This is a genomic window from Bradyrhizobium sp. CSA207 (assembly GCF_029051685.1).
GTDB lineage: Bacteria > Pseudomonadota > Alphaproteobacteria > Rhizobiales > Xanthobacteraceae > Bradyrhizobium.
This window is the reverse complement of the sequence record NZ_JAACFT010000031.1, coordinates 56,073-102,699: the sequence shown is the minus strand read 5'-3', so window position 1 is coordinate 102,699 and position 46,627 is coordinate 56,073. Positions and strand designations below refer to the sequence as shown.

The window sequence follows — 46,627 nt, the reverse complement described above, 5'->3', positions numbered from 1 at the left end:
GCACCGTGCCGGCGTTGCCGGTCTCCTGATTGAGCTTGGCGACGCTGCCGATGGTGTCTGTGACCTCGCGGGTTCCCTGCGCTGCCTGCTGGAAGTTGCGCGAGATCTCGGTGGTGGCGGCGCGCTGCTCCTCGACGGCCGCCGCAATCGCCGTCATCTTCTCGTCGATGCCGCCGATGGCGCCGCCAATCGCGCGGATGGCGGCGACGGCCTGGCCCGTCGCACCCTGGATCTCCTCGACCTGGCGCGAAATCTCTTCCGTCGCCGTCGCCGTCTGCGCCGCGAGACTCTTGACCTCGCCGGCGACCACGGCGAAACCGCGGCCGGCCTCGCCGGCACGCGCGGCCTCGATGGTGGCGTTGAGCGCCAGGAGGTTAGTCTGGCCGGCAATGGCGTTGATCATCTTCACGACCTCGCCGATGCGATTTGCGGTCTGATCGAGAATCTCGACCGTCGCGTTGGTCTGCTCGGCCTGCGCCACGGCTTCGCGCGCCTCGCGCGCGCTCGACTGCACCTGCGCGGAGATCTCGCCGACGGAGGCAGAGAGTTCCTCGGTCGCCGCCGCGATGGTTTCGAGATTGTTGGTGGCCTGTTCGGCGGCGGAGGAGACCGCGGCAGTCTGGCTGCTCGATTCCGAAACCAGCGAGCGCACGCCGGTGGCGGTGGCATCGAGCTCCTTCGTCGATGCCACGACGCTCTGGAGGACCGACTGCACCGTGTCGTCAAAACCGCGGCATGCCGCATCGACAGTCCCGGAGCGGGCGAGTTGCAAGGCTTGCTGCGATTCGCGTTCCAGGCCCAGGCGCTCGGCGGTCGCCGCACTCTCGCGCAGGCTTTCGAGCGCGGCCGCCATGGTGCCGAACTCATCGGGATGCCTGGATTGCGGCACGGGTGTCGCATAGTCGCGCGCACCGATCCGCGCGATGGCGTCCAGGATGGCGCGCACCGGGCGCATGAGGCGATTGCGTATTACATACACACCGGCCAGGGTCACGGCGAGCGCGAGCAGGAACGCGAGCGACTGCACCACGAGGTTGGTGAGCGCCTTCGCCTGAACGGTCTCCGCACGCGCGATCGACTGATCCAGCGCCTTGTTCGCGACCGCAACGATGAACGCGAAGGGCGACTGGCACAGCGCGTTCCACTCCGAGGCGGGCATCGCGGGGCGGCCGCTGCCGTCGAAGTTCTTGGTAAGCTCTCCGATCTGCTTGAGCACACCGTCGGTCTTGGCTCGTGCGTCCTTCGCTGCGGTGACCAGGTCCGCCGTCACGTCGGGCGCGGCTAGCAGTTCGTCCATCCCGGTCCAGCCGGAGCCGATGGAGCCGTTCCAGCTCGCGACGGTCTGCTTCAGGGTCTCGTCGAGCGGCTTGCTGGCGTTGACATGCGGACGCAAGGTCGAGCACTGGATGCCGTAGCGGTCGCGCACCTGCCAGGCGAGACGGCGAACCTGGATCATGCGGGCGATGAAGGGATCATCCATCCAGGCGCGGTTCGACACCGCGGTGGATGCAAGGTTCGCGGTGTCGATCACCTTGGTGACGGCATCGTACCAGGCCGCGGTGCGCTCCAGCTTGCGCTCCGCACGCGGCTGCTTGGCTTCATCGTAGAACAGCTGAAACTTCGGCGCGGCCTCGCTCCAGCGTTGCTTCAGCGTGTTTGCGAGCTCGTCCCGGCGGGCAAACTCCACCGTCGAGACCGCCGCGACGATAGCCTCATAGCCCGCCTGCTCGGCCTTCTCGGCGGCGCCCAGCTTTGCGCGCGGATCATCTTCGCCGAGCAGCGCGCTCTGGGCGTCACCGCGATTGCTGCGCAGGGACAACACGCCCTGAAAGATCGCCTTGTCGGCGGCGGCGAGCCGCTCGGTATCGAGACTGTCGCGATGGCGGCCGAAGGCCCCGAGCATCTGGATCGCCGTGCTCGTCAGCGCACCGGCGGCCAGCAGGGCCATCAGCACCAGGAGAATCGTACTTACCGATTTCTTAAGCATGGTCGCGCTCGGAGGCCCACTTTTTCAAGCGGCCACCTTGCCGTGCAACATGCCAATGTTCGGTTAAGTTTTAATCAAGTTGCCGGCAGTTCCCGATTTGCCGGGCGGCGGCGCCGTCATGCAACCTTCGTAAAGTCCGGCGGACGGCGCTCGGCAAACGCCGTGAAGGCCTCGCGCGCCTCGGCGGTGCGCAGGCGCTGCGCGAACTGCTCGCCCTCCGCCTGCATCTGCGCGACCAAAGCTTCGCCATTGCGCATCAGCCGTTTGGTGGCGATGAGCGCGCCGGCCGGCTGGCGGGCAAGACGCTGGGCGAGCGCGAGCGCCTCGGCATCGAGCTTGTCGAGCGGCACCACGCGGCTCGCGAGGCCCCATTCCAGTGCGGCCTTGGCCGGCACGGTCTCGCCCAGCGCGAACATCTCGTAGGCGCGGGCATGGCCGATGCGGGCCGGCATCAGCAGGCTGGAGGCGGCTTCCGGCACCAGCGCTAAGCTGACGAAGGGAGTCGACAGTTGCGCATTGTCGGCGAGCACGATGAGGTCGCAGTGCAGCAGCATCGTGGTGCCGACGCCGACGGCGCGGCCCTGAACGGCGGCAACCAGCGGCCGGGTGCAACGCGCCAGCGACTGGATGAAGCGCACGACGTTGCGGCTGCCTTCGGACTTTCCCGATGCGACCGCGGCGAACTCGCCGACGTCGTTGCCGGCGGTGAACATGTCGCCCTCGCCACGGATCAGGACCACGCGGACGGACGGATCGAATTCCGCGGATTCGATGCTGTCGGCGAGCTTGCCGTACATCGCATCCGTCAGCGCGTTCTTCTTGTCGGGACGTGCCAGCGAGAGGGTGAGAATTCCAGCATTGTTCTCGATGCGGACGTGCTCGGTCATGGGTGTGCTCCTGCTATTGTTCTGGATCCGTTGGAAACTTGTCCTTGGGAAATTTGTCCTGAATGCTCGTCAGCCAGCGCGCGACGACGTCGATCTCCGCGCTGGTAAATCCTTCCGTCAGCGCCGCGTTGACTTCAGCGGCTCCCGCTTTGGCCTGCGCCAGCGCGGTACGACCCTTCGGCGTCAGCCAGATGCGCCAGGCGCGTCCATCGTCACGGTCGGCCCGCCGCTCGACCAGCTTTGCCGCCGCCGTGCGATCGACCAGGCCGGAAATGCCGGCCGGCCCGAGATCGAGCGCAGCGCCCGCCTCGCCCATCAGGACGCCGTCCTGCTTGCCGAGGATGAACAGGAGTCCGGCCTGCGCCGGCGTCACATCGTTGTCCGGCCGGGCCGCCATCCACCGCTGCAACCGCCGCTGCGCGACGTTCAACAGGTAGATCAGCCGATGATGCTTCGCGGCGGCCAAGTTATTTCGCATACGAAATATATAGCCGGGCGGGATCGGATTGTCAAAATGGCGGCTGCCAGGCCGATCTTCACATTAGCGTTCGCTTAAATCGGCAATTTGACGCTGTCGTCTCGCTTGACGGCGGCCGCATTCTATGTTCCTTATTTGTTCTATTCAATCATAGATTGTTGCGGAGATTTGGTGATGGACAGTATGCGTCGCGACGACCAGCCGGCCCAGCTCGTGATTCACAATGACGACGACACGCCGGGCGAATTCGTGATCGATCTGCTCCGTCAGGTTTTCGGCAAGACGGAGCGTGAGGCGGTCGCGCTGACGAGGGAGATCGAGCGGAAAGAAAAAACGTCGTGCGGGCCCTATCCGCAAGCCGTCGCCGACGCCTTGTTGAAACTGGCACAACAGCGCATTTCGATCGAGGGCCACGACCTGCAGATCACGATCGAGGCCATCAGGACACCTTGCGAGCTTTGCGACAAGCCCGATGGGCAGGTGAGCGTGCGGATCGGGAGCCGCACCATCTGGCTGTGCAGCGATTGCAATCGCGCGGCGGAGACCCGGGCGGATGAACGGGAACAAGAGTTCGAATATGCCTGCGACGTGCTGGATTGGCACTTTACTGATGTCCCGCGCAGCAAGCTCGTGACGACGATTCGTCAGTTTCCCGGTCACATGCGGGCGGATGTTCAGGCCGCTGTGGATCGACTGTTCGGCAATGCAATCCGGCTTTTCGGGCTCGATGAAGAACAGCGTTACGAAACGCTCTCGATTTCACGACTTCTCCGCGAAGGCCGCTATGCGCTGGCGCTTGCCCCGCTGCAATATTCCGATCTTGAAGTCGGCGAAAGCAGTCCGGTCAAATGCCTCGATAATGGATTATGGCTGTGCGAGCAAAATAATGTTCCTTACGCGGTCCTGCTCTGCGCGCATCGCGAATATAGCCGCGAGCCGGGCATCCGGATCGAGATCATCGTGCCCTCGGGCGCCGCAGGCGCGGCGCTCGTCCAGCAATGCTTCGTCGAATTGGAGCAGGCGGTGCAGGCCGCACGTACCTATCGCGGCAAGATTCTCTCGCTCGATGCCGATGCCGACTATCGCGGTCGCTCGCGCGGCATCACCGTGCATCGGTTGCCGTCGGTTGCGCGTGACGACGTGATCCTGCCCGAGCCGACATTGCGGCTGCTCGATCGCAATGTGCTGAATTTCGTCGGCATCCGCGACCAGTTGCGCGGACTGCAACAGTCGACGCGCAAGGGCATCTTGCTTTACGGCCCACCGGGCACCGGCAAGACCCACACGATCCGCTATCTCGCAACACATTTGCCTGGACATACGACATTGATCATCACCGCCGAGCAAATTGGCCTGCTCGGCGCCTATATGAGCCTGGCACGGCTGCTCCAGCCATCGATGGTGGTGATCGAGGACGTCGATCTCATCGCCCGCGACCGCGATGACATGGGACCCTGTGAGGAATCCATGTTGAACAAGCTGCTCAACGAGATGGACGGGCTGAAGGAGGATGCAGACATCCTGTTCGTCCTGACCACCAACCGGCCGGAGGACCTCGAAGGTGCTCTCGCTGGGCGCCCCGGCCGTATCGATCAGGCCATCGAGGTGCCGCTCCCCGATGAGACCGGCCGCGGCAAGCTGGTCCGGCTCTACGGCAAAGGACTGCCGCTCCACGACGCGGTTGTCGCCGAGGCGGCCCGACGCAGTGAGGGCACAAGTTGCGCCTTCATCAAGGAATTGATGCGACGGCTGGCGCAGGCGAGCCTCGCCCGCGACGGCGGCAACTCCATCGTTTCCGCCGATATCGACGAGGCGCTCGACGACATGCTGTTCTCCGGCGGTCGGCTGAATGCGCAGTTGCTGGGAGGCGCACAGGCAATGGCGGCGAGGTAAAATCCGCCGCCATCACGGTCCATCGCATTCGCCTCACGGCGCGCAAGTAAAGCTCGACGCCTCCGTCACCGCACCCGTCTTGTAATGCGGCCAGGCCGGCCAGCGGCACAGCGGCAGCGCGCGCAGGGTCGCGAATGATGGCGCCTCGACCTTCTGCTCGGTGACTTCGAGATCGCCGGGCGCCTTGCCCTTCTCGACCCAATCGACCAGCGCGCTCAGCATGTCGACATTGGCCGGCGCGCCGGAGCCGACATGGTCGACGCCCGGCGCGGTGTAGAGCCGCGCGAACTCGGCCGTCTCCGCCTTGCCAAGCTTGCGCTCGACGCTTTCGAAATAGCGGATGCCGGCATAGGGGCTCTGCGCATAGTCGGCCATGTGCTCGAGCATGATCAGCCGGCCGCCGCGGGCGCGGAAGCGGCTGAGATCGGGGTCGGTCGAATCCATCAGCCTGGAGACCTCGAGCAGCCGGGCCTTGTGCTCCTCCACCTTGTAGGTGGTGACGTCGAGCTTGGGATCGCGCGCGAACACATATTGAATGCCACCGGCGCCGTAGATCCAGGCGATGCCATTGTTCGGCGCAGGCGGCTGCGCCGGCGGCGCGGTGCCGAGCCACCACGCGACCCAGCCGCCGGTCGGCCCGACCGACGGCGTGTCCTCGCCCGAGACGCCCCAGCCCGGATAGTCGTCGAGATCGTTGGCGAGCGCGAAGGGGAATTTGTAGGTCGCATGCAGCGTGTCGATCGCCTTGATCTGCGCATCGGTGAGGCACTGATCGCCCGCCTTGCCGCCGGAGCAACGCAAGCTCTCCGCCTTGAACGCCGCCTTGCAGGCGACGGGATTTTGCACCAGCGCGTCATCGGAGCCGTCGGCCTTGTCGCAAGCGGCCCGCACCGCGTCGCCGACGAGCTTCACCTGCGCCGGATTGATCCAGCCGTCGCCCATGGTCACGAGACCCGAGCTGGTGCCGGCATGCTGCAAACCGACCCAGTTGATCACGGGCACGCGGGCGAAAATGCCGTCGAAATCGTCGGGATAGCGCTGCGCCATGGTCAGGCCCTCGCGGCCGCCTTCGGACGAACCCATGAAATACATCTTCTCGGGTTTCTTGCCGTAGGCGCTCTCCATCAGCGTGACGGCGACATCGCGCACCTTTTTGTAGGCGCGATGGGCGAAATTCTCGAAGGCCTCGTCGTTGAGCGCAAATACCTGCGGCGGTTCGCCTTGCCTGGTCTCATGACCGGAATCGGTGCCGTAGGTGACGAAGCCGCGCCCCAGCGGCGACGGCTTGTCGAAGGGATAGGCCGGCGGCAGCCCTAGCCCCGTGATCAGCACGCCGTTGAAGCCGCCGCCGCCATATTGCACTGAACGCCCGTTCCACTCGACGGGAAGGTTGACCTGGAATCTGATCGGCGGCGCCTTGGGATCGACAGGATCGATGTGACCGAGCACCTTGCAGAAGGCGGGATTGGCCGGGATGACGCGTCCCGACGGTGTCGGTCCGCGCTCCGCAATAGCCAGTTGCGACGGCGCTTGCAGCACCGCGGAGTCGATTTTTACGGCATCCACGCTACCGACGAGACCCTTGCAGACGGTGTCTGCATCCTCCGCCAGGGTCACCGCCGATGCGGCACTTGCGGCCACTACAGCCGCCGAGCCCAGGAGCAACGCACACAGCTTCACACGCATACGCGCCATCGTTTCCCCCGACTTTATCTGTTCTCGTTCAATCCGACTGGAAGCCGCATTGAATGCGACCTCCTGCCGGCCGTCAACAAGCGCTCTAGTGCTCGAACACCAGCCGCGCGCCCACCGTGCCCTCGAGGCCGCTAATCTGCGCAAGCAGCGCGGCCGAATCCTGGCCGCCGAGGTCGGCGTCGAGCACGACGTAGCCGAGGTCGCCGGCGGTCTCCAGATATTGCGCGGCGATGTTGATGTCGCGCTGGAGGAAGACCTCGTTCAGTCGCCGCAGCATGCCCGGAATGTTGCGATGGACGTGGCTGAAGCGCGCGCCGGAGGGGCGCAGATGCAGCTGCACCTCCGGGAAATTCACCGCACCCATGGTCGAGCCGGTGATGAAGTAGTCGACCAGCTTGCGCGCCACCTCGCCGCCGATCCGCTCCTGCGCCTCCTCGGTCGAGCCGCCGATATGCGGGGTGAGGATGACGTTGCCGAGGCCCTGCACCGGGCTCTTGAAGCGATCGGAATTCGACGAGGGCTCGACCGGAAACACGTCGATGGCGGCGCCCGCGATGTGGCCATCGCGCAAACAAGCCGCAAGCGCCTCGAGATCGACCACGGTGCCGCGGCTGTTGTTGATCAGGAACGAGCCCGGCTTCATCGCCCGCAGCTCCTTCTCGCCGATCATGCCGGCGGTCTCCGGCGTCTCCGGCACGTGCAGGCTGACCACGTCGCTCTGCGCCAACAGCTCGCCCAGCTTCTCGACCGGCTCGGTGTTGCCATGACGAAGCTTGTCGGTGCGATCGAAATAGATCACCCGCATGCCGATGGCCTCCGCCAACGTCGAGAGCTGCGAGCCGATATTGCCGTAGCCGATGATGCCGAGGGTGCGGCCGCGCACCTCGCGGCTGCCGGTCGCCGACTTGTCCCAGCCGCCGTCATGGGCCGATACCGAGCGCGGAAAAATCCGCCGCAGCAGCATCACGATCTCGCCGATCACGAGCTCGGCGACACTGCGGGTGTTGGAGAACGGCGCGTTGAATACGGGAATGCCGCGCTTGCGCGCGGCGAGCAGATCGACCTGGTTGGTGCCGACGCTGAAACAGCCGACCGCGAGAAGCTGGTCGGCGGCTTCGAGCACGTGATCGGTGATCTGGGTGCGCGAGCGGATGCCGAGCAGCGACACTCCCTTCAGCGCCTGGCGCAGCGCCTCGCCGTCCAGCGCCTTGGTCAGCCGCTCGACATTGGTGAAGCCGGCACTCCTGAACAGGTCGACGGCGCTGTCATTGACGCCTTCCAGCAGCAGCGCCTTCGCGCTTCGCTCGGGGCTTTGGCCTGGGGCTGGCATGGTGTCTCCATAGATGGCGGCTTTGCCCGCAGCTCATAGACCGCGGACGAGATGCAGCACAATAGGGTTCGGATATGGGGAGAAGATGGCGGGGCGGCAGGTAAGCTTAGTGTACCAGACCCGTCATCCGAGGATGCGAGCCATGCGACGCGAAGCGCCGCGTGGGGAGCCTCGAAGGATGAACGACCGAGATGCAGCCGGGGCGTCGCCCTTCGAGGGCCGCTGAAGAAGCGGCCACCTCAGGGTGACGGTGAGAGATTAATGCCCGTGGCAGGAAACGCGGCCACTCGACCTCAAATCACGTAGAACCCGTGTGTCGCATCACGGCGGAGCTGCTCGACGAGGCCATATTCCCAATCGAGGTAGGCCTGCATCGCCCCTTCGGCGACGTCGGTACCTTCATAGGGACGTCGATAGCGATGCGCCGGATCGGGCTTCGGCAGCACAAGCGGCGGGCCGACCTCTAGCGCGCCGTCATAGCCCCCATCCAACACGTAGACCTCCCACCCCATCTGCGCGAGCCAGGATGCCGTCATGTCGGCGCGAACGCCTTTGTCGTCGGTGAGGAGGATGCGCGCACCGCGGACCGGCGCGGCCATGTCGGTTTCCTGGACCAGCTGGCCGCCGGGATAATGGCGGAAGCCGGGGAGATGGCCGGCGGCATATTCCTCCGCGTCGCGCACGTCGAAGCGATAGAGCGTGCGATCACTTTGCGCGAGCAGCGCCGACATCTCGCCCGCCCCGATATGGCGGACGCCGGCGCGATAGGCGACGTCGCGCGCATTGGCCGGACCGCCATCGAACGGCCCGATGGCGCCGCGCCGGTCGGCACCGTGATCGAGTTCGCGCCGTGCCAGCGTCCAGCCGATCGTGCCGTTGCGCAGCGCCCGCACCTTGTTGGGCACGCCGGCATTGATCAGCGATTGCGTGCCGATGATCGAGCGCGTGCGCCCGGCGCAATTGACGATGATGGTGGTGTCGGGATCGGGCGCCGCGCGGCCGGCGCGCAGCACCAGCTCCGCGCCGGGCACGCTGACCGAGCCGGGGATGTTCATCGTCGCATATTCGTCGAAGCGGCGGACATCGAGAATGGCGATGTTGGCTTTGTCCGCAATCAGCTTGGCGACCTCGTCGGCGCTGAGCGAGGGCGTGTGGCGGCGCGCCTCGACCAGCTCGCCGAAGGCCTTCGAATAGGAATTGACGTCCTCGAACACCTCGTAGCCCGCCGCGCGCCAGGCCTTGAGCCCGCCGTCGAGCGCCCTAATGTTGGTGTAGCCGAGGGCTGCAAGGCGTTCGGCGCCGGCCGCGACCAGCCCCTCCCCGTCATCATAGAGCACGACCGGCACGTCCTTGCGCGGCAGCCTCACCTCGGCTTCGATCGCGATCCGGTCCAGCGCCATATTGGCGGCGAACAGCGGATGGCCGGCGGCGAACGCGGCCTCGTATCTGAGGTCGAGCAGCGCGACCTCCTCGCGCAACAGCAGTGCGCGGCGGATATCGGCGTGGGTGACGGTCGGGAGCTTCATGGCATGAACTCTGAACAAATGGCCATGAGCTTTTGAACCATTGTGGCGGCATTGGCTAGCCATGCCAAGCAAGATCAAGTCGGCAGGCTTTATCAGACATAGCAAGATCGAGGTGGAGGTTCCTACGCGCGAACGCGCTTGACATAACCGCAAGTCCGCGGCGCAGCCCTCGCTTCAGTCGCATTCGTATGTGGCGACGACATTCGCAAAGTCGAGCCGATCGAGAGCATCGCGGTCGATCCAGAAATGAAGCGCGCATCCGATGTTGGAGTGCCAGTCAAGAAACGCGAGATCACCTTGTATCTGGAGCAATAATATATCCTCCAAGTGCTCCTCGGTCGCATCTTGCGGGCCACTGCCGTACCCCAGCATCTGATGCAGGGCAGTGCGAAAATGACGGTGTTTCCCATCTTGGGCGGTCGGCGTCTTCCAATGATTCCGACGCGCGAGATTCGTAAGATAGTTGACAGGAACGTCGTCGAGAGCATCGACATCCTGCTCCGCCATGGATCGGATCGTGTGATCGATGGCATGGCCGAGGTCCGTCGCGATTGTGGACGTATAGGTGTAGACGTATTCGCGCATCTTCTCATAGGTCTGCACGACGTCGATCCACCAAGCCCGAAAGGTCGCGCTTGTGTCCGCATCCACATCATCCATTGGAGTCAGCGCCCGACAACGCTCAAGCCACCCGATTGCGCCGGCGCGAAGGCGCTTCAATTCCGCGACTGCCTCGTCGTTGAACGGCTTGTAGGATGATCGGGGTGTCAGATCGCGCATTACGTGAGATAGTACCGACCGAACCACATAGGTAATCAGGAGCCAGTTGAAGGGCCAATGCTCGTCTTTCTCATATTCAGACGCGCTTCTGAATTGGAGCAAATCAACGCCCGTCGGCTCACCTGGGCCCAACACCTTGCATAATTCTGCGATCATGAGCTCACCTCCGATAGCGTCCTCTCGGAAATAGAAGTCGCGGAACACCTGGAAGGAAAGTGGATACTTGAATTCGACCTTGGAATGAAAATCGAGAGTCGGATCGAGCCATTTGACCTGGGCATCACCATCAGTTCCCGCCAGCGGCATCAGATCTGGCGGTGGCGCGCGGTCGGGATACGCGTCACCACCAGCGGCACTATAGAGAACGCGGCAAGGCGGATGTCCTTCGCCAACAAACACGGAGCTGCAGAAGAAATAGAGCGTGCCTCGGTTCGGCAGCGGCGACCAACCGGAGCCCGGCACTTCGGCCAGGTCGATCTGGGCAACGAAGGTGAGCGCGACGGTCTCTAACGTTTCGTTCGCTCTGACCTCCGCCGTCGGCCACTCGAACTGCGGAGGCAGCCTGGGAAGCCCGCCGAAGAAACTCCGCGCCGTGTCCGAGAGTGGCACGGGCAGGTCACTGCGTCTGACAAGTACAGCAGGCAGTGCGGTCTCTTCGATTTCGTCTCGTTCGGATAACGCCATCAGATCACCACGACTCTAGGGTGCACCTTGCCAATCGAACCATTTCGCGAAACCTCAGACAAGTGCTTCTTGCCCGCCGCGCCAACGCGCTTCGTTGTCACGACCCGCGGTGAGCTATTTGGTGACCGCTGAGCGGCCCGCCGACGCGGTCACTCGCCCGGCACGAGCCGCCCGAGCGGTGGCTGCGCGGGACGGCGCAATCGCCGGCGCGACAGATAGAGCAGGGTGCCGGTGACCGCGAACAGCGGCATCAGCGCTGCGGCGATCATGAAGGCGAGCTTGCCGGGCCAGCCCAAAAACGCGCCGCGGTGGATGTCGAGCAGGTTTGCGATGATCTTCTCGCCGAGCGTCTTGTCGGCATAGCGTTCTGCGGAAACCAGCTGACCCGTGACGGCATCGACACGGAATTCGTCGCGGGTGGTATCGAGCGTGGAGTCCTTCCCCCACGACCGGATCCGTATCGCGGTGCCGGGACCGGCGGGCAACGTCAGCAGCGCCCTGGAGAAGCGGCCACCCTCATCGTGCAGGAAGGTCGACCACGCGCGATCGAAGCCGATCGGCTGAGCGGGCTCCGCACGGCCAGCCGCGCGCGGCGCCTTTGCAGGCATCTTGGGCTGCATCTTCGCTGGCGCAATTTGCGGACGCGACAGCAGCCAGACGACGCCGTCCTTGTACCAGTCGAACGAGTACCAGAGCCCGGTCAGCGTCATCACCAGATAGACCGGCAGGACCCAGGTGCCGATGACCGCGTGCAGCGAGCGGTGCAGACCACGGCCGCGGAGCGCGAGATTCGGCTTCAGCCACATCTTCGCGCTGCTGGCGCGGCGCGGCCAGCGCAGCACGAGGCCGGAGACGAGCATGACGATCAGGCCGAGCGCGGCGACGCCGGTGATCTGGCGTCCCCAGCCCTTGGCATCGCCGGGTATCAGCAGCCAGCGATGCAGCTTGCGAACGGTCGCGAAAAATTCCTCGCCGCGCGGCGTGCCGAGCACGCGGGCGTCGTAGGGATCGACATAGAGCGAGGACGGGCGCGCGCCCTGCTCGCCGCGGGCGAAGCGGAGGCGCACCGCCGCGGACGGGTCGCTCGATAGCGTGACGGCGGAAACCTGGCCAACGTCCTGCGCGGTCTTCAGGCGTGCAACCAGCTCATCCGGCATCAACACCGGCGCCGTGCGCGGCGCCACCCGCATGATGTCGGTGTTCAGATAATCGACGATCTCATCCTCAAAGCTCATGGCCGCCCCCGTCAGCGCGATCACGGCAAGCAGCAGCGCAAGCACGAGACCCGCGATGGAATGGAGCTGGAACAGAATGGCCTTGATCGCGCGCCCGGGCTCACGCATCGGCGCCGATCCTCCTGATCGGCACGATCAGAAAACCCGTGCTTTTGCGCGGTGTCTGCATCGTTAGAACTTCACCGTCGCGGAGAGCGAGAAGCGTCGGGCATCGCCGATCGCAACGTTTAACGCGTTCCCGGTGGTGGACGTATAGTAGAGCTTGTCGAACAGGTTCTTGACGTTGAACTGATAGGTCACCGGCAGATTGTCGACTTTGGTGTCGTAGGTCGCAAAGACGTCTGCGACGGTGTACGCCGGCAGAAAGAATGTGTTGGCGGAGTCGCCTGGCCGGTCGCCGGCATAGTGCGCACCGCCGCCGAGCCGCAAACGTCCGGGAAGCGCATCGCCGAAATCGTAGACGAGATAAAGCGAGGCCGTGTTCATTGCGGCGTTGAGGAGCTTGGCGTTACCGACAACGGGATCGTTGATCAAGCGTGCGTCGGTATAGCCATAACTTCCGATCATGCTCCATTGATCGGTCAGCTTGCCGGTCACGTCCAATTCGACGCCGCGCGACCGGGCCGCGCCGGACGTGCGACCTGTCGACTTGCCGTTGCCGAGATCGTCCAGCACCAGCACGTTCCTCTTATCGATATCGTAGAGCGCCAAAGTGCCCGACAGCCGCTTGTTGACGTCGAACTTGAGCCCGGTCTCCCACTGCGTTCCCTCCTCGGGCGCAATGGTGGAATCGACAACAAAACCGCTGGTGAACGCCGCGATAGTCGAGGTCGGCTTCAGCGACTGTGTATAGCTCACGTAATACGAGAGCTGATCGTTCAGCTTGAAGATGACGCCGCCGAGCGGCAGCACCTTATCGCCTGACAGATTGGTGTTCGTGACGAAGATGGGCCGGCCTTTTCCGGCGAGCTGCTCGTACTCCATCCAGCGCACGCCTCCGACCACAGACAGCCAATTGGTCAGGTGGAACGTGTCCTGGGCGAAGAAGCCGCGGGTGCCGAGCTTATCGGTCTGTTCGCTGTCGACTGGCGAAACAGCCGTACCCGGCGAGATCAGTCCGTACACCGGGTTGTAGAAATTGAAGCTCGGGGTCGCCTGACGAATCAGGTCGCGGCGATCGATCGTGCGATACAACGCCTCGCCTCCGAACAGGATCTCGTTGCGGAAACCGCCCACCCAGACGTCACCCTGCAGGTACGAAGTGCCGTAACTGGCGTTGCTCAGCGAGTTATGGGTGCCGTCATTGCTGCGGGTCTCAACGCCGGTCGTCGTGTTGACGCCGGTGATGCGCAGCTGATTGGCGCTATAGGTCTCGGTGTTGTAGCTGTAGGCCGCGGTAACCTTCCAATTGTCGCTGAGCTTCTGCTCGACCGAGGCCTGCATCAGGTCGGACGTGCCCCACATGTTGTTGAAGGGCTCGTCGAGCCGGCGCGTCGCCGGGATCGCCAGCGGTGCGCCCTTGACGAAGGCTGTGCCGCGATCGAACGGATAGATGAACTCACGATGTTCATAGGTGAGCTGGACCGTCGTGGTGTCGCCGTACCAGGCAAGCGACGGGTTGACCAGCATTTCCCTGTGGCGGCCGAAATTGCGCCAATAGTCCTCGCTGACGCCGTAGCCGACGAAGCGATAGGCGAGACCGCCGTCGCCGATCGGACCGGTGATGTCGAGCGTGCCGTCAGCGCCGCTGCGGTTGTTCGCGAAGGTCGAGCCGAGCAAGGTGATCGAGCCGTGCTGGTAGAGCTCGGGACGCTTGCTGATGGTGTTGACGATGCCGCCGGGATCCATGATGCCGTAGAGCAGCGACGCCGGTCCCTTCAGCACCTCGACGCTCTCCACCGCGGCGTTCAGGCTGCGCCCCTGCACCAGCGGCATGCCGTTGCGCATGATGGAGCCGTCGCGGTTGTCGCCGAAGCCGCGGCGGATCACGGCGTCCTGGGTGCCGGCCAGCGTGTTGGTCTGAGTGATCCCGCTGATGTTGACCAGCGCATCGTCGATGTTGCGCGGCAGTTGGTCCTTCAACACTTGCGCCGGGACGACGTTGACGGCCTGCGAAGTGTCCAGTGGCGAGGCGCCGCTGCGCAGCGTGGTCGCGCTTGGCATCGCGCGATAGCCGAGCTTGGCCGCTTGTTGCGCGGCGGCTTCAGCCGCAGCGCGTTCCGACAGCGTCGGTGCGACCGGGGTGGCGGCATTGCGGCCGCGCTGGCGTGCTGCCGTTTGCGCACGGTGTTGGGACTGCTCCGATGCGCGCGCCGGCTTCGGCCGCTGCTTCGGCGCATCCACGGTCACCGGCGGCAAGGCCGATTGCGCCTGCGCAGTCGGCGTGTTGGAGGGGCATTCGGCGAGCAGCACGGCTGCACCGATGAGAAGACGCGCACGGCTCTTGCCGGCGCGGTTTCGATGGCCGCTTACGCGCTGACCATCAGCATTGGCACGCACTTTCGATCCACTTCAAGTCAGACGCAGTATTGAAGTGTGCGCCTGTAACAGCCACAGCGGATCAAGAGAACCGTAGACGGGTTTGAATCGCTCTAGTGTTGAATCGTTCTAGGCGCAGATGAGCGCAAAACGGCAATCACCGATTGATGTCGTGGGAACCGTGACACCCTCCGCGCGAATTCGCGGCCGCGCGGCGCGGCGTTGTACGATTTCACACGTTGGCGAGAGCCACCAACTCGTCGAGCTTGCGCTTGAGCGCGGTGCCGTCAGACAGGGCACGCAGCGGCGGACGCACGCGCAGCCAGGCGGCATCGCCGGTCTGCGCCGCGAGAATGGCCTTGAGTGTCGCGAGGAAGGATGGCGTCTTCACCACGATGTCGACCGCGGCCTGCATGCGCGCTTCGACATCCTTGCCGTCGATCATCGCCTTGACCAGCTCCGGCGCGATATTGGCCATGCCGCAGATCGTGCCAGCCCCGCCGGCGGCAATAGCGCGGGCGATGTCGGTTTCATTGCCAACGGTGATGGCGAGCTCGGGAGCGGCGGCGCGGAACGCCTGGAACTGCTTGAAGTCGCCGCTGGAGTCCTTCAACCCTGCGATCAGCTTGCCATAGCGCTTGCGCAAATTCGCGGCGACGCTGATCGGAATCGCAACGCCCGAGACCTGCGGGATGTGATAGAGCGAAGCGCGCAGGCGTTCGTCGGCAGCGCCGTCGATGATCGCGGCGAAAGCATCCTCGATGCCCTCAGGCGTAACGCTGCGGTCGAAGTAGGGCGGCAGGTACAGCACGTGGCGCAGGCCGAGACCGAGCACGGCGCGGGTCAGCGCGATGCTGTCGCTGATAGCGGGAAAGCCGCCGCCGATTCCGATGCGCTCCGCGGGGACGCCGGCCTTGAGCACGGCCTCGATGGTCGCGACGCGCTCGGCGACATTGAACGAGGTGCCCTCGCCGGTGGTGCCGAACAGCACGACGCCGTCGACGGCTTTGCTGAAGAGCTGCTTGGCGTGGCCGGCGAGCCTGGCGGTGTCCACGCTGCCGTCCGGCGCAAGCGGCGTCGCCGACGCCACCCAGAACCCGCGAATTGCCTCCGTCATCACACCACCCATTGCTGCGGCTCGGACTAAGCCTCTGATCCGTAACGATCTTCAGAGCCTGCTGGAGCCTTGTTTTTGCTTTACTTTTGGTCTTGTACCTTACATACAAGGCGGGCGCAATTCCCTTGCCGCATGGGCGCCGTTGGGCGCTTCCCGATCTTGATGAGGTCTCGGATGGACATGGCGACCCCCGTCGAACATTCCGACCGATTGCTCGGCGCTCTGCGCGAAAAGCTCGGAGCCGCCGCCGTGCTGACGGGCAGCGACGTGCCCGCACGCAATTGCAACGACTGGAGCGCGAGCCTGCCGCAGACGCCGCTCGCCGTGATCCGTCCGCTCGACGCACAAGGCGTCGCCGACGCGATTCTGACATGCCGCAAGGCGCGGCTGCCCTTCGTGCCGCAGGGCGGATTGACCGGACTCTGCCGCGGCGCCTCGCCGGAACCAGGCTGGGTCGCAATCTCGCTCGAACGCATGACCGGCATCGAGGAGATCGATCGCGCCTCGGCAACGATGACGGTGAAGGCCGGCACGCCGCTGGAGACGATCCAGAAGGCCGCCGACGAGGCCGGATTCTTCTTTCCGCTCGATCTCGGCTCGCGCGGCTCCTGCGCTATCGGCGGCAACCTCTCGACCAATGCCGGCGGCAACCGCGTGATCCGCTACGGCATGACGCGCGAGCTGGTGCTCGGCCTAGAGGTGGTGCTGCCCGACGGCACCATCATCACCAGTCTCAACAAGCTGATGAAGAACAATGCCGGCTACGATTTGAAGCATCTCTTCATCGGCTCGGAAGGCACGCTTGGCATCATCACCCGCGTGGTGCTACGGCTGTTTCCAAAACCGCGCTCGACCATGGCCGCGCTGTGCGCGCTGAAGGACTATGCCGCGGTGATCGCATTGCTCGATGCGGCACGCAGCGGGCTCGGTCCGCTGCTGTCGGCGTTCGAGGTGATGTGGCCGGACTATTGGCACGTGATCACGGCGCGCGCCGGGGTCAAGCCGCCGGTGGCCGCCGGCCACGGTCTCTACGTGCTGGTGGAGGCGCAGGGCACCGACGAGAGCCTGGATGCGCCGCGCTTCCAGAGCTGGCTCGAAGAGTTGGTGGAGCGCGGTCTGCTCGTGGACGCTGCGGTGGCGCAATCGCTGGCGCAGACGCAAGGATTCTGGCGCGTGCGCGACATCTGCGCCGAATTCGGTCAGGTGCTGGGGCCGCACGTCTCCTACGACATCGGGCTTGCGGTGGCGCGGATGGACGCGTTCGTCACGCGCTGCAAGGCGGCGCTCGCCGATGGCATCAAGGGATGCGAGAGCGTCTATTACGGCCATATCGGCGACGGCAACCTCCACCTCGTCTCCTGGGTCACCGGTCTCTCGGTCGAGCAACAGCCGAAGGAAGAGATGGACACGATCGTCTACGGCCTCGTGCGTGAGATGGGCGGCAGCATCTCCGCCGAACACGGCATCGGCACGCTGAAGAAGAAATGGCTGGGGCATGCCCGCAGCGAAGCCGAGATCGCGCTGATGCGGACGCTGAAGGCCGCGCTTGATCCCGATCATCTGCTCAACCCCGGCAAGGTGATCTGACCCAGGGATAGCCGATGAGATCGCTCAAGCTCGATACGCCGAAATCGCTGTCGCAGCGGGTGATGCAGCGGCTGCGCCAGGCGATCATCGACGGCGAGTTCGCGCTCGGCGCCGACATCTCCGAGGAGATGGTGGCCAATTCCCTCGGCGTCAGCCGCACGCCGGTGCGCGAGGCGATGGGACAGTTGCAGGCGCAAGGGCTCGTGGTGATCAGGCCGCAAGTCGGCAGCTTCGTGTTCACCCCGAGCGCCGAGGACATCAACGCGCTCTGCACCTTCAGGATCGCGCTCGAGCCCAAGGCCGCCGAGCTCGCGTTCCGTCACGACCGCGACGGCGCGGTGGCGACGATGAGCGCCGCGATTGCGGCGATGGAGCCGGCGGTCGCGGCCAAGGACAATATCGCATACGGCCGCGCCGACGCCGCCTTTCACGAAGCGCTGTTCGCGCATTGCGGCAACCGCTATCTCGTCGAATCCTACCAGCTCGTCTCGGGCCGCGTCGCCGCGCTGCGCACCAACCTGACCTCGCCGATCGACGTGCGCACCCGCACGTCGTTCGACGAGCATCGCAAGCTGCTCGATCTGTTGGGCCGCGGCGAGTTTGCGGCGTTCGAACAGCTGATGACGACGCACATCACCAATTCCGGCGTGACCTATGCCAAAGCCTTGAAAATGGAGGCGCTGAAGATGGATTGAGCGGCCGCTACTGCGCGTCGCTCGGTCCCGGCCTGTCCAGAAAATCCAGTGCGGTGTTGATCTGTTCGAGCTGTTGCTCGATCCTGTCGCGCTCCTCGAGCGACTGCGTCCTTTCGAGCTGTTCCACCAGCTGCTGCTTCCGCGACAGCAAATTCTCTATGACTGTACTCACAGCTCCCCCATCGACCGAGGCGGCGCGACGCAACCATCGCCATGGTGGGCGCGAGCGCCGTGATTGCGGACGCGCGCGAACCGGGCCGGCGCGTCGATCCCTCGACCTGAATGTTCGCGGAGCCCTTTGGTTCCGTGTGCTGCGCCTAACGCGTCGCGATGGCGCCGGCGAGTTGCATCGCTGCAACATGCGTGCAGGTGAGGGAGACCGAGAACACTGCCAGCGGCGCGCACAGCATGCAGAGCTTCATTCGCGCCACCGGGAACCGCGACCCGCTCGCGCAGCACATCGTTGGTTGTCTTCGCGGGCCCGCAGGCTTATGCGTAGGCGCCATGAACACCCCTGCCATCGCCGAAAAGCCCCTGATGTCGCGGTCTCCTGACCGTGCGCGCAAACCCGCGCCGTTCCTCCCCATGAGCCGCGCCGAGATGGACGCGCTGGGCTGGGATGCCTGCGACATCGTGCTTGTGACCGGCGATGCCTATGTCGACCATCCCAGCTTCGGCATGGCCATCATCGGCCGGCTGCTGGAGGCGCAAGGCTTCAGGGTCGGCATCATCTCCCAGCCCGACTGGCATTCGGCCGAGCCGTTCAGAGCGCTTGGCAAGCCAAAGGTGTTCTTCGGCGTCACCGGCGGCAACATGGACTCCATGGTGAACCGCTACACGGCGGACCGCCGCTTGCGTCATGACGACGCCTATACGGCGGGCGGCGAAGGCGGCAAGCGGCCGGACCGCTGCACCATCGTCTATGCCCAGCGCTGCCGCGAGGCGTTCAAAGACGTGCCGGTCGTGCTCGGCGGCATCGAGGCGTCGCTGCGCCGGATCGCGCATTACGACTATTGGTCCGACAAGGTGCGCCGCTCGGTGCTGGCCGACGCCAAGGCCGACCTGCTGCTCTACGGCAATGCCGAGCGCGCGGTCGTCGAGGTGGCGAACCGGCTTGCCGCCGGGCAAGCGCCGCGCGAGCTCGACGACATCAGGGGCGTCGCGCTGTTCCGCCGCGTGCCCGAGGATTATTCGGAGCTGCACGCCGACGATCTCGATTCCGCCGACGAGGGTGCGGCGCGCCAGGCCGGAGCCACCGTGATCCGGCTGCCGGCGCTGGACCAGGTCGAGCAGGATCGCGAAGCCTATGCACGCGCCTCACGCGTGCTGCACCGGGAGAGCAATCCCGGCAATGCGCGGCCGCTGGTGCAGCGGCACGGCGACCGCGACCTGTGGCTCAACCCGCCGCCGATCCCGCTCAGCACCGACGAGATGGACGCGGTCTACGACCTGCCCTATGCGCGCGCGCCGCATCCGTCCTATGGCGAAGCAAAAATCCCCGCCTGGGACATGATCAAATTCTCGGTGACGATCATGCGCGGCTGTTTTGGCGGCTGCACCTTCTGCTCGATTACCGAGCACGAAGGCCGCATCATCCAGAACCGCTCGGAGGGGTCGATCCTGCGCGAGATCGAAAAGATCCGCGACAAGACCCCGGGCTTCACCGGCGTGATCTCCGACATCGGCGGTCCCACCGCCAACATGTACCGGATGGCGTGCAAGGATCCGAAGGTCGAGGCGGCGTGCCGGCGGCCGTCCTGCGTCTTCCCCGAGATCTGCCCAAACCTCAACACCTCGCATGACGATCTGATCCGGCTCTATCGCAAGGTGCGCGAGACCAAGGGCATCAAGAAGGTGATGGTCGCCTCCGGCGTGCGCTACGATCTCGCGGTCGAAAGCCCCGAATACATCAAGGAGCTCGTCACCCATCACGTCGGCGGTTACCTGAAGATCGCGCCCGAGCATACCGAGCGCGGCCCGCTCGACAAGATGATGAAGCCGGGTATCGGCGCCTACAACAAGTTCAAGCGGATGTTCGACGCCGCGGCCGAACAGGCCGGCAAGAAATATTACCTGATCCCATATTTCATCGCGGCGCATCCGGGCACGACCGACGAAGACATGATGAACCTCGCGCTCTGGCTGAAGAAGAATCGCTATCGCGCCGATCAGGTGCAGACCTTCCTGCCCTCGCCGATGGCGACCGCAACCGCGATGTACCACACCGGCGTCAATCCGCTGCGCGGCGTGCGGCGCGGCGGCAGCGACAAGGTCGAGGCGATCAAGGGCCTGCGCCAGCGCCGCCTGCACAAGGCGTTCCTGCGCTACCACGACCCCGACAATTGGCCGGTGCTGCGCGATGCGCTGAAAGCGATGGGCCGCACCGATCTGATCGGCTCCCGCCCCGACCAGCTCGTCCCCGCGCACCAGCCCCCCGGCACCGGCAAGGCCGCCGGCACGCGGCGGCCGGTGCGCCCCGGCGACAAGGCGCAGCGCTTCACGACCAAGGGCCTGCGGGTGATGAAGTAGCGGGCCGGATGAGATCCGGTTCAGCCTGACGCTTCTGAGCCTCCAAAACAAAAAGTCGAAAAACAACCCCATGCACAGTAGCCGGCATGAGCCAGATCAATGGCTTACACGAGGTGCCTTGCCGGGCCGTTTGACCCGTCGGGCAAAACAGGCGCAGGATGGCATCGTCGGGCGCATGGGATGGGTCGAGCCTCTACCGCTACTCCGTATCGATACCCTCAAGCTTCACGCCGCGTCCCGCGCGCACGCGCCGACAGCCTTGGGTCCCACAATTGTTGCCCGGTGAGTAACGGTGGGGGTGATCAGCGCGCCCCGCAGGTCTGCGGTTGAATCCCGTTCGGCGCGGCCCGTTACAATGGCAAAGCGGAATACGGCACCAATAGTGCTGCGAGCGCGGGTCGCGGTCTCGTGCCGTCCGCGCTTCTCTATCTTCCGCAATGCGTCAAGGATTCCCGTCGATGTCATTGAGCGCATGGATGGTCGACGTTTGGGATCTTACTTCTCGGGCCAAATCACACGGTCGCAGATCGATTACTGCTCCTTCTTGAACAAATCCTGGAAGATGAGCTGGCCCCAAGTGCGGCCGCGTGCGTGCACCAGCGCGCCACCCTCGTTGAGCTTTCCCAGCTCGACGGGTGCGAACCCGAGTTGTTTGGCCAAGGCCGCCACGGGAGCGGTCGCGTCCTCGTCATCGCTCGACAGAAAGACGACCCGGTGGCCGCCCTCGACGATCGGATCGGCAGCCAGGGTGGCCGCAACCAGGTGATTGAAACCTTTCACGAGCTTGGCGCCAGTGAATGCCTTCGCGACGACGACGGAGGACGGGAGACCGTCCAGCTCTTCAAGGGGAACTCCAAACGCGTTCGTCGCGTCGATGACCGTCTTGCCTTTCCAGCTCGGCAGGGCCTTCGCAACCTCGCGGTGCTTCCCGAACGGGACCGCCAGGATGATCGTGTCGGCCTCGAGTGCATCCCGCAGCGACTTGGCGACGACCGTGGGTCCAATCGCCCGAGCCTGCGGCGCCAACGCCTCGGGCGGCCGGCGGCTCGCGACGGTCACGTCGATGTTTTTACGGGCGAAGGCGTGGGCGAGGGCCTGGCCTATCTTACCGAATCCTACAATCGCATAGCTCATAACGCTTCTCCGATCCGTGTTGATATTGATTCCCCGGCCTCAGCCTTCACGGAACCTGTGCGCCATCAAATGGGCCGCTCCGGATGTTCCAGAAGAGCCGAAAGCGGCATTCTTTCCAGTCCGGGTTGGAATGGTCGACCGACTCTCGTGATCACCACCCGCTATGGCGCCACCCCCACTCTTAGCGGGCCTTACGGGATCGCCTCGTTTGCTCTAGTAGTAGAATCCTTACTGTAGAAAACGAGGAGCGGAGTCATGGGACGACCCAGAGAGTTCGATCTCGACGCGGCGATCGACCTCGCGATTCGCGCGCAGTCCGGTGCGACACACAAGGATCTGTGTCGGATGATCGACGGGATGCTGGCCGACTGGCCCGTGCCGAAGGAAGCGTAGATGGACCGGCTCGATCAGATGCGCCTCTTCATACGCGTGGTGGAGACCGCAAGTTTTTCCAAGGCCGGGAAGGCGGAGGGCGTGGTGCAATCAACGGTCAGCAAACAGGTCTCCGCACTGGAGGCGATGTTCGGCGTACAGCTCTTGCGCCGGACATCGAGAGGCATGAGCGTCACGGAAAGTGGCCTGGATTTCTACAAATTCGCCGTCGGGATGCTCGCCGACCTCGAGGCGGCGCGAATACGCATTGGCCAAGGGCAGTTCCGCGGCCGTCTGCGGGTGACGGCCTTCGCGGACCTTGCCAGCCGGTTCATCGTACCGCGCTTGCCGGAGTTTCTCGCGACCTATCCCGAGGTGTCGATCGATCTCGACGTATCGGAGCGCCTAGTGAGCCTGAGCGAGGACGGATATGACGTCGCGATCCGCGGAGGCGACTTGACCGATGCGACACTGATCGCTCGGCAGATCGGCGTGATACGGGCGGTCGCTGTCGCAAGCCCCAGCTATCTCCAGCGCTATGGCGAACCAACTTCACCGCACGAACTGAAGGAACACGCGGTCGTCGGACTCATCTCGAACGGTCAGCAGTTCTCCTGGCCCTTCGACACCCCGGAAGGCCGTCTCCTCCTCGCGCCGAGCGCCAGGGTCCGCACGAACGATGCCGCTAGCATACGAGTCGCCGTGAAGGCGGGCCTCGGCATTTGCTTCGGACCGAGTTGGCTGTTCGAAGACGAATTGCGATCGGGAGACGTCATACAGATCCTCGCCGAGCATTCCTTGGCGACTTTTCCAATCCACGCGATCCGCCCCGTAGGCCGTCGACCGAGCAGCAAGGTCACCGCTTTCATCGATTTCGTGGCCGAACTTCTCGCCAACGAGCCGCACCTCAGCATGCCGTTGGCGGCGAAGCGCGTTCGAGCCCTCGCCTAACTCGTTCGTATTCGTCGTCCCCTTCGCCCGGCAGCCGCTCCAACTTCCAAGGGGAAACCAACCGATGGAGCGATAGAGCGGCCGCGGACAGGGTGCTGCACGTCCGGTCCGAATGTGCATCGGGATGGAAACGCAGCACGCGCGGCGTGATTTCCGGCGGCAAGGCTAGACGGCGAATGCGGGAGAGATAGGTTTTTTGCGACCGTGCCGGCGTCGTTTTCTACCGGATGCTCACCTATAAGCGCGGCATTCCTTATGCGACTTTGGCGCAGGCCTTTCGGAGGCCTGATCTCCTACAAGCGTGGTGATTACGAAAGTCGGTCGGCCATTCCAACCCGGACTAGAAAGAATGCCGCCTTCGGCTCTTCTGGAATATCCGGAGCGGCTCATTTGATGGCGCACAGGTTCTGTGAAGGCTGACGGTCGGACGCGTTGCTCGTGTCGACGACCTTCGGGTGTCGAAGCACCGACGTCTGTCCGCCTGTGCCTCCGCGAACTATGGAGTGATTATGGAAAGGTCTGAAACGTGGCGAAGCTGAATGGAAAAGTAGCGGTAATTACCGGTGGTACCTCCGGCATGGCGCTTGCGACGGCGCAACTGTTCGTCGAAGAGGGGGCCTATGTATTCATCACCGGCCGGCGGCAGGAGAAACTCGACGAGGCGGTGAAGGCGATTGGCCGCAACGTGACCGGCGTTCGCGCCGACTCCGCCAACCTGGCGGACCTCGACTGGCTCTACGAGAAGGTGAAATCCGAAAAGGGCCATATCGACATCGTCTTCGCCAGCGCCGGCGGCGGAGAAGTCGACAAGCCGATCGGGTTGATCTCGGAGCAGTTGGTCGACGATACGCTCAATCTCAACGTCCGCGGTACGCTGTTCACTGTCCAAAAGGCGCTGCCCCTAATGCGCGAGGGCGGCTCGATCATCCTCAACGCCTCGAACTCGCACCTCAAGGGATATGCTGGAGCAAGCCTGTACGCGGCTGCCAAGGCGGCGGTCAGGTCGTTCGCGCGAAGCTGGACGAATGACTTGAAGGACCGCAAAATCCGGGTGAACAGCATTAGTCCGGGAGCGATCGGCGACACGGCTGCCTTCGCCGGAATTGCCAAGGAGTTGACGGACTTCTTCGTCACGCTGGTTCCGTTGGGACGCTTCGGGCTTTCTCAGGAGATCGCGGCTGCGGTACTCTATCTCGCCTCGGACGACAGTCGTTTCACGACGGCCATCGATCTCGTTGTCGACGGGGGCATGTCGCAGGTCTGACCCCGACGCGGTCCTGCGGCTTGGCCCTCGGTCGCGGGACCGCCTTTTCCGATCGCAACCCGGACGGCCATGTCACGGCTCGACCTCAATCGCGACCTTTCGCTAAGCCGGAGAGCTCGACCAGTTCTCGGCGTCGACCAGCAGTCTCCATACCACTTGAGGGGCGCCTTCACGTCGATGTCATTGAGCGCATGGATGGCCGACGTTTTGGGATCGTACCTCTCGGGCCAAATCACACGGTCGTAGATCGATTACTGCTCCTTCTTGAACAAATCCTGGAAGATGAGCTGGCCCCAAGTGCGGCCGCGTGCGTGCACCAGCGCGCCACCCTCGTTGAGCTTTCCCAGCTTGACGGGTGCGAACCCGAGTTGTTTGGCCAAGGCCGCCACGGGAGCGGTCGCGTCCTCGTCGTCACCAGACAGAAAGACGACCCGGTGCCCACCCTCGACGATCGGATCGGCAGCCAGGGTGGCCGCAACCAGGTGATTGAAACCTTTCACGAGCTTGGCGCCGGTGAACGCCTTCGCGATGACGGCGGAGGACGGGAGACCGCCCAGCTCTTCAAGGGGAACTCCAAACGCGTTCGTCGCGTCGATGACCGTCTTGCCTTCCCAGCTCGGCAGGGCCTTCGCAACCTCGCGATGCTCCCCGAACGGGACCGCCAAGATGATCGTGTCGGCCTCGAGTGCATCCCGCAGCGATTTGGCGACGACCGTGGGTCCAATCGCTCGAGCCTGCGGCGCCAACGCCTCGGGCGGGCGGCGGCTCGCGACGGTCACGTCGATGTTTTTACGGGCGAAGGCGTGGGCGAGGGCCTGGCCTATCTTACCGAATCCTACAATCGCATAGCTCATGATGCTTCTCCGATCTCGTGTTAGAACTAAAATTCGCGAAGCGAACGTTGGCCAGGTTGCTCGTCCAATCGATCAAGACCTGCGTGCACGGCTGGGAACGAGCAGCGACGGCGCTCTAGGCTCCGCGCAATGGTCGTCCCGCGACTGGCGGGCCGGAGGGACAGCCGCGGGACCGCGCCGGGGTCAGACGTGCGCCAAGCCCCCGTCGACAACGAGATCGATGGCCGTCGTGTAACTACTGTCGTCCGAGGCGAGATAGAGTACCGAAGCCGCGATATCCTTAGTAACCCCGAGGCGTCCCAACGGAACCTGCGAGACGAAGAAGTCCCTCGCCTCTTTAGGAATTGCGGCGGAGGCACCCGAGTCAATCACTCCCGGACTCATGCTGTTCACCCGGATTTTGCGGTCCTTCAACTCGCTCGCCCAGCTTCGCGCGAACGACCTGACCGCCGCCTTGGCAGCCGCGTACACGCTTATTCCGGGATATCCCTTGAGATGCGAAGCCGATGCGTTGAGGATGATCGAGCCGCCATCGCGCATGAGGGGCAGCGCCTTTTGGACGGTGAACAGCGTACCGCGAACGATGAGATTGAGCGTATCGTCGACCAACTTCTCCGACATCGACCCGATGGGATGGCCGACTTCTCCGTTGCCGGCGCTGGCGAAGACGATGTCGATGTGGCCCTTTTCGGATTTCACCTTCTCGTAGAGCCGGTCGAGGTCCGCCAGGTTGGCGGAGTCGGCGCGCACGCCGGTCACGTTGCGGCCAATCGCCTTCACCGCCTCGTCGAGTTTCTCCTGCCGCCGGCCGGTGATGAACACGTAGGCCCCCTCTTCGACGAACAGTTTCGCCGTCTCAAGTGCCATGCCGGAGGTACCACCCGTGATGACTGCAACCTTACCCTCAAGCTTTCCCATGACTTTTCACCTTTCGTCGTGCCGGACAGCGTCAACTGTTCTCATTTGCACACATGCGCTGTATGTTATGCATGATTAGATCGCATCAGATCTAATCGGATACGCTCTGAAATAATCTGCCGACCACGGCGATGTCAAGCACTTCCGATTTAATCGCGTCCGATTTATATTGATCGCATCATCACAAACTCAGGAGGCGCCGGTGACCCGCTCCCCAAAAGCCCAAGAGACGGCCCAGGCCAAAGGCCGAAAACTCTCGAATTTCCTGTGCTTTGCCGTCTATTCGGCCAATCTGGCCTTCGGCCGCGGCTACAAGCCGATCCTGGACGCGGTCGGACTGACCTACACTCAATACATCGCGATGGTGGCGCTGTCGGAGGCGGACGAGCAGACCGTCAGCGAACTCGGCGAGAAGCTGTTCCTGGAATCCAACACGCTGACGCCGATCCTCAAGAAGCTGGAGCAGACTGGCTATATCAGCCGCATCCGCGATCCCGCCGACGAGCGGCAGGTGAGGGTGAACCTGACCGCAGCCGGCCGGCGCCTGCTCGAGAACGATCTCGGTGGGGCACTGGTCGAGGCCTGCGGCTTGGGTGACGAGTTCTCCGTCGTGCAGAAGAACGTCGTCAGGCTCCGCGACAATCTGCTGCGCAACACCAGGGGCAAGCAGGATGAGACGTGATGCCGTTCGGCGTACCGCGGCGAGAGCCGGTGGTTGTTTTGAATCATTCGAGCATTGCTGACGCGCGGGCACCTAGGCGCAGTTGCCATTCCCTGTGGAGTCGTTGGAACAGCTCGATGGAATTGGTTGGCCTCACACACAAAAAAATGACCGTGAACAGCTGGACGTTGGCTGAATTCGCGTCGATCGACCGCTTGACCCACCATTGCGACATCGTCGAAACCGGCAACGACAGTTGGCGCTTCAAAAGCCGAGACGATGATCACGCAGCCCGCGCTCGCCACGTCTCCCGCAATCCCGGCCAGCTCCGACGAGGCGAGCGCTACCGCCAAACCACGCCGTTCAAAGGGATCAAAATTGGACGCCGATACGGGGTGAGGCGGGCGCAATCCCCGCAACTTCTCGATCCGGCTGCGACTTATCTTCTCGGGCTCGTGCCTCAGATGCGTTTCCAGCGCAGTACGAACGACCGCCCCGTATATGCGATTTCACGCGCTAGAAGTTCTTCAACAGCTTCTGGAGCGAGGACTGTCGCCAGTTGACTTGAGCGCCATCATGTAACATATAAAGTTATATGAGACGCGACAGCAAACTATCAGGCGTGCTCCACGTGCTGCTGCACATGGCGCAGCAGCCCGGTCCGTTCACGTCCGAGACCCTGGCGAAGGCCATGGACACCAACCCCGTGGTGATCCGGCGCATCATGGCGGGCCTGCGGGAGATCGGTTACGTCCGCTCCGAGAAGGGGCATGGCGGCGGCTGGACGCTGGCTTGCGACCTTTCGAAGGTGACGCTGCGCGACGTCTACGACGCGCTCGGCAGTCCCTCGCTGCTGGCGATGGGCAACCGGACGGAGGCGCCGGGCTGCCTCGTCGAGCAGGCCGTCAATGCAGCGCTGGACGAGGCATTCCACGATGCGGAGGCGCTGCTGCTGTCGCGCCTCGGCGAGGTGACGCTGGAAATGCTGAGCGACGACTTTCGCAAGCGCCTGGGGTCGCGAAAACCTCAGGGCATGAGCGCGCATCGCGTGTGATGAGCCGGTTCAGCAAGGACGACATCGTGACCAACATTCAAGACATGTTCGCCGATCCGCAAGCCGTGGCGAAATACACGGACGGGCCGCCGCGGTTCGTTCCGGGCTACAACGCCATGCTGTCCATGGCGGCGATTCTTCTGGGCGAGCGCGCGCGTAACGATGCACGGATACTCGTGCTCGGTGCCGGCGGCGGCCTGGAGCTGACGGCCTTCGCGCAAGCGCATCCCACCTGGCGCTTCGACGGCGTGGACCCGTCCGCGGCGATGCTGGGACTTGCCAGGCAAACGCTGGGATCGCTCGCGCCGCGCGCACATCTTCATCAGGGGTACATCGACGACGCCCCTGAAGGACCATTCGATGGCGCCACGTGCCTGTTGACCCTGCACTTCGTCGATGCCGGGGAGCGGCGCCGCATCACCTCGGAAATCCGCCGCCGCCTCAAGCCGCGCGCCCCCTTCGTGGTGGCGCATTTGAGCACCCCCGATGGCGAAGAGGAACGCCCGCTGTGGCTGTCGCGATATTCCGCGTTCCTGGCCGCGTCCGGTGTCGAGCCCGACCAGGCGGCCGCCGCACGGGAAGCGGTCACCAACCATCTGGCAATTCTGGCGCCGGAGCGGGACGAAGCGATCTTGCGTGACGCCGGCTTTTCCGACCCAACCCTGTTCTACACCGGCTTCACCTTTCGCGGGTGGGTGGCCTACGCTTGAGGCGTCACGGCTTCGTCAACACAGCCGGGCATCAATGCAAAGCCGGATGCGGCAGGGCGTGCACTCGTAAAATCGATGAGCCCGCGAGATATACCGCGTCCGTTCTGTCTTCGAATCCGGACATGGCCAGTTCGCCTCTGCGAGTCAGCAAGGGGCCCAATAGCAGATGCCCGCTACAAAACCGCCAACTCAGGCGGCCTGAAAGCCCCCCGCCGATCTGGTGATCCAGCCCCGTCAAGCGGGGAGCCCTCAGAGCGACGATCAGCGTCGCATCCATAGGCTAAGACCGTAGTATGACGATCAGATGAAACGTTCGCTCAGTGGACTTTGATGTCGTCCAGTGGAAGCCGAAGCTCCGCCGCGCGCTCTTGACGATCCTTCTTGCGGAACTCGTTCTCGCGGCGCTCGAACTCGGCAAGCTCCTTTTGGGCTGCCTCTATGGTGCGATCTCGCCGCTCCGACATTCGCTGCGTTCGTTCCGTCATAAGCTCACCCCGTCACCAATGCCGCACCCCGTGAAAATCTTGGGGCCATGAAATCTCCACTGCCGTAGGATTACGGATTTATGACGGCGGTGTTCGTCTCACGGAACGCCTGGGAGCGAAACTAGGCCACTCCAAAAACCAAAAGGTCGGAAACGGTCAACAAATCAGGCTGCGCTGAAGGCTGCTCTCGATGACGTCCACAAAGCACAATGGTTGAGCGCAGCGGACACCAAACGCAGCTATACCACGGCCAGGGCAGCCTGAGGCCTCCGAGCGATTGAGAAACAGGGCCGCGGAGGCGGCTCATCTTGCCGTCTTTCCTGCGGCCGACGTATCGCAAACTCTTCCGGTCATCCCTATGTTGCGCCCATGAAAAAGATCGGATTCCTCTCCTTCGGGCACTGGACGCCCTCGCCGCAATCGCAGACCCGTTCGGCCGCGGACACGCTGCTGCAATCCATCGAGCTCGCGGTGGCGGCGGAAGAGCTCGGCGCGGACGGCGCCTATTTTCGCGTGCACCATTTTGCGCGCCAGCTCGCCTCGCCCTTTCCTCTGCTGGCAGCGGTCGGCGCGAAGACCAGCAAGATCGAGATCGGCACGGCCGTGATCGACATGCGCTACGAGAACCCGCTCTACATGGTGGAGGACGCCGGCAGCGCCGATCTCATCGCCGGCGGGCGGCTCCAGCTCGGCATCAGCCGCGGCTCGCCCGAGCAGGTGATCGATGGCTGGCGCTATTTCGGTTATCAACCGGCCGAGGACCAGAGCGATGCCGACATGGGCCGGCGCCATGCCGAGGTCTTTCTCGACCTGCTGCGCGGCGAGGGTTTTGCAGAGCCCAATCCGCAGCCGATGTTTCCGAATCCGCCCGGTCTGCTGCGGCTCGAACCCCATTCGGAAGGCCTGCGCGAACGGATCTGGTGGGGTGCCGGCTCGAACGCGACGGCGGTGTGGGCTGCCAAGCACGGCATGAACTTGCAGAGCTCGACGCTGAAGAACGACGAGACCGGCGAGGCCTTTCATGTGCAGCAGGCGGCGCAAATCCGTAGCTATCGCGCCGCGTGGAAGGAAGCCGGCCACGCCCGCGAGCCGCGCGTGTCAGTGAGCCGCAGCATCTTCGCGCTGATGAACGATCGGGACCGCGCCTATTTCGGCGGCGAGCGTGGAGGCGAGGACCAGATCGGCTTCATCGACCCGCGCACCCGCGCGATCTTCGGCCGCTCCTATGCGGCGGAGCCGGATGTGCTGATCGAGCAGCTCCGGCAGGACGAAGCGATCGCCGAGGCTGATACGTTGCTGCTGACGGTGCCCAACCAGCTGGGTGTCGCGTACTGCGCGCATGCGATCGAAGCGATCTTGACGCACGTCGCGCCTGCGCTGGGGTGGCGGTGAGGCCATCTGGCTTCTCGCACTTCCCTCGTCATTGCGAGTTGGGACCGGCGGCGAGGCGCCGACCCGACGTAAACGAAAATGGGTCAGCACATCTGGTCGGATTCTGATCTGGAACCGACCACTTTCTTCCTAGCACAGCGAAGCAATCCAGACCGTCACCGCGGAGAGATTCTGGATTGCTTCGCTACGCTCGCAATGACGGAGGATGTTGAAGCGACACCGCGCCTACGAAGTCTTCATGTGGGGCGAGCCCTGCACCATGATGATCGCCACCCTCGCTCGCATTCCGCGAGACCGTAGCCCCTCACCCGGATCGCATCTTTCGATGCGATCCGACCTCTCCCTGCGGGAGAGGTGAACCGAATTCCGGGCGCGCATCGATTCAACCAAGAATTCATCCCGCCCTGGCGTTGGCGCCGCCCTGATGTCACGCGGACGCCTCGGCCGGCTCCGACATCGTCACCCGGTTTTTGACGCTGGGACGCTGCTGCATCTTTGCGTACCAGGCTTGAAGCGCCTCGCATTCCGCAGGCACCGGCAGCTTCAGGAGCTCCGCAAAGATCAAGCCGCCGATGACCGTGATGTCGGCCATCGAGAAGGTCTCGCCGGCGACGAAGGACTGCTGTCTCAGAATGCCATCGAAATAGTGCATGCCGCGCAGGGCCTTGTCGCGCTGGCGGAGGCCCCACTCGGCGTTCTGATAGATCTCGACGTCGGGTCCGAGCCCCGGTGTGGCGTGGTGAAAATAGACGCTGATCGCGTCGAGCAGCTCCAGCTCGGCGCGCTTGCTCATCATGTGGATCACGCCCTTTTCGCGCGGGGTCCTGCCGGTCAGCACGGGAGCCCCGTCGAGCGCGTCGAGATATTCGGTGATGGCGGTGCATTCGCCGATGAAGGTGCCGTCCTCGAGCTCGAGCACCGGCAGCGTGCCCGAGTAGTTCTTGGTCAGAAACTCCGGCTTCTTGTGCTCGCCCTTGCGAAGGTTGACCGTCACGAACGCAACGCGCGGCCGCAAATTTTTCTCGGCCAGAGCGATGCGGACGCGCGCGGGGTAAGGGCCGGTCGGCCAATCATAAATCTTCATCATTGGACGGTTTCCTTTCTCTACCTGCCACATGGTAGGTGACCATACTCTTCAAAACCCGGCGGTCAAAGCCTATCTGTCACTTGGTAGATAACGAAGCGGTGAGGCGGCAACATGAGTTCCAGCGCGCGGGAAGCCATTCTGGCGGCCGCCAAGCGGACTGCACAGGCACACGGCTATGGTGGCCTGAACTTCCGCGATCTCGCCGCTGAAGTCGGCATCAAGGCCGCCAGCATCCACTATCACTTCCCGAGCAAGGCCGATCTCGGCGCCGCGGTCGCCCGGCGCTATTGGCAGGATACCGCGGCGACGCTCGAATCAATGCTGGCCGAAACCTCCGATCCCCTGCGCTGCCTGCACCGTTATCCCAACATGTTCCGCAAGGCGCTCGAGAGCGGCAACCGCATGTGCCTGCACAGCTTCATGGCGGCCGAGCATGACGATTTGCCGGAAGCGGTGAAGCAGGAGGTAAATACCTTTGCCGACGTCAATATCGTCTGGCTCGGCAAGGTCCTGTCCGCTGCGGGGCTGGCGGGTTCCGAGCAGAGCGAAGGGCGCGCACGCGCGATCTTCGCCGCCATCGTCGGCGCCCAGCTGCTTGCGCGGAGCCGCTCGGATCTTGCGCTCTACGACGCCCTGATCGACAGCTACCGCGCGGCCGGCCTGCTGCCGGCATGACGGATGGCGCCCGCGCCGACGGGGGCGATGTGCGGCGCAATCCTGGAGTGGCGGCGCGGCTGGATTGCGTGCACCATGGCGGACGATTCGAACGTCGTGGACGCCTGCGGTCGCGGCGCCTAGCTTGGTGCCGAGGACGATTTCGGTGTCGGGGAGGACTTCATGCGTAAACCCGAATGCAAGTTCGGCTAGCGTTGGCCGAAATGCATCACCATGCGGCTTTTCACGATCCCGTTCTGGTCGCACTATCGATCCTGATCGCGGCGCTCGCCTCCTATACCGCATTGGACCTGGCGACTCGCATGCGAGCCGCTTCGGGGAGGGCCCGCCGATCCTGGCTGCTGGCCGCCGCGATCGCCATGGGCGGCGGCATCTGGTCGATGCATTTCGTCGGCATGCTGGCCTTCAGCCTGCCGGGACTCGATATCTCGTACGATCCATTCCTGACTCTGCTGTCGCTGGTCATTCCGATTGCCGTCGCCGCTGCCGCCTTTGCCGTTGTCGGACGACGCCCACAGGCGCTGCTCGTATCCGGCTTCGCGATGGGACTTGGCATCTCCGGCATGCACTACACCGGCATGGCCGCGATGCGAATGGCGGCTAGCATAGAGTACGAGTCCCGCTGGGTCGTGCTCTCGATCCTGATCGCAATCAGCGCCTCGGTCGTGGCGCTCTGGCTCGCCTTTCGCAACACCAACGCGGTCCAGCGGCTGTTCGCCGGCCTGGTGATGGGCCTTGCGATCTCCGGCATGCACTACGCCGCGATGCAAGGCGCCATGTTCGTGCCGACGACCGCCGCGGCCCGGGAGGCAGGCCATCTCGGTGTCGGTCAGGCGCCGCTCGCGTTCCTGCTCGCCGGCATCACGATTCTGATCCTGAGCATCGGGATCGCGGCGGCCGTCTATGACAGGGCGTCCGCGGAGCGCGCGCAATACGAGGCCGACACACTGAGGCGAAGCGAAGAACGTTTTCGCCTGCTTGTGGAAGGCATCGCCGACCACGCGATCTTCATGCTCGATCCGGACGGGCGGGTGGGCAACTGGAATCTCGGCGCGCGCCGGCTGATGGGCTATGGCGATGACATCGTCGGGACAAGCTACAGCATTTTTCATACCGAGGAAGATTGCGTGGCCGGGGCACCCGGGCGCGCCCTCGTCGACGCCGAGCGGGATGGCAAGTTCGCCATCGAGGGCTGGCGCGTGCGCAAGGATGGCAGCCGGTTCTGGGCAGAGGCGACGATCGTCGCGGTCCGCAACGAAAGCGGCGCCATCGCGGGTTTTGCGAAGATCGTGCGCGACGTCAGCGAAAGGAGGCGCGCGCAGGAGGAACTGGATCGGGCGCGCGAAGCCCTGATGATGTCGCAGAAGATGGAGACCATCGGCCAGCTCACCGGCGGCGTCGCCCACGACTTCAACAATTTGCTCGCCGCCGTTCTCGGCAGCCTCGAGCTTCTGAAGAAGCGCCTGCCGTCGGGCGATCCGAAGATCCAGCGCCTGGTCGAGAACGCGATGCAGGGCGCGGTGCGGGGCGCCTCCCTGACCCAGCGCATGCTCGCATTCGCGCGCAAACAGGACCTCAGGCCGGCGGTGGTCGATGTCCGCGACCTGGTGCGCGGCATGGCGTCATTGTTGAAATTCGAGGCCGGAATTCGTGTCGAGACGCTGTTTCCGATGCACCTGCCGAAAGTGACGGTCGACGCCAACCAGCTCGAACTGGCAGTGCTCAACCTGGCGGTCAATGCGCGCGATGCGATGCCGGATGGCGGCCTGATCACCATCGCCGCGCGCGAGGAGCAGGACGGCAGCGGCCTTTCGACCAGTGGCTATGTCGCGCTCTCGGTGAGCGACACCGGCTGCGGCATGGACGATGAGACCCTCAGGCACGCCCAGGAGCCGTTCTTTACGACCAAGGGCGTCGGCAAAGGCACCGGGCTCGGCCTGTCGATGGTCCACGGACTTGCCGAGCAGTCCGGCGGCAGGCTGGTCTTGAAGAGCCGTCCCGGCGAGGGCACCACAGCCGACATCTGGCTGCCGATCGCCGAGGAGACTGCGGTGCCGGAGCCGCGCACGGAGGCGCCGGCACCGATAGCCCGGGCCAGCCGGCAGCTTTCCGTGCTCGTCGTCGACGACGACCTCCTGGTGCTGGAGAACACCGCAGCGATGCTGGAGGATCTCGGCCACATCGTTGTCGAGGCGCGCTCGGGCGATGAGGCGCTGGCCTTGCTCCGCCGCACGCGGACCGTCGACCTGGTCGTGACCGACTATGCGATGCCCGGCATGACCGGACTGCAGCTCGCCAGCGCTGTCGCCGCAGAGCGCCCCGAGACGGTCATCCTCCTGAGCACGGGATACGCCGACCTTCCCAGCGATGCGCGATCCAGTCTGCCGCGCCTGTCAAAGCCATTCGACCAAGCCGCGCTTGCGAGGGCCATCGAGGCGGCGATGGTCGAACAAGAGGCAACCGGATCGATCGTCGCCTTTCGGCCGAAAAGCGCATGAATGCCGGGTGATGATTGGCGCGCCGCGGCCGATGAAGATGGGCCCTGTTGCGTCGCGGTGGCGCTATGACGACGTGTGCGAGTCCGCAGCCGATACTGTGGATGGGAGGAATCCCCGGAGCATCAGTGGCCGCCGGAGCGTCGGTTCATTTCCTCCAGGAGGTCGCGCATCGCATTGAACTGGGTGCCGAAGCCTTTCCAATCTCCGGCCTTCAATCGCTCCACTGCTTGATTGTAACGATCGAGCGCCTCTCGTGACTGATTTGGCGCCGGGCTGGCCAGGGGCATCTCTTCGGCAGTGCTTGAGATTGCCGGCGCGGCGCCGGATTCCAAGAACAGCGCTGACAAGGCCTCAACCAGCGTCTCTTTCATCACGACATGTTCGCCATAAGCTGCGATCACACGTTTCAGCTCCGGCAGATGCCCTTGCTGTGCTCGCAAATAGAGCGGCGATACATAGAGGATCGAGTTCTCGATCGGAATCACAAGCAGGTTTGCACCGCGTATCACCCGCGAGCCCATCTGGTTCCACAGCGTGAGTTGTTGCGAGATCTCCGTATTCTGATTGATCCGCGCCTCGATCTGGAACGGCCCGTAGACAAGCTTCTCCTTGGGGAACTCGTAGACGATCAATTTGCCGTAGTCGGGCGCGTCGCAGCGCGCGGCGAGCCACGCGATCATGTTGTCGCGCCGGCTAGGGACCATGGGAAGCATGAGGAAGAACTCCGCCTGCGCTTCGCCGGGTAACCGCATGATGATATAGTAAGGGGTCATCGTCGAGATGCCGTCGCCGCCCGGCTGGCGTGGAAACTGCCATAGATCCTCGCGATTGTAGAAAACGTCGGCTGCTTCCATGTGGTACACTTGATATAGTCGCGCCTGAATCAGGAACAGGTCCTCCGGATATCGAACGTGCTTCTGCAAGTCCGGTGGCATCGCCGTGAACGGCTTGAACAAGGTCGGAAAGATGCGCTGGTAGGTCGCCGCAATCGGGTCGCCTGAATCGATCAGATAGAACTCGACGATCCCGTTATACGCATCGACGACAACCTTCACCGAGTTGCGAATATAGTTGAGATCGAGATCCCGCACAGGCTGCGCGGAAGGGAAATAGGAACTCGTCGTGTAGGCGTCCTGCATCCAGAACATCCGCCCGTCGCTGATGACTAGATAGGGATCATGATCGAGCCTGAGGAACGGAGCGATCGTGCTCACTCGTTCCTGGATACTGCGCCGGATCATGATCCGGCTGTCGATCGTGATATAGTTCGTGAGCACAAGATTTGGGTCGTTGAAATAATAGGAGAACAGGATTCTTCTGCCCATTGTCCCGATCGGAACGCCGCCGGCGCCGTCGTAGGCCGCATAGGCGTTGTCTTTCCCTTTCGGATAGTCAAACTCCGGTGTGCTGCCCTTGACGATGACGTAGTCGTCGCTCTGTTCGCCGAAATAGATGCGCGGCTCGCGGATTTTGGGACCGCCGTCTGCGACAGGAGGAATATCCCGCAAATAAAGCAGCGGCAGTCCTTCAGTGCTCTTGCGTGTGACCGGGCTCATCACCGCGCCATTGCCGTGCGTGAACAGCACATGGCGGTTAACCCATGTCTGGGCGTTCGATGGCAGCAACGAAGGCCGCAGTTCGCGGGCCGAGAGCATTACGCTCTGGTAGGAGCCATCGAGCCAGTATCGATCAACGTCAAGATCATGGAATTTGTAGTAGGTACGGATTTCCTGCAGCTGCGCGTAGGTATCCGACAGGGGCAGCCAGTCCCACAGCCGTATATTTTCGATTGTCGCCTTGTTGGATTCGAGTACCTCGGGGGTAAGCTTCTGTTCGGCCGCAAATGGCTTGGCTGCGATCCGATCGAGATTGTATGCCTGCCGCGTGAGCGCGATATTGCGTTCGATGTAGGGCCTCTCCAGCTCCAACTCGCTTGGTTTGACGAAGAACTGCCGGAACAGCACAGGGACGGCACCGGACAGCACAAACGTGCCGACGCCGACGAGCACGATCGCCACGGCGGGAAGCCGATAGGTGCGAACCCGGAGGTTCGCCCACGCAGCAAGCGCCGCAATGATCGAAAGTCCGATCATCAGCCACAAGCCGGGCAGCCCAACATGCACGTCGGTGTAACTTGCGCCGACAACTACGCCGTTGTCGCCATAGAGCAACAGATAGCGGTCGAGAACATAGGACCAAGCCTTCACCGCCAAGAGACAGCCGAGCAGCGCTGAACCATGAGCAATCGCTGTCGGCGATATTGATCGGTGGTTGATGTCGTATTCGATGTCGCCACGCGCCCAATAGATCGTTCCGGCGAAAAGCGCGCTCAGAACGAGGGTGAGCAGCATCCAGTTCTTGATGAGGATATAAGCGGGCAGCGAGAAGAGAAAGAAGCCGATGTCCCTGTTGTAGAGTGGATCGGCCATGCCATAGGGCACTTGATAGAAATACTGCAGCAGGACGCTCCAGTTGCCGGCTTCTGCCGTCGCGACCAGCAGGGCGAGCAAACCCGCACCAGCCGCGATAACCCTGGGCCATTGCAATTGATCGCGCATGTACGCGAACAAGTCAGGGGGCGGCGCGTTGCCCGCCAGTTTCGACAAGAAGGCGGCAACGGCTTGTGGCGGCCGCTGGGTGAGACGCAGGGCAAGCAATCCGTTCAGCCAAAGCATGGCGGCGGTTGCCGTCAAAACGGCCAACAACAGCACGGCTTGGGCGCCGATGCTGGTCAAAAAGACAGGCAGATAACCGATCGAGGAAAACCACAGCCAATCGACGAGGAAATCGGTTGCGAGCTTGAGCAGGATCAAGCAAATCCCGACGACGAAGGCCGCAAGGATGAGCCTCACCACGGCGTTTTGCCTTGGTGCCTTCCGCTCGGGTCCGGTGATCCCGATCGTCATGGTCGCATGATAGCGGAACTGAAGGACGCTTGCCGCTTGATTTATGCCGGGGATTGAATTGGGCCAAGAGCTCTGCCCTATCGGCGGATCCGAACGCCGCGACGATCCCTGCTGCAGGCAGGCACTGGAAACATACCCAACGCCAGAAGTCGAGGTGTTGCATTGCACTCCCGGTCAGTGACGAAGAATTGCAGCTGGGAAGTGATAGGCCTATGTTGACCTAGTAATCACGCAGCCGCCCATCGTAAGGAGAGGCTCTGCTGGAAGACTTACGGCGGATGGTCTGCCTACCGCATCGGAGGTCTGTCATGTCCATCGCTCCCACACTGCAAAAATATCTGGCGGCTGAAAACATCCAATACGAGGAGATCCAGCACGAACTCAGCATGTCGTCCACTCGTACGGCTGAGGCATGCCATATCTCCGGCGATCGTCTCGCCAAGGGCGTCGTGTTGCGGCGCGACGGCCAATATGTACTTGCCGTTGTGCCCGCATCGCATCACCTTCGCCTGTCGGATCTGCGGACAACGCTCGGCAACAATGTCGATATGGCGAATGAAGCCGAGATCAGTCAGCTGTTCCGCGACTGCGCACACGGCGCAGTTCCTGCCGTTGGCAAGTGCTACGGACTCGATGTCATCGTCGACGACAGCATCGAGACACAGCCGGAGATCTACATGGAAGCCGGCGATCATGAGACCCTGCTTCGTCTCACTCACGCGCAGTTTGCGCACCTGACGGCGAACGCGCCGCATTGGCGCTTCAGCGCACACGCCTGAGGAGTTGTCGGCTGCACCATCCTCAAATCCGGTAATGGAGATCTGCCATGAAAGTCAAAGAAGTGATGCACAAGGGCGTCGACTGGGTCAGCCCCGACACCCCCGTCGCCGAACTCGCGAAGTTGATGCGGGGGCATGACATCGGCTGCATTCCGATCGGCGAAGACGACCATTTGATCGGGATGGTGACCGATCGCGACATCGTCTGCAAAGGCCTTGCGAGCAAGAACTTCAACGCCGCGCGCATGACAGCGCGGGATGTGATGACCGAAGGTATCCATTGCTGCCGGGAAGATGACGATCTGGCGAAGGCGGTGCATCACATGCAGACGCTGAAGATCCGCAGGCTGCCTGTGATCAACAAGAGCAAGCGGATGGTCGGCATGATCAGCCTGGGTGATGTCGGCCAATTCGCCGCGGTTGATCTGTTGACCGAATGCGTCAAGGGCGTGTCGGCCCATCACTGAAGCAACGCCGGCTCGATTTCGGAACTTGGTCGGATCGCCCGCAGACCCGCGCGGCCGGTGAGCGCGGACGCCATCGCCACGCGGCCAAGCACGAAGCTGCTCTGCCGTCTTCTCGCCCCCATTGTCATTCAGGGAGTTGGGCGGGGCGGCGTTATGGTGGGCAAAGTTCCCAAAGGTTCCGTGTGATCGTCCGACGTCTTCCGCAACACGACTCTCGCCACTCTCTTTCGCGCCGCGCGCTCCTGGGCGGGCTTGTGTCGGCAGGCAGTGCGCTCGCGCTCGGAGGATGCGCAGGCCTGGGCGCGACCGGCGCGCGCTACGACGCGTCGTCCCTTTCCGTTGACCCCACATTGCTCGTCGCTACCACGCGCAAGCCCGTGAACGGCGGTCGCACGAAACCCTGGTTCGGGCCGGAGCGCGCGACCAGAATGACGGTCGCGCAGGCAAAGCTGGTGGTGCCGGACGAGAGCCGCCTTTCTCTCGCCTCGGTCGGACTTGGCGATTGGCGCCTTGATAGGGTCGAACCGGTGTCGGCCGAAATTGGCGATCTCCTGGCGCAGGCCGGCGGGGGAGGAGACGCGCTGATCTATGTGCACGGCTTCAAGCAGACATTCGAGACCGCGGCGCTCGATGCCGCCCATCTCTCCGATGGGATCAGGTTCCGCGGCCGGACCATGGTGTTCGCCTGGCCCTCCAAGGCAGGACTGTTCGACTACGCCTATGACCGCGACAGCGCGATGTGGTCCCGCGACGATTTCGAACGCGTGCTCTCTTCTCTCGTGTCGGCTTCAGGCGGCGGCCGGGTGCACATCGTTGCGCACAGCATGGGAACCATGCTGGCGCTCGAAAGCCTGCGGCAGCTCTATGCGCGATACGGCGACACTGTTACGAGCAGGATCGGCGCGGTCGTGTTTGCCGCGCCTGATATCGACATGGACGTATTCTCGTCGGCGATTCACCGCATCGGTCCGCTGGCCGGCAAGATCACCGTGATCGCCTCAACGAACGATCGCGCACTGGCGTTGTCGGGGCAGATCGCAGGTGGAATGACCAGGGTCGGCGCCGCCGAGAAGGCTGCCATCGAGCAGCTCGGCGTGCGCGTGGTCGATGCTTCCCAGGAAGGCTGGGGCCTCATCAACCACGATCTGTTTCTATCGAATGCGGAAGTGCAGCGGGTGATCCGCCGCTCGATCGACGGTACGGCCGCGTAAGAAGGCACCTGCACCGAGCCATGGGACGTGGGCGGTCAGCATCAAAGCTCCGAGAGCCAGCCGGAGTACACTGTCGTGCTAAAGGACCGGTTCGGTCCAAGCCATGATCGCCTGGCTGCACCCTGCCGGCCCGGCGCCAGCTGGACAAGACTCGCGCTCCGCTCGATCCGCTCCGCCGGCTTCCTGGCTGCCGAAATTGTTCGACTGTCGCTTCTGATTTATTGTCAGGCGACACTTTCGACGGTTTCCCGCGGTTCGCGGGAGGGCTGTCGCTGGCATTATCCCGAGGCGCGGGGAGGACGCCGATGCATCCGCACAATCGCGAGAAACTCGATGACCGCGTAAGGAGAGCGGCTGAGGCGGCCCTTGCAGCCCGGAAGTATGTGAGTCCGGTTGATGTGCTGGTGGGAATCGGATGGCTCGATCCCGGTGCACTTAAGCGTTGGCAGCAAGGACAGGTCGGGTATCTCGAGGGAGTCGTGCAAACCAATCTGCCGCGCATTTCCGAGGCTATGAAGCTGTTTCGGTCATGGGCGGCCGCGAAAGGGCTGAGGCCAAGCGAGACGGCCTACATCGCGCGGACGCCGGCGCGGCAGATGCTGCGCTTCAGCAAGAGCGGTGATCCGGCCATCGAACAGCTGTACCGCACTCATTGGATATCGGGCGACCTTCCGCAGAAAAAGCAGAAGCGCCTGGTGGAGAGGGCGAGCCGTGCGCCTGAGCTTGTCGTGATCCAACCGCTGAACGAGGCCTGGAAATGCCACCGCTGCGCTGGAACGGGCGATTCTCTCATCATGGAGGCGCCCGGTCCCGTATGCCTGCGATGCGCGGGTCTTGACGACCTCGAATTCTTGCCCGCCGGGAATGCGCTGCTCACGCGTCGGGTCAAGGCGAACAGCGCCCGGCATGCGGTGGTGGTGCGCTTCAGCAGGAGCCGGCAACGCTATGAGCGACAAGGCCTGCTGGTCGAACACTGCGCTCTATCGGAAGCGCAAACTGAACTGGAGCAGCACAACCGCGAGTGTTCGTGAGTGTCTTAACGCGCGATTGTCTCGGGCAGGAGCCCCATCATTATGCATACGGCGATGTCAGATCCTCAGCGCTATTGCTTCAAAAGCTTTTGTGCGTTTCTCCGGGCAGTAATCGCTGCGGAGAATCCGGAATCAATCTTGATCGCCCGGTCATAGTCAGCAACCGCACGGCTCAGATCTCCCTTCTTAGCATAAGCTTCGCCCCGGTAATAGAAAAGCAGACCTGTCTGCGCCAGCGCGATCGCCTGGTCATAGTCCGCAATCGCCCGGTCATAGTCGCCCTTCTCGTAATAAGCATGTCCCCGGCCCTGAAAGGAATGGGCACGTGTCGGATCAAGCTTAATTAGATCGTCATAGGCGGCAATCGCTCCGCCGAAATCTTTTTTTCCGACATAAGCATCAGCTCGGTACTCAAGGAGCAACTCATTTTTCGGTTTAAGCCGGGCCGCCTGGTCATAGTCGGCAACCGCCCGGTCGTAATCTCCTTTTCTGACATAAACCCCAGCGCGGTAATCATAGCCAAGGTCCGGCCTAAGCTCGATGACCTTAGTAAAATCAGCTAACGCCAGATCGTAGTCATTGAGCCCTACATTCCCGAGATGAAGGTTGGCGCGGCGTATGAAGAACCATGGATTTTTTGGATTAAGCCGGATTGCCTCGTTGAAGTCGGCAAGCGCCCGTTTAGGGTCCTTCAAGTCGTAGACGCGTCCTCGGTAGTTGTAGGCCTTGGCCAGGTTCGCGGTCGTCTCCTTCTTGGCCTGGATAATCGCCGTGCAGGCACGGGCTGATTGTTCAGTATCGCCGTCCTCCTTGCACAAGCCCAGGTCACCCAAGTCGGTGCCCGCAGCAAACCCGTCCCTAGCAAACCCCACCGTAGGCAGGCAGCAAAGCAGCAATACTGCTGCAACGCGCATGAATGTCTTCATCTTATAACCTCAGGTGCCTCCGCATATCGCCGGGAGTCGCATGCGGGCTGCACAGAAGCCGGAAAAGGAAAGGCGAGCGATTGCACATCTAGCCTAGCATAGAGATTCGCGATGTCAGCCGACCCTTTCATCCAAGGGAGTGAGCGTGACTGATCGGACATCAACACCACTCTTAACCTGATCAAAGCGAAACCTTTTGACAGGATGTTCGCCCGCTCCACGCTTTGTAGCGGCGAGAGCCTTGGGTTATCTTTTTTTGCCAGCCTCACGTTTTTTGATTTCTTCAGCTTGGCTGCAATTTTCATCCATCTCCTTTTGGTTCTGTGTCACTTCCTCTTCGAACACCTTGTTCCAATAATCCACTTTGTCCTTGGTATAGTTGCAAGCAGTCGAACGAATTTTGTTCAATTTCAGCGACTCGCGGGCTTCGTCGAAGAACCCCTTTTTCAGCGCGCATTGGGCCTGATAATATTCAAGGCCTGACCCCTGAAGCTTCGGGGCGTCGTTTATCGCCTTTATGCCCCGCTCGTATACCTTATTGCCGTACCGCTCCAATGCGCCTACGGCATCCTTGCATTCATCACCGTTTGCACCGCCGCAATGAGCGAGGCTTGCGAGCGCGACTGCGGCGGCAAGTACGATTCTCTTCAAAGGTTTATTCCGTTTTGAAACAAGCTGCCAAGCAACCCATCATGGTTTGGAGCGGATCGATTTCGTAAGCCTCTGCGGCAGATCCAAGCAGCGTTTTTGCCTGCTCGTATGTCGTGCTAAAGGCCACCTTCCCGGGTGCATCCAGTTTGGCGCGGTGTTGCTGAGCGTAGGCCGGAATGGCCCAATTCATCGCGACGCCCAACGCAATCAGAATCTTGATCATTGCTGCTCCTCTCCTCTCGCCAAGGAAGCTTCACCAAATGGAAAGAACGTTAGCGCCGATGTGACATCCCAGATCTGAAACCGGACCTACTCGCACCCTTGTGCTCGCAACCCTTGCCTTTGATTGACCATATCTGCGCCATCAGCTTCCAACACCGCTATTTGCTTCAGAACCTGCTGGCACTTGAGACTGTACTTGCTGTAGTGCATCCCGGCTCGTCGCTGGCTTGATGTATCTTGTTGTGACCTGACGGCTTTTGCTTTCGCAAGCTGTGCGTTTCCGAGGGCTATTCTTTCATTCTTTGGATCACCAGCCTTTCGGTATTGGGAGGCAGCCTCTTCGAAGCGGTTGGTGGCGCCTGACCAGTTCTGCACGACAAATTCGGCCTTGCCCGCTTCAAATAAATTCCGAGCGGCCGACGCAGCCTGCGAGTCCTGCTCGTTCGGCTCAACTGGTCTGTTGGCTTGTCTAACTTCTGGCTTCTGACTCGAAGGGGTGTTTATAGGCACTGTTGTATCGACACCGTAAAGCTTCGCGGAAACCATGCCCGCATTGCCCAGGTCCAGCTTCCGCGTGCGTCCAGCCCGAACGACCGTGATGCCACCCCTGGCCGTCATCGTTCCGTCTGGTTGCAGCGTGTAGTCAGTTTTGTAAATCGTATTATCGTAAGTCAGTACGTTGCCGGCACACGTCCATGTTCCCTGCAGACAGTTCGGATGCCCATCGCACTTGGCTGTGCCGTCTGCGGTCAGGGTCGCGTCATTGGTCGAGCCAATGCCATAATGTTTCCATACCCCGACAAACTTGCCCGCACAGCTGGACGACGGGGCGGCGCTTGCATTGACACTTATCAAAACAAGGATACTGATCAACGACGCTTGAGGGACTTTCATATTCGACTCCGTGAGGCGGCATGCCTCAAGCTTTCGTGCAGGCAACTGATATACTCAGCGAAACGCAGTTTTTCGACACCAGCATGAGCTTCCTCCGCTCGTTTCTCGGCCGATCAACAATCTCGCGGCTGCCTGAAAGCGAACAGGTCGATCCATCCAGCGCGGTCGGCTTGAACCGGTCCAACTTCCTGGTCGATCCCTCCGGCGCGAACCACATTTTGTGCACCGTGATGGTTTCGATCCAAGGGCCACGTCCGATGACCGTCGTGAAAGTGATTGGGGTGTCACCTCCGCGATTTTTCTTAACGAGGTCTGACTTGCCAAAAGGATGCCGTCTCTCGATCGTGTCGCCGCCCATCCCGGTCTCGGTCAGTGTGCCGTCGGCAGGGAACGCGATGGGAGGCAGCCCGCCGCCGCAATCCTTGGCCGGCGGCGTGCACCAAGATGCGTTTAAGTATACCGTTTTGCAGAAGAACGGCGATTTGAGAGCGTCTTGCGCGCCGGCGGCCGGAACAGCACAAACCGTCAATCCGAATACGAGAACCCTGCGCAACAAGCCCCTCCAGATAATCGAATTCATGCCGCGGAATGCAAGGCAGTCACACCAGACAGGCGCTGTGTTCGAGAATTTCGGAAATGCTCCCAAACCGATACCCCCATATGGGGGTAGTGGTGAAATTCAATGGCAATCAGATTGAATGTAAGCATCCGGTGAGGACCGCGGGGCGGTCACTCGGGCTGCCTGATTGACTTGCTTATTTCGGTCTCGCCAACCTTTGCTGCAAGGCGCTCTAGAGTCCCAGTTTGGCCCTTACTTCAGTCCGGAAACACCACTGTCCCTAGTTCGTGGCGGAGACCCGCGTGGCACCGACGGTGCTGAGCGAGTATTGAAGCCGCCACTACCAGCAACCGCGCCAGCAACGCCGATAGCCGCGCCCAATAGATCCGCAGCACTCAGGCCGCTGGTTTGTTGAGATTCCTCGTGGCCTGTGTACTCCAAATTGAACCCCGCGACGCTTCTGGCGCCGCATGTTGCACAACAACCGGTACAGCCGTGAGCATTACTGTAGCCAACGCCCCAGCTGGGGCGACTACTTCCAGCGGCCCAAGCACCCATGCAAATCTTTTCGCCTGGCACGCAGGCCAACCGATACTTATGCACTTGTGAATCATTCAAGGTGTAAGCCCTGCCATTTCCGGGCCAGTAAACGTCCCGGGATTTCGAGGAAAACTCGACCTGTACGCTATACTGATAGCTATTCTTGACATGGAATGTGACGGATCGGTCATCTTCAGCGGCTTGGGCCGCGCGTTCCTGTCGCTCTGTACGGTCTCTTTCTTCTTTTTGAGCAGCTCTTTCTTTGGCTCTCTCGTCCATACCGTGGATATTTTCATCGAGACGTTCCTTAAGCGCATCCATGAATTCATTATCAAACCTCAACGTGATTTCTGCGATACAATCGGTAATTTCTTGCGGCGACGCCAGATCGCATTTTTTATTCCGGTCGTCGAGGAACGTCCGAAATCGTTGCAAATTGGATCGGATTTCGGAGGTTTGATAGAGCTCCGACGTCAGATACTTATTGAGCCTCCGTCTCAACGCATCATCAAACTTTTTTAATTCCGGATCGGCACAAATCCTCAGCTCGACTGTGCCTTGTGGGGTAGCGCAACCCAGATAGGCAATGTCAGCAGCACCGAGCGCGACGCAAATTTGGGAAGTGTATGTCGTGATTGCGCAAAAAATCAGAACAAAAACTGTAGCGTTGATCTTCATCCATGCGGCCTTTAATCTAAAGAGGATCGAAAAGCGGTCCGGCGAAGCGGCCAGGGAACGGAAAAGATCGAGCGCCGCTGTGGTCGGCGCCTTGCCTCGAACTCGGACGCATCAGGAAGACTCGAGAATCGGCAACGCCATGATTATTCACTCGCGGTAGGGCCGGCTAAATCATTCGCCGCTCTCCATCCCACATACTGGCCTCCTCGGCGGCAAGCGGGTTAGTGCAATACTATCGACGTTCCAAGGCATTTAACTCCGAGTCGTCTACGTTGAGAGCTTCAGTTATTGGGCGGAGCACGGACGCCACTTCGTGCTCCGGCCGATCGACCGAGGCCACATCAAAGGCTGACCGGGCAATGAGAGCCTTCAGCTCCGGGGTAAGATATTTGCTCTTTTTCTTCAGATATCCAGCCACGCCCATTGGCACATGCGTCATTGCCAACGCGATCTCTCCGATGCGGGATTCCGGTATCGGATGAATCAGGATACCGAGAGATTTCGCCGCGTCCTGCAATGCCAGTTGAAACGCCTGGGTTTCGTTCGCAGTAGGTGCGCTTGGATCTCGAATAACTCCCGCATTCACGGCAATCAAGGTGCGGACACCTTCCGACACATCGTTGATCAGATCGTCCACACCGGCACTAACGCCACTATCGCGGCGAGAAAACAGCAGTTGGACCACTCCAAACAGGATAGCCCCCCAGGCGACAATGATCACGCCTCCATGTGCAGACGCCATGACCGAAAATGCCGTTACGGCCACTCCTACAAAAATCCACATCATGTCATTCGTCGCTTTCGATC

At 62.6% G+C, this 46,627-nt stretch carries 41 protein-coding genes and 1 pseudogene; 19 read left to right on the top strand and 23 right to left on the bottom strand.

Annotated features, from left to right (window positions below):
• The 3 genes from GWG65_RS30115 to GWG65_RS30105 form a co-directional block, all read right to left on the bottom strand.
• Positions 1 to 1,987, bottom strand: a 1,987-nt coding sequence (locus GWG65_RS30115; RefSeq protein ID WP_275199126.1) for a methyl-accepting chemotaxis protein, incomplete at its 3' end; no start/stop codon positions are given.
• A 116-nt stretch (positions 1,988 to 2,103) separates the two neighbouring features.
• Entirely contained in the window at positions 2,104 to 2,874 is a 771-nt protein-coding gene (locus GWG65_RS30110; protein WP_275199125.1) for an enoyl-CoA hydratase, read from the bottom strand.
• Between the two features lie 13 nt (positions 2,875 to 2,887).
• On the bottom strand, positions 2,888 to 3,352 hold the full coding sequence (locus tag GWG65_RS30105; RefSeq protein ID WP_275199124.1) for a MarR family winged helix-turn-helix transcriptional regulator: 465 nt from the start codon (positions 3,350 to 3,352) through the stop codon (positions 2,888 to 2,890).
• A 174-nt stretch (positions 3,353 to 3,526) separates the two neighbouring features.
• On the opposite strand from GWG65_RS30105, the gene GWG65_RS30100 reads away from it, so the two are divergent.
• Positions 3,527 to 5,245 carry an ATP-dependent Clp protease adaptor ClpS gene (locus tag GWG65_RS30100; protein WP_275199123.1) on the top strand — a complete coding sequence of 573 codons (1,719 nt, stop codon included), beginning with the start codon at positions 3,527 to 3,529 and terminating at the stop codon, positions 5,243 to 5,245.
• Positions 5,246 to 5,278: 33 nt separating this feature from the next.
• Here the strand turns inward: GWG65_RS30100 and GWG65_RS30095 are convergent, their stop codons facing one another.
• From GWG65_RS30095 to GWG65_RS30065, 7 genes are all read right to left on the bottom strand, one after another.
• Entirely contained in the window at positions 5,279 to 6,940 is a 1,662-nt protein-coding gene (locus GWG65_RS30095; RefSeq protein ID WP_275199122.1) for a tannase/feruloyl esterase family alpha/beta hydrolase, read from the bottom strand.
• 85 nt (positions 6,941 to 7,025) lie between these two features.
• On the bottom strand, positions 7,026 to 8,270 hold the full coding sequence (gene serA, locus GWG65_RS30090; protein WP_275199121.1) for a phosphoglycerate dehydrogenase: 1,245 nt from the start codon (positions 8,268 to 8,270) through the stop codon (positions 7,026 to 7,028).
• A gap of 293 nt (positions 8,271 to 8,563) precedes the next feature.
• Entirely contained in the window at positions 8,564 to 9,796 is a 1,233-nt protein-coding gene (locus GWG65_RS30085; RefSeq protein ID WP_275199120.1) for a rhodanese-like domain-containing protein, read from the bottom strand.
• Positions 9,797 to 9,970: 174 nt separating this feature from the next.
• Entirely contained in the window at positions 9,971 to 11,260 is a 1,290-nt protein-coding gene (locus GWG65_RS30080; protein ID WP_275199119.1) for a DUF1963 domain-containing protein, read from the bottom strand.
• Between the two features lie 149 nt (positions 11,261 to 11,409).
• Entirely contained in the window at positions 11,410 to 12,603 is a 1,194-nt protein-coding gene (locus tag GWG65_RS30075; protein WP_275199118.1) for a PepSY-associated TM helix domain-containing protein, read from the bottom strand.
• Between the two features lie 63 nt (positions 12,604 to 12,666).
• Positions 12,667 to 14,994, bottom strand: coding sequence for a TonB-dependent siderophore receptor (locus tag GWG65_RS30070; RefSeq protein WP_275199117.1), 2,328 nt, complete (start codon positions 14,992 to 14,994; stop codon positions 12,667 to 12,669).
• Between the two features lie 211 nt (positions 14,995 to 15,205).
• Entirely contained in the window at positions 15,206 to 16,090 is an 885-nt protein-coding gene (locus tag GWG65_RS30065) for a dihydrodipicolinate synthase family protein (RefSeq protein WP_275199116.1), read from the bottom strand.
• Between the two features lie 174 nt (positions 16,091 to 16,264).
• Here GWG65_RS30065 and GWG65_RS30060 point away from each other — a divergent pair, with 174 nt between their 5' ends.
• Positions 16,265 to 17,677, top strand: coding sequence for an FAD-binding oxidoreductase (locus GWG65_RS30060; RefSeq protein ID WP_275199115.1), 1,413 nt, complete (start codon positions 16,265 to 16,267; stop codon positions 17,675 to 17,677).
• Between the two features lie 14 nt (positions 17,678 to 17,691).
• Complete coding sequence (locus GWG65_RS30055; RefSeq protein WP_275199114.1) at positions 17,692 to 18,372, top strand: GntR family transcriptional regulator; 681 nt, start codon at positions 17,692 to 17,694, stop codon at positions 18,370 to 18,372.
• A 7-nt stretch (positions 18,373 to 18,379) separates the two neighbouring features.
• On the opposite strand, the gene GWG65_RS30050 is transcribed toward GWG65_RS30055, so the two are convergent.
• Positions 18,380 to 18,544 carry a hypothetical protein gene (locus GWG65_RS30050; protein WP_275199113.1) on the bottom strand — a complete coding sequence of 55 codons (165 nt, stop codon included), beginning with the start codon at positions 18,542 to 18,544 and terminating at the stop codon, positions 18,380 to 18,382.
• A 332-nt stretch (positions 18,545 to 18,876) separates the two neighbouring features.
• Between GWG65_RS30050 and GWG65_RS30045 the strand changes: the two genes are divergently transcribed.
• Positions 18,877 to 20,901 (top strand): YgiQ family radical SAM protein, encoded by a 2,025-nt coding sequence (locus GWG65_RS30045; RefSeq protein WP_275199112.1) that lies wholly within the window; start codon positions 18,877 to 18,879, stop codon positions 20,899 to 20,901.
• 531 nt (positions 20,902 to 21,432) lie between these two features.
• Here GWG65_RS30045 and GWG65_RS30035 read toward each other — a convergent pair.
• Positions 21,433 to 22,059, bottom strand: coding sequence for an NADPH-dependent F420 reductase (locus GWG65_RS30035; RefSeq protein WP_275199133.1), 627 nt, complete (start codon positions 22,057 to 22,059; stop codon positions 21,433 to 21,435).
• 231 nt (positions 22,060 to 22,290) lie between these two features.
• Between GWG65_RS30035 and GWG65_RS30030 the strand changes: the two genes are divergently transcribed.
• The 3 genes from GWG65_RS30030 to GWG65_RS30020 all read left to right on the top strand — a co-directional run bounded on the left by GWG65_RS30030 (position 22,291) and on the right by GWG65_RS30020 (position 24,622).
• Positions 22,291 to 22,428 (top strand): hypothetical protein, encoded by a 138-nt coding sequence (locus tag GWG65_RS30030; protein WP_275199111.1) that lies wholly within the window; start codon positions 22,291 to 22,293, stop codon positions 22,426 to 22,428.
• Positions 22,429 to 23,358 carry a LysR family transcriptional regulator gene (locus GWG65_RS30025; RefSeq protein ID WP_275199110.1) on the top strand — a complete coding sequence of 310 codons (930 nt, stop codon included), beginning with the start codon at positions 22,429 to 22,431 and terminating at the stop codon, positions 23,356 to 23,358.
• Positions 23,359 to 23,884: 526 nt separating this feature from the next.
• Positions 23,885 to 24,622, top strand: a complete 738-nt coding sequence (locus tag GWG65_RS30020) for an SDR family oxidoreductase (RefSeq protein ID WP_275199109.1) — start codon at positions 23,885 to 23,887, stop codon at positions 24,620 to 24,622.
• 251 nt (positions 24,623 to 24,873) lie between these two features.
• Here GWG65_RS30020 and GWG65_RS30015 read toward each other — a convergent pair whose 3' ends face one another.
• Positions 24,874 to 25,476, bottom strand: a complete 603-nt coding sequence (locus tag GWG65_RS30015) for an NADPH-dependent F420 reductase (protein WP_275199108.1) — start codon at positions 25,474 to 25,476, stop codon at positions 24,874 to 24,876.
• Positions 25,477 to 25,659: 183 nt separating this feature from the next.
• Positions 25,660 to 26,394: an SDR family oxidoreductase gene (locus GWG65_RS30010; protein ID WP_275199107.1), complete on the bottom strand. Its 735-nt coding sequence runs from the start codon at positions 26,392 to 26,394 to the stop codon at positions 25,660 to 25,662.
• A 202-nt stretch (positions 26,395 to 26,596) separates the two neighbouring features.
• Between GWG65_RS30010 and GWG65_RS30005 the strand changes: the two genes are divergently transcribed.
• The 4 genes and pseudogenes from GWG65_RS30005 to GWG65_RS29990 all read left to right on the top strand — a co-directional run bounded on the left by GWG65_RS30005 (position 26,597) and on the right by GWG65_RS29990 (position 28,819).
• On the top strand, positions 26,597 to 27,076 hold the full coding sequence (locus tag GWG65_RS30005; RefSeq protein ID WP_275199106.1) for a MarR family transcriptional regulator: 480 nt from the start codon (positions 26,597 to 26,599) through the stop codon (positions 27,074 to 27,076).
• A 179-nt stretch (positions 27,077 to 27,255) separates the two neighbouring features.
• Positions 27,256 to 27,454: pseudogene (locus GWG65_RS40500) on the top strand (IS21-like element helper ATPase IstB); the annotation flags it as partial.
• A gap of 196 nt (positions 27,455 to 27,650) precedes the next feature.
• Positions 27,651 to 28,109 (top strand): Rrf2 family transcriptional regulator, encoded by a 459-nt coding sequence (locus GWG65_RS29995; RefSeq protein WP_275199105.1) that lies wholly within the window; start codon positions 27,651 to 27,653, stop codon positions 28,107 to 28,109.
• Positions 28,109 to 28,819: a class I SAM-dependent methyltransferase gene (locus GWG65_RS29990; protein WP_275199104.1), complete on the top strand. Its 711-nt coding sequence runs from the start codon at positions 28,109 to 28,111 to the stop codon at positions 28,817 to 28,819. The genes GWG65_RS29995 and GWG65_RS29990 overlap by 1 nt, the downstream gene beginning before the upstream one ends.
• Before the next feature lie 317 nt (positions 28,820 to 29,136).
• Here GWG65_RS29990 and GWG65_RS29985 read toward each other — a convergent pair whose 3' ends face one another.
• A complete protein-coding gene (locus GWG65_RS29985) occupies positions 29,137 to 29,283 on the bottom strand; it encodes a hypothetical protein (RefSeq protein WP_275199134.1) in 147 nt (48 codons plus the stop codon).
• 390 nt (positions 29,284 to 29,673) lie between these two features.
• Here GWG65_RS29985 and GWG65_RS29980 point away from each other — a divergent pair, with 390 nt between their 5' ends.
• Positions 29,674 to 30,696 carry an LLM class flavin-dependent oxidoreductase gene (locus tag GWG65_RS29980; protein ID WP_275199103.1) on the top strand — a complete coding sequence of 341 codons (1,023 nt, stop codon included), beginning with the start codon at positions 29,674 to 29,676 and terminating at the stop codon, positions 30,694 to 30,696.
• Positions 30,697 to 31,123: 427 nt separating this feature from the next.
• Here the strand turns inward: GWG65_RS29980 and GWG65_RS29975 are convergent, their stop codons facing one another.
• The gene (locus GWG65_RS29975) at positions 31,124 to 31,780 is read right to left on the bottom strand and encodes a glutathione S-transferase (protein ID WP_275199132.1); all 657 of its coding nucleotides are present in this window, start codon (positions 31,778 to 31,780) and stop codon (positions 31,124 to 31,126) included.
• A 114-nt stretch (positions 31,781 to 31,894) separates the two neighbouring features.
• On the opposite strand from GWG65_RS29975, the gene GWG65_RS29970 reads away from it, so the two are divergent.
• Both GWG65_RS29970 and GWG65_RS29965 read left to right on the top strand, forming a co-directional pair.
• Positions 31,895 to 32,458: a TetR/AcrR family transcriptional regulator gene (locus tag GWG65_RS29970; protein ID WP_275199102.1), complete on the top strand. Its 564-nt coding sequence runs from the start codon at positions 31,895 to 31,897 to the stop codon at positions 32,456 to 32,458.
• Positions 32,459 to 32,661: 203 nt separating this feature from the next.
• Positions 32,662 to 34,956, top strand: a complete 2,295-nt coding sequence (locus GWG65_RS29965; protein WP_275199131.1) for an MHYT domain-containing protein — start codon at positions 32,662 to 32,664, stop codon at positions 34,954 to 34,956.
• A gap of 122 nt (positions 34,957 to 35,078) precedes the next feature.
• Here GWG65_RS29965 and GWG65_RS29960 read toward each other — a convergent pair whose 3' ends face one another.
• On the bottom strand, positions 35,079 to 37,862 hold the full coding sequence (locus GWG65_RS29960; RefSeq protein WP_275199101.1) for a UPF0182 family protein: 2,784 nt from the start codon (positions 37,860 to 37,862) through the stop codon (positions 35,079 to 35,081).
• A 308-nt stretch (positions 37,863 to 38,170) separates the two neighbouring features.
• Between GWG65_RS29960 and GWG65_RS29955 the strand changes: the two genes are divergently transcribed.
• The 4 genes from GWG65_RS29955 (at position 38,171) to GWG65_RS29940 (ending at position 41,350) form a co-directional block, all read left to right on the top strand.
• Positions 38,171 to 38,641, top strand: a complete 471-nt coding sequence (locus GWG65_RS29955) for a YbaK/EbsC family protein (protein ID WP_275199100.1) — start codon at positions 38,171 to 38,173, stop codon at positions 38,639 to 38,641.
• Positions 38,642 to 38,688: 47 nt separating this feature from the next.
• Positions 38,689 to 39,108, top strand: coding sequence for a CBS domain-containing protein (locus tag GWG65_RS29950; RefSeq protein ID WP_275199099.1), 420 nt, complete (start codon positions 38,689 to 38,691; stop codon positions 39,106 to 39,108).
• A gap of 182 nt (positions 39,109 to 39,290) precedes the next feature.
• On the top strand, positions 39,291 to 40,319 hold the full coding sequence (locus GWG65_RS29945; protein ID WP_275199098.1) for an alpha/beta fold hydrolase: 1,029 nt from the start codon (positions 39,291 to 39,293) through the stop codon (positions 40,317 to 40,319).
• A gap of 305 nt (positions 40,320 to 40,624) precedes the next feature.
• Positions 40,625 to 41,350 carry a hypothetical protein gene (locus tag GWG65_RS29940; RefSeq protein ID WP_275199097.1) on the top strand — a complete coding sequence of 242 codons (726 nt, stop codon included), beginning with the start codon at positions 40,625 to 40,627 and terminating at the stop codon, positions 41,348 to 41,350.
• Between the two features lie 71 nt (positions 41,351 to 41,421).
• Here the strand turns inward: GWG65_RS29940 and GWG65_RS29935 are convergent, their stop codons facing one another.
• The 4 genes from GWG65_RS29935 to GWG65_RS29920 form a co-directional block, all read right to left on the bottom strand.
• On the bottom strand, positions 41,422 to 42,276 hold the full coding sequence (locus GWG65_RS29935) for a tetratricopeptide repeat protein (protein WP_275199096.1): 855 nt from the start codon (positions 42,274 to 42,276) through the stop codon (positions 41,422 to 41,424).
• Positions 42,277 to 42,522: 246 nt separating this feature from the next.
• The gene (locus GWG65_RS29930) at positions 42,523 to 42,927 is read right to left on the bottom strand and encodes a hypothetical protein (RefSeq protein ID WP_275199095.1); all 405 of its coding nucleotides are present in this window, start codon (positions 42,925 to 42,927) and stop codon (positions 42,523 to 42,525) included.
• Between the two features lie 4 nt (positions 42,928 to 42,931).
• A complete protein-coding gene (locus GWG65_RS29925) occupies positions 42,932 to 43,150 on the bottom strand; it encodes a hypothetical protein (protein ID WP_275199094.1) in 219 nt (72 codons plus the stop codon).
• 86 nt (positions 43,151 to 43,236) lie between these two features.
• Entirely contained in the window at positions 43,237 to 44,043 is an 807-nt protein-coding gene (locus GWG65_RS29920) for a hypothetical protein (protein WP_275199093.1), read from the bottom strand.
• 20 nt (positions 44,044 to 44,063) lie between these two features.
• Here GWG65_RS29920 and GWG65_RS29915 point away from each other — a divergent pair, with 20 nt between their 5' ends.
• Positions 44,064 to 44,741 (top strand): hypothetical protein, encoded by a 678-nt coding sequence (locus GWG65_RS29915; RefSeq protein ID WP_275199092.1) that lies wholly within the window; start codon positions 44,064 to 44,066, stop codon positions 44,739 to 44,741.
• Between the two features lie 113 nt (positions 44,742 to 44,854).
• On the opposite strand, the gene GWG65_RS29910 is transcribed toward GWG65_RS29915, so the two are convergent.
• Together GWG65_RS29910 and GWG65_RS29905 are read right to left on the bottom strand one after the other, a co-directional pair.
• A complete protein-coding gene (locus tag GWG65_RS29910) occupies positions 44,855 to 45,820 on the bottom strand; it encodes a hypothetical protein (RefSeq protein WP_275199091.1) in 966 nt (321 codons plus the stop codon).
• A 232-nt stretch (positions 45,821 to 46,052) separates the two neighbouring features.
• Positions 46,053 to 46,607 carry a hypothetical protein gene (locus GWG65_RS29905; protein WP_275199090.1) on the bottom strand — a complete coding sequence of 185 codons (555 nt, stop codon included), beginning with the start codon at positions 46,605 to 46,607 and terminating at the stop codon, positions 46,053 to 46,055.
• Positions 46,608 to 46,627 lie beyond the last annotated feature (20 nt).

What these genes read in the sequence shown, in the direction of transcription:
- GWG65_RS29955 (WP_275199100.1), top strand. Translation starts at nt 38,171, where the DNA reads ATGTCCATCGCTCCCACACTGCAAAAATATCTGGCGGCTGAAAACATC.
- GWG65_RS30105 (WP_275199124.1), bottom strand. Translation starts at nt 3,352, where the DNA reads ATGCGAAATAACTTGGCCGCCGCGAAGCATCATCGGCTGATCTACCTG.
- GWG65_RS29950 (WP_275199099.1), top strand. Translation starts at nt 38,689, where the DNA reads ATGAAAGTCAAAGAAGTGATGCACAAGGGCGTCGACTGGGTCAGCCCC.
- GWG65_RS30015 (WP_275199108.1), bottom strand. Translation starts at nt 25,476, where the DNA reads ATGAGCTATGCGATTGTAGGATTCGGTAAGATAGGCCAGGCCCTCGCC.
- GWG65_RS29960 (WP_275199101.1), bottom strand. Translation starts at nt 37,862, where the DNA reads ATGACGATCGGGATCACCGGACCCGAGCGGAAGGCACCAAGGCAAAAC.
- GWG65_RS30085 (WP_275199120.1), bottom strand. Translation starts at nt 9,796, where the DNA reads ATGAAGCTCCCGACCGTCACCCACGCCGATATCCGCCGCGCACTGCTG.
- GWG65_RS30030 (WP_275199111.1), top strand. Translation starts at nt 22,291, where the DNA reads ATGGGACGACCCAGAGAGTTCGATCTCGACGCGGCGATCGACCTCGCG.
- GWG65_RS30110 (WP_275199125.1), bottom strand. Translation starts at nt 2,874, where the DNA reads ATGACCGAGCACGTCCGCATCGAGAACAATGCTGGAATTCTCACCCTC.
- GWG65_RS30045 (WP_275199112.1), top strand. Translation starts at nt 18,877, where the DNA reads ATGAACACCCCTGCCATCGCCGAAAAGCCCCTGATGTCGCGGTCTCCT.
- GWG65_RS29970 (WP_275199102.1), top strand. Translation starts at nt 31,895, where the DNA reads ATGAGTTCCAGCGCGCGGGAAGCCATTCTGGCGGCCGCCAAGCGGACT.
- GWG65_RS29995 (WP_275199105.1), top strand. Translation starts at nt 27,651, where the DNA reads ATGAGACGCGACAGCAAACTATCAGGCGTGCTCCACGTGCTGCTGCAC.
- GWG65_RS30095 (WP_275199122.1), bottom strand. Translation starts at nt 6,940, where the DNA reads ATGGCGCGTATGCGTGTGAAGCTGTGTGCGTTGCTCCTGGGCTCGGCG.
- GWG65_RS30010 (WP_275199107.1), bottom strand. Translation starts at nt 26,394, where the DNA reads ATGGGAAAGCTTGAGGGTAAGGTTGCAGTCATCACGGGTGGTACCTCC.
- GWG65_RS29915 (WP_275199092.1), top strand. Translation starts at nt 44,064, where the DNA reads ATGCCTCAAGCTTTCGTGCAGGCAACTGATATACTCAGCGAAACGCAG.
- GWG65_RS29985 (WP_275199134.1), bottom strand. Translation starts at nt 29,283, where the DNA reads ATGTCGGAGCGGCGAGATCGCACCATAGAGGCAGCCCAAAAGGAGCTT.
- GWG65_RS30060 (WP_275199115.1), top strand. Translation starts at nt 16,265, where the DNA reads ATGGACATGGCGACCCCCGTCGAACATTCCGACCGATTGCTCGGCGCT.
- GWG65_RS29905 (WP_275199090.1), bottom strand. Translation starts at nt 46,607, where the DNA reads ATGATGTGGATTTTTGTAGGAGTGGCCGTAACGGCATTTTCGGTCATG.
- GWG65_RS29980 (WP_275199103.1), top strand. Translation starts at nt 29,674, where the DNA reads ATGAAAAAGATCGGATTCCTCTCCTTCGGGCACTGGACGCCCTCGCCG.
- GWG65_RS29975 (WP_275199132.1), bottom strand. Translation starts at nt 31,780, where the DNA reads ATGAAGATTTATGATTGGCCGACCGGCCCTTACCCCGCGCGCGTCCGC.
- GWG65_RS30065 (WP_275199116.1), bottom strand. Translation starts at nt 16,090, where the DNA reads ATGACGGAGGCAATTCGCGGGTTCTGGGTGGCGTCGGCGACGCCGCTT.
- GWG65_RS29920 (WP_275199093.1), bottom strand. Translation starts at nt 44,043, where the DNA reads ATGAAAGTCCCTCAAGCGTCGTTGATCAGTATCCTTGTTTTGATAAGT.
- GWG65_RS29935 (WP_275199096.1), bottom strand. Translation starts at nt 42,276, where the DNA reads ATGAAGACATTCATGCGCGTTGCAGCAGTATTGCTGCTTTGCTGCCTG.
- GWG65_RS29990 (WP_275199104.1), top strand. Translation starts at nt 28,109, where the DNA reads ATGAGCCGGTTCAGCAAGGACGACATCGTGACCAACATTCAAGACATG.
- GWG65_RS29940 (WP_275199097.1), top strand. Translation starts at nt 40,625, where the DNA reads ATGCATCCGCACAATCGCGAGAAACTCGATGACCGCGTAAGGAGAGCG.
- GWG65_RS30100 (WP_275199123.1), top strand. Translation starts at nt 3,527, where the DNA reads ATGGACAGTATGCGTCGCGACGACCAGCCGGCCCAGCTCGTGATTCAC.
- GWG65_RS30075 (WP_275199118.1), bottom strand. Translation starts at nt 12,603, where the DNA reads ATGCGTGAGCCCGGGCGCGCGATCAAGGCCATTCTGTTCCAGCTCCAT.
- GWG65_RS29910 (WP_275199091.1), bottom strand. Translation starts at nt 45,820, where the DNA reads ATGAAGATCAACGCTACAGTTTTTGTTCTGATTTTTTGCGCAATCACG.
- GWG65_RS30080 (WP_275199119.1), bottom strand. Translation starts at nt 11,260, where the DNA reads ATGGCGTTATCCGAACGAGACGAAATCGAAGAGACCGCACTGCCTGCT.
- GWG65_RS29925 (WP_275199094.1), bottom strand. Translation starts at nt 43,150, where the DNA reads ATGATCAAGATTCTGATTGCGTTGGGCGTCGCGATGAATTGGGCCATT.
- GWG65_RS30025 (WP_275199110.1), top strand. Translation starts at nt 22,429, where the DNA reads ATGGACCGGCTCGATCAGATGCGCCTCTTCATACGCGTGGTGGAGACC.
- GWG65_RS30055 (WP_275199114.1), top strand. Translation starts at nt 17,692, where the DNA reads ATGAGATCGCTCAAGCTCGATACGCCGAAATCGCTGTCGCAGCGGGTG.
- serA (WP_275199121.1), bottom strand. Translation starts at nt 8,270, where the DNA reads ATGCCAGCCCCAGGCCAAAGCCCCGAGCGAAGCGCGAAGGCGCTGCTG.
- GWG65_RS29965 (WP_275199131.1), top strand. Translation starts at nt 32,662, where the DNA reads ATGCATCACCATGCGGCTTTTCACGATCCCGTTCTGGTCGCACTATCG.